Source organism: Streptomyces sp. NPDC005574 (assembly GCF_040605435.1).
Classification (GTDB): Bacteria; Actinomycetota; Actinomycetes; order Streptomycetales; family Streptomycetaceae; genus Streptomyces.
Genome location: NZ_JBEXCW010000013.1, coordinates 45,999 through 103,669, shown reverse-complemented (window position 1 = coordinate 103,669; position 57,671 = coordinate 45,999). Strand labels below are relative to the sequence as shown.

Here is a 57,671-nt window from a genome sequence, read left to right as displayed (position 1 = left end):
GCTTCCGGCGGCAGCAGGCCGGTGTCGCGGGCCTCCCGCCAGAAGGCGGCGGGCACGGGTGTCGCGAACTGCTCGGCGCAGTCCCGCACTTCGGCCGCCGACCGGGCGCCTACCAGAACACTCGCGACGGCGGGCGGGGCGGCGCAGAAGGCCAGGGCGGCGGCCCGCAGCGTGGTGCCGTGCCGGCCGGCGAGCTCCTTCAGGCGCAGGGCGCGGTCCACGAGTCCGGGCGGAGCCGACGCGTAGTCGTAGGTCGCGCCGGGTCTCGGGTCGGCCAGCAGGCCGGAGTTGAAGGCGCCGCCGATGACGACCGAGGTGCCGCGTTCCTCGGCGGCGGGCAGCAGATCGGTCAGGGCCCGCTGGTCCAGCAGGGTGTAGCGGCCGGCGCACAGCACCACGTCGACGTCGGTGTCCCGGACGAACCGGGTGAGCATCTCCGCCTGGTTCATGCCCGCGCCGATCGCGCCGACCACGCCCTCGGCGCGGAGTCGCTCCAGCGCCGGGTAGCCCTCCCGGAACGCCTGTTCGGCGTGGTCGTCGGGGTCGTGCAGGTAGACGGCGTCGACGCGGTCGAGCCCGAGCCGTTCCAGGGCGCCCTCCAGGGTGCGGCGTACGCCGTCGGCGCTGAAGTCCCACACCCGGCGGAGGCGGGCGGGCACGGCGAAGCCGTTGGCGAGGTCGTCGCCGCCGTCCGCGGAGGGCTCCAGGCGGCGGCCCACCTTGGTGGAGATCGTGTAGGCCGTACGGGGGTGCTCGCGCAGGGCGGCGCCGAGGCGGCGTTCGGACAGGCCGAGGCCGTAGTGCGGCGCGGTGTCGAAGTAGCGGATGCCCTGCTGCCAGGCCGCCGTCACGGCCTTGTGCGCCTGTTCCTCGGTGACCTCGGTGAAAAGGTTGCCGATGGCGGCGCCGCCGAAGGCGAGCGGGCTGACCTCGACGGCGCTGCGGCCGAGCGTGTTCACCGGCCCACCGGGCGCAGTCGCAGGCCCTGCATGCCGCCGTCGACCGCGAGCGAGGTACCGGTGGTGGCTCCGGACAGGGGGCTCGCCAGGTAGGCGATGGCGCCCGCCACTTCGGCGGCCGTCACGAGCCGGCCGGTGGGCTGGCGGGACTCCAGGGCGGCGCGTTCGGCCGCCGGGTCCCCGGCCGCGTCCAGCAGCCGTCCGACCCACGGGGTGTCCGCCGTACCGGGGTTGACGCAGTTGACCCGGATGCCCTCCCGGACGTGGTCGGCGGCCATCGCAAGGGTGAGGGAGTACACGGCGCCCTTGGTCGCGCTGTAGAGCGCCCGCTGCGGGAGGCCCGCCGTGGCCGCGATGGAGCAGGTGTTGACGATCGCCGCGTGCGCCGACCGGCGCAGGTGCGGCAGCGCGGCCCGTGCCGTGCGGACCATGCCGATCACGTTGACGTCCAGCACGCGGTGCCACTCGTCGTCCGCGTTGTCCTCGACGGTGCCCTGCGCACCGACGCCCGCGTTGCTGACGACCACGTCGAGGCCGCCGAGGTCGGCGACGGCCGCCGCCACGGCCTCGCGCACCGAGGCGTCGTCGGTGACGTCGGCGCGGTAGGCGAGCAGCGGCTTCTCGACCGGCGCCGGGTCCAGGTCGAGGACGGCGACCCGGGCGCCGCGTTCGGCCAGCAGCTCGGCGGTGGCGCGGCCGATGCCGGAGGCGCCGCCCGTCACCAGGGCGGTGAGGCCCTCGAAGTCGTTCATGCCGCGTGCCCCTTCTTCGCGTCGAGGTCTGCGGCCCAGAAGGTGCCGCCGGGAAAGGTGTACCGCGCGATGGACTCGGGCAACATGGCGGCCGAGAAACCGGGCGCGGTGGGCGCGGTGTAGTGGCCGTCGCGGATCACCACGGGGTCGGTGAAGTGGTCGTGCAGGTGGTCGACGTACTCGATGACCCGGTCCTCGGTGGTGCCGGTGACCGCGACGTAGTCGAACATCGACAGGTGCTGGACGAGCTCGCACAGGCCGACCCCGCCCGCGTGCGGGCACACCGGCACCCCGAACTTGGCCGCGAGCAGCAGGATGGCGAGGTTCTCGTTGACACCGGCCACGCGGGCGGCGTCGATCTGCACGACGTCGAGGGCGCCGGCCTGCAGCAGCTGCTTGAAGACGATCCTGTTCTGGACGTGCTCGCCGGTGGCGACCTTCACCGGGGCGACGGCCTTGCGGATCGCCGCGTGCCCGAGGACGTCGTCGGGGCTGGTGGGCTCCTCGATCCAGTACGGGTCGAACTCGGCGAGGGCTCTGGTCCAGCGGATCGCCTCGTCGACGTCCCAGCGCTGGTTGGCGTCGATGGCCACCCGGATGTCCGGTCCGACGACCGAGCGGGCCACCCGGCAGCGCCGGATGTCGTCCTCCAGGTCCGCGCCGACCTTCAGCTTGATCTGCCGGAAGCCGGCGGCGACGGCCTCGGCGGCGAGCCGGGTGAGCTTCTCGTCGCTGTAGCCGAGCCAGCCGGCGGAGGTGGTGTAGGCGGGGTATCCGCCGGCCAGCAGGCGGGCGGTCCGCTCGCCGGCGCCCGCGCGCCCGCGCCGCAGCAGGTCAAGGGCCTCCTGCGGGGTGAGCGCGTCGGAGAGGTAGCGGAAGTCGATCTGGCCGACCAGCCACTCCGGTTCGGCCTCGGCGAGCAGCCGCCACAGCGGTTTGCGGGCGCGCTTGGCCGCCAGGTCCCACACGGCGTTGGTCACCGCGCCGATCGCCATGTGCATCACCCCCTTCTCGGGTCCGAGCCAGCGCAGCTGGCTGTCCCCGATCAGGTCCCGGTGGAGCGATCCGGGATCGTCGCACACCTCCGCCACGCTCCGTCCGATCACGTGGTCGCGCAGCGCGTGGATGGCCGCGACCTGGACCTCGTTGCCCCGCCCGATGGTGAAGGTGAAGCCGTGCCCCTCGGCCTCCCGGCCGTCGGCGTCGAGGTCCGTGCGCAGCACGACGTAGGCGGCCGAGTAGTCGGGGTCCGGGTTCATGGCGTCGGAGCCGTCGAGTTCCCGTGAGGTGGGGAAGCGGATGTCGTAGGTGTCGACCGCGGTGATGCGGGCGGTGGTCGGGGACACGGAGGGCCTTTCCGTCGGGGGCGGGGACAGCGCGGACGGCGCGCCGTCAGTCCTGGGCACGGCCCGTCGTCACACGGGCGATCATGAGGGCGACCAGGATGATTCCGCCGTAGATGGCCTGGATCCAGAAGGACGGCACCTGGGCGAGGGTGAGCAGGTTCTGGACGACACCGAGCAGGAGCACGCCGGTGAGGGCGCCGAACATGGTGCCCCGGCCGCCGTCGAGGCTGATGCCGCCGATCACCGCGGCCGCGAACACGGTGAAGATCATGTTGTTGCCCTGGTTGGCGCTGATCGCGCCGACGTAGCCGGTCTGCATGATCCCGCCGACGGAGGCGAGGACGCCCGCGACGACGAACACGCCGAGCATCACCCGTTCGACACGGATACCGGCCGCCCGGGCCGCCTCCGCGTTGCCGCCGATGGCGTACAGCGCGCGTCCCACGCGGTGGTACTTGAGCACGAACCCGGCCACCGCGAAGGAGGCCGCGGCGAGCCACACCGACATGGGGACGTTGAGGAAGGTGGTGGTCGCCAGCGAGTAGAAGCTGTCGGGCATGCCGAACAGCGTCTTGCCCTTGGTCGCGCCGACCAGCAGTCCGCGCAGCACGATCAGCATCGCGAGCGTCACGATGAACGCGTTGAGCTTGAACTTCACGACGAGGACGCCGTTGAAGGCGCCGACGGCCGCGCCGACGACCAGCAACGCGACGAGCGCGAGCGGCGCGGGCAGTTCGGTGCCCCAGCCCGACTGGGCGGACGGTAGGACCAGCAGCGCGCCCACGGCCGGCGCGATGCCGACGACCGATTCGAGGGACAGGTCGAACTTGCCGGTGATCAGCACGAGCGACTCGGCGAGGACGACCATCGCGAGGGCGGCGGAGGCGCCGAGGATGGAGATCAGGTTGCGTTCGGTGAGGAACGAGTCGTTGACGACCGCGCCGAGCACCATCAGCAGCAACAGGGCCGGTACGAGGGCGAGTTCGCGGGCCCGCCGCAGCATGACCGTTCTGGCCGAACCGGGGGCCAGGGCGCGTACGGCCGCGAGCGGCGGGGCCGCCTTGGTGTCAGCCATGGTCCACTCCTTCGATGGAGGCGATGAGCTCGTGGTCGCGCCAGCCCGCCGGGTGTTCGGCGACGACGCGGCCGTGGAAGAGGACGAGGACGCGGTCGCAGCGTCTGAGGTCGTCGAGTTCGTCGGAGACGACGAGGACGGCGGTGCCGTCCTCCCGGGCGCCGTCCACCCGGGCGAGCAGGGATTCCTTCGACTTCACGTCGACGCCCGCGGTGGGGTTGATGAGGACGAGCAGCCGGGGGTCGGAGGCGAGGGCGCGGGCCATGACGACCTTCTGCGCGTTGCCGCCGGACAGGTCGGACACGGGCTGCCCGGGGCCCTCGGTGTGGATGTCGAGGCGGTCGATCAGGCCGGTGGCGAGCCGCCGTTTGCGGTCGCCGCCGACGAACCCGAACCGGCCGAGCCGGTCCAGGACGCTGAGGGTGGTGTTGTCGCCCACGGTCATGCCGGAGACGAGTCCCTGGTCGTGCCGGTCCCTGGGGACGCAGCCGACGCCGGCCTTCAGCGCCGCCTGTACGTCACCGAACGGCAGGCGCCGCCCGTCCAGTTGCGCGGTGCCGCCGCTGGGGGTGTGCAGTCCGGCGAGCGACTCGGCGAGTTCGATCTTCCCGCTGGCACTGGACCCGGCGAGGCCGACGACCTCGCCGCGCCGGACGGTGAGATCGACGTCGGTGTAGGCGTCCGAGGTGAGGCCGCGGGCGTGCAGCAGGACGGGGGCGGCCTCGCGGGCCTCCCGCTCGCGTACCGCCTGTTCGGCGACGGTCTCGATCACCTGGATGCTCTCCCCCGCCATGGCCTCCACCAGGGCGGCCCTGGGCAGTTCGGCGACCGGCGCGGTGATGATCCAGCGGGCGTCGCGCAGGACCGTCACGGTCTGGCAGACCTCGTAGACCTCCTGGAGGTGGTGGGAGATGAACAGGAAGGTGACGCCGGAGTCCTGGAGGGTGCGCATGCGGGTGAAGAGCCGCTCGATCTCCCGGTTGTCGAGCTGGGCGGTCGGCTCGTCGAGGACGATGAACCGGGCGCCGAAGCTCAGCGCCCGGGCGATCTCCACCATCTGGCGGTCCTCGACCTTGAGGTCCGAGGTGCGGGCCTCCGGGTCGACCCGCACGTCCCAGGTGTCGAGGAGTTCGGCGGCCCGGTCCTTGAGCCGGCGCCAGCTGATGACGCCGGCGCGGGAGACGGGCTGCCGGTTGATGAACAGGTTCTCGGCGACGGTCAGTTCGGGCACGACGGTGGGCTTCTGGTAGACGCACGCCACCTTGCGGCGCCAGGCGTCGCGGTCGGTGAGCGGGGGCGCGGGCCGGCCGTCGAAGTGGACCGTGCCCTCGTCGGGCGCCTGGAGCCCGGTGAGGAGGGTGACCAGGGTGGACTTGCCGGCGCCGTTGCGGCCGACCAGGGCGTGGGACTCGCCGGGCAGGACGGTGAGCCGGCCGTCGGCGAGGGCGGTGGTGGCGCCGTACCGCTTGACGATGTCCCGGGCTTCTACCAGTGGCGTGCTCATTTGACCGTGTTGCCCCACAACTCGGAGTCGTCGACGTTGTCCTTGGTGACCAGCGGAGCGGGCAGCTGGTCCTCGAGGATGCCGCTGGGCAGCTTGACGATCGTCGAGCCGTGGTCGGTCGGGCCGGGCTTGAAGGTCTTCCCCGCCATGGCCGCCTTGATGTAGTACATGCCGTACTTGGCGTAGGTGTCGGCGGGCTGGGAGACGGTCGCGTCGATCTCGCCCTTGCGGATGGCGTCGAACTCCTGCGGGATGCCGTCGTTCGAGATGATCGTGATGTGGCCCGACTGGCCGGCCTTCTTCAGCATCCCCTTCGACTTGAGGGTCTGCAGGGTCGGCGCCAGGTACACGCCGCCGGCCTGCATGTAGATGCCCTTGAGGTCGGGGTTGGCGTTGAGGAGGGTGTCGAGCTTGGAGGCCGCGGTGTCGGACTCCCACTTGGCGGGGATCTCCAGGACCTTCAGCTTCGGGAAGTTCTTCTTCACGCAGGCGCGGAACGCCTCGGAGCGGTCCCGGCCGTTGACGGAGGCCAGGTCGCCCATGATCTGCACGACCTTGCCGGACGGTATCTGCTGCCCGAGGTACTTGCAGGCCTTCTCGCCGTAGGCCACGTTGTCGGCGCGGACCACCATGGCGACCTTGCCCTTGTCGGGCGCCACGTCGACCGCGACGACCGGCACGCCCTTGCGTTCGGCCTGGTCGAGGCCGGCCTCGATGGCCGCGCTGTCCAGAGGGGCGACGACCAGGCCCTTGACCCCCTGGTTGAGCTCGTTGTTGATGTCGGTGATCTGCTGGGAGGGGTCGCTGTTGGAGTTGACCGTCTTCAGCGCCTCCACGCCCTCGGACTTCGCCATCTTGGGCACGTAGTCGTTGTACGACTGCCAGAACGGCGAGGTCAGCAGGGGCAGGATCACTCCGACCTTGCCGGTGCCGCCGCCGGAGGTGCCGGCCGAGCCGCTGTCCTTGGTGCTGCCGCATCCCGTGAGCGCGAGGGCGGCGACGCCGGCCGCGGCCGTCGTCCGTACCGCCCATGAGGTGAGTCGTCTGTTGTGCCGTTCGTTCCGCACCGTGCTGCCGGACATCCTGTCAGCTCCTCATCGAGCGTGATCGAGCAGATGACGGCATATTTATCAGACCACTTCCGTCGAACAACACCCTTCGACGGCAGATTTTCGCGATTTTCAGCAGTAGTGGTCCGACCACCTTGGCGGTTAGACTGCGGCGCACCGGCGACCGAAGGAGTGGCGTGGACGAGAACCTGGCCGGCGAGACACCGACCGGACCCGCTCCGCAGAAGGGCACCGTGACCCAGCGGGCCATCGACAGCATCAAGGCGCTGATCCGCGACGGCTCCCTCGAGCCGGGCCAGCGGCTGCCCACCGAACGCGACCTCGCCGCCCAGCTCGGCATCTCCCGCAGCTCGATGCGCGAGGCGATCCGCGCGCTCACCGTGCTGGGCGTGCTGGAGGCCCGGCACGGTTCGGGCATCTACGTGACCCAGCTGGAGGCCGGCGACCTGCTGGAGACCTTCGGGGTGGTGGCCGACCTGTCCCGCGGACCGCGGCTGGTGGAGCTCCTGGAGGTGCGCCGCATCCTGGAGTCGACGGCGACCGCGCTGGCCGCGGCGCGGATCACCCCGGACCAGCTGGCCGAGGTGGAGAAGCACCTGGCGGCGATGAACGCCACCGACGACCCGGAGGAGATCCTCGCGCACGACCTGGCCTTCCACCGCGAGATCGCGACGGCGGCCGGCAACGACACCATGGCCGCGATCCTGGACGGCCTCTCCTCGCGCACCTTCCGCGCCCGCGTGTGGCGCGGCTACCAGGAGGAGGGCGCGTTCGCCCGCACCCGCCGCGAGCACGCCGCGATCCACCGGGCCCTGGTGGCGCACGACCCGGAGGCGGCGCGCGCGGCGGCGGCCGCGCACGTCGGGGAGGTGGAGGAGTGGCTGCGGGCCCAGCTCGCGCCCTGAACCGGACCCGCGCCCCACGCTCAGGCCCGCTTCAGCCGCAGGGTCACCAGCTCGAACGGCCGTAGCCGTACGGCGATCCGGTCGCCCTCGACCCGCACCGCCTCCGCGTGGGGCAGCGGGCGCTCCAGCAGGTCGGTGACCTCGGCGCCGGCCACCGCGAACCCGGCGGTGAGGGTGGCGCGGGCCCGGCCGCCGTGGGCCTCGTGGAAGCGGACCACCACGTCTCCGGTGGCGTCGTCGGCGAGTTTGACCGCGGTGACGACGACGGCGTCCTGATCGACCGCGACCCCGTTCGGGGGGCGGGCCGAAGAGTTCGGGCGGGGACCGCGGCACCGGCACCCGCGCCCTCGTGCCGGCGCCGGCTGCCCGGCCCCCGCCCGCTCAGTCGCTCAGACCCGCCAGTCCACCTTGAACACCCACACGTACCGGCCCGCCTTCCGCGCCGCCTCGGGTACGTCGATGACCAGGGCCCCGTTGCGCACGGTCCACGTCAGTGGCCGGTCGTGGCCGAGCATGGTGACCTTGTCGCCGGCGCGGACGGGCACCGGCGCCTCGACGGTGAGCGTGGCGCCCGGCCGGACCAGGGAGTGGATGTAGAACGCCTCGTCCGGGCGGACGGTGAACCGCAGGTCCTCGCCGAGCTGCGCCGTCCGCGACCAGTAGGTGGTGTCGTAGATCGCCTCCCCGTTGGTCTTCAGCCAGCGGCCCGTCTCCCGCAGCCGGGTCTGCATGATCTCGGGGATGGTGCCGTCGGCGCGGGGGCCGATGTCGAGGAGGAAGTTGCCGTTCTTGGAGACGATGTCGACCAGGCTGTGCACGACCTCCTCGGCCGACATGTAGGCGTCGTCGGGCGTGGCCCGGTTCCAGCCGTAGCTGAACGGGTCGAGGCCGCGGCTGGCCTCCCACTTGGCGACGACCGTGTTGTCGTACGTCGTGTACTCGGGGGTCGTGAAGTCGTGGAAGCCGATGCCCGAGCGGTTGTTGACGGTGACGTCGACCGGACGGGCCCGGTTCTTGGCGTGGTTGAAGTACTCGGCGAGCACATGGAGGCTGTCGTTGGCGCCGCCGATGTCGCACCAGATGAGCTCGGGGTCGTACCCCTTGATCAGTTCCAGCATCTGCGGGGCCTGGTAGTCCTTCACGAAGTCCTTGCCCGCGGTGTACCCGGTGTACGGCACCGGCTCCCGGGTGTACGGGTTGCGGGGGGCGTGCCCCGACCACGGGCTGTCCGGGTTGAACCACTCGGGCATCGAGAAGTAGAGGCCGCGGTGGAGTTCGGGGGCGTAGCGGCGCGAGGCCTCGAACAGCTCCTTGACCAGGTCCCGGCGCGGGCCCATCTTGACCGAGTTGCGGTCGGAGACCTTGGTGTCCCACAGGGCGAAGCCCTCGTGGTGCTTGGAGGTGAGCACGTGGTACTGGGCGCCCGCGTCCCGGAACAGCTCGACCCAGGCGCGCGGGTCGAACCGCTTCGCGGTGAACTGCGGGATGAAGTCGTCGTAGGCGAAGTCCTCGCCGTACGTCTCGCGGTGGTAGGCGTACACCTCGTTGCCGGGGTCCTGGAGGTGGTTCCAGTACCACTCGGCGTACTGCTTGCCGACCGGCGACCAGGCGGGCACGGAGTAGACGCCCCAGTGGATGAAGATGCCGAACTTGGCGCCGTTGAACCAGTAGGGCGCCTGGTGGCCGGAGAGGGAGGACTCGGTCGGCTGGTAGTCGGCGGTGCCGAGGGTCAGCCTCCTGTTCTGCGCGGTGACCGCGCCGCCGCGTCCGGTGACCGTCACCGCGCCGTCGCGGGTGGTGCCGGGGGCGGTGCCCGCACGGTTGCGGATGCCGACGCGCACCCGGGCCTGCTCGCCCGGGTCGAGGCGGCGGACGCGGGCCGGCTCCACTGTCCGGGCACCGGGCACGTCGACCCGCACGGACACGGCGTCGTGGGCGAGCACGGCGACGGTGCCCGCGTTGACGACCGTGGCCTCGACGCTCTGGGCGCCGCTGGAGTCCAGGAGCGAGCTGGTGGAACGGGCGTCGCGCAGGGCCAGCGCCCGTCCCTGGGCGACGGGTTGCAGGGACAGCGCGAAGACGTGCAGCGCCGTCGAGTTCGCCTGCGCCGGTCCGACGGCGGGCAGGGTGATCGCGACGGCCTCTTGCCTCGGGTCGAGCCACACCTCCGAGGTCCCGATGCCGACGGTGTGCTCGTCCTTGGCGCCGGTCGGCGTGTAGCGGTACGGCGCGGACAGGGAGCCGCCCGCCGCGTACCAGTCGGCGCCGCCGAGTCCGGCGGTCGTGGTCGAGCCGTCCGCGTAGTGCACGGTGGCCTTGCCGGAGGCGTTGCCGTAGCTGCCCGCGGTGAGGAAGACGGCCGACAGGTAGCGGCCCGGGGGCAGCTCGATCCGCTGGCCCGCCGCCACGACGTTGTTCTTCGCGCCCGCCGCCGAGGACGGGAAGAGGAAGGGGACGCCGTCGACCTCGACCCGGCCCGCGGGGAGTTCCTCGCCCGGGAACGTGTAGCCCGAGCCGTCGAAGTCGCCGCCCCGCGCGGTGGCGGAGTCGATGGCGTCGTTGTCGTAGAGCGCGTCGAGCGGGACCGGCACGGGGTCGGGGACGGGAACCCACTGGCCGGCGGGGCCGCCCTCGGGTGCGGCGGCGTGCGCGCCGGTCGCGGAGACGAGCGGAAGGGCGGCGGCCGACACGGCGACACCGACCGCTGTTCCGAGGACCTGACGGCGTGGATACGAACCCATGAGCGGCTCCCATTCATCGGATGTCTGAATGATTGATTGGACATCAGGGCGTGTCAATGGGGCGGGACAGAAGTCGAGTTCGATGATTGGTCGGATGACCCGCGGGCAGGCAGGGGAAGGTCGGCCGGACCCGGCGGGAAGCGCGGGACCAGCGGCCCGTCCGTCCGGGGCGGGTGCTCTCGACGCGGGGCCCCGGCCCCGGGCACAGTGGCCCCACGTACTCGTCAGTACGCCCGCCGCTTCGCATCCCCCGAGGAGCCCGAGTGACCAACTGGGTCGGCCGGACCGCCGCCGAGATCGCCGCCGCCGTACGCGAGAAGCGGGCCACGCCCAGTGAGGTGGTCGCCGAGCACCTCGACCGGATCGAGCGGCTCGACGGCCGCGTCGGCGCCTTCCGCACGGTGCGGGCCGGGGCTGCGCTCGCCGAGGCCGAGGAGGTGGGCGTCCGGGGTGACCTGGCCGAACTCCCGCTCGCCGGCGTGCCCGTGGCCGTCAAGGACAACCTCGCGGTGCGCGGGGAGTCCACCCGGATCGGCTCCGCCGCGACCCCGGACACGCCCGCCGACGAGGACCACGTCACGGTGGCCCGGCTGCGAGCCGCCGGCGCGGTGGTGGTGGGGCTGACGAACGTGCCGGAGCTGTGCGTCTTCGGCACCACCGAGGGCGTGTACGGCACCGCCCGCAACCCCTGGGACACCTCCCGCACGGCCGGCGGCTCCTCGGGCGGCAGCGCGGCCGCGGTCGCCGCCGGCCTGGTGCCGATCGCGCTCGGCAACGACGGCATGGGCTCCCTGCGCATCCCCGCGGCCAACTGCGGTCTGGTCACCATCAAGCCGGGGCCCGGAGTGGTCCCGGCCGGGATCAGCGACGGCGACTGGTTCGGCATGTCGGAGAACGGGCCGCTGGCCACGACGGTCGAGGACGCGCGCCTGATGCTGTCGGTCCTCGCGGACACCGCCTTCCCGGCACCCCGGGAGGCCGCCGGCCACCGGATCGCCTTCTCGCTGCGCAGCCCGCTCACCGGGATCGTCGTCACCCGGCCGTATACGGCCGCCGTACGGGAGGCGGCGGGGCTGCTGATGCGGGCCGGGCACCAGGTCCGCCGCGCCGACCCGCCCTACCCGCAGTCGCTGAGCCTGACCTCGATGACGCACTGGACGGCGGGGACCTCGGTCGACGCGCGGCACCTGGACCCGCGGCTGCTGACGCGGCGCACCCGCGTCCACGCGGCCGTCGGCCGCCGCTTCGCGGACCGCGTGCGGACGGGCAGGGCGCGCGAGGAGCTGCGCCGCCGCCTGGAGCCGTTCTTCGCCGAGTACGACGTACTGCTCATGCCGGCGCTGGCCCGCCGCTCCCCCAAGGCCGGCCCGTGGCACGAGCGGGGCTGGCTGCGCAACGTCCTGGCCAACAGCAACTACTCCCCCATGACCCCGCCGTGGAACCTCACCGGCTGGCCCGCGATGTCGGTCCCGTTCGGCACCCTGCCCTCCGGCGCCCCCGGGGCGGTGCAGCTGGTGGCGCGGCCGGGGTCGGAGGCGGAACTGCTGGCGGTGGCGGAGCAGTTGGAGAGGGCCCGTCCGTGGCAGCGGACGGCACCCCTGGACTGAACGCGGGTCGGGGGCCCGGAGCGCCCGGTGCGCGAGGGCGGAGGTGACGACGGCCCCGGTGTCGCCCTCGACGGCGTACACCGCTTTCGCGGGGCCCACACACGGGGACCGGGCCGCCTCCTCGGAGGTGTCCCGGTCCCGGGTGCGGCTCCCGTCCGCGGCGACGATCCGGCGTCGGAAAGACCGGATCCGAGGCCCGTCGGCGGCCTCGGCTTCTTCGATCGGCATGGGCGTGGGTCCGGCACGCCCATGCGGTCGGCGATCGCGAAGGTTCCTGCCGGTGGGTCAGTCCACGCTGGGCAGGATGTGGGGCTCGGCGAGGTCCTCCTCGTAGCCCGCCAGGCGGATGGGGGCGGACCGGGCCCACACGTCCAGGCTGCCGAGCTCGCCTGGCCGGCGGCCTGCGCGCTCCGTGCGTTCCTTGGGGCGCTGATCGCGATTCGTCTTCTCCGGTGTCACCGCGCACTCCTTATGTGTCGGGTCACCCTCGGGGCACGCCGCCAGTCTGCGATCCGGCTCCCGGCGCCCGCTCGGGTCTCAGTGGAAACAGTTCGGACGCGGTGGCGCCGGGACCTCGTGCGAGAGCAGGCCGCTGTGAACCGGCTGTCCCATGACGGACCGTGGGTGTGGGTAGAACCCTTTGCTGCTGTCCGTCGGCTACAGATTAACCAAATGAGCGGGGGTCCGCTCGATGGGGCTGAAAACAAAGGGTAACTATCGCAAGTCGCCCCGCATACAGCGCTACTGAGTCTGCACCTGTTTGTAACTCGATGTGCGATTTAGCCTCACTCGTTCGGCCTACAAGGCCGAAAACACCTCCGAGCCGGGACCGCCGGGGCCGAGCAGTTCAGGTCCCGTTGGCCGGATCGCAAGGAGCGGATGGTCTGCTGTCGGACGGCAAGGGCTCGGCCGGCGGGAGGACTGGCGCATGGAGCTGCGCGGTGTCGAGGAGCTGATGGACCTGCTGCACGCCTGCCGGCCCGCACCGGCCGGGCCGGCCCCCGGGCACGGCCGGGCCGATCCGCACCAGCACGCGCTGCGGACCGCCGCGCTGCTGCGCCGCGCCCGCCCCGCCGACAAGGAACTCCAGCTGGCGGGTCTGGTGCGGGCCGCCGGCCCCCTTCTGCGGCCGGGTGACGCGCCCGCCCAGCGCGACCACGCGGCCGACGCGGTACGCCCCCTGCTCGGCGAACGGGTCGCCGGCCTCGTCCGCGGGTACGCCCGCTCCGCCGCGGGCCCGGCCGACGACGATCTGCTGCGGCTGCGCCTGGCCGAGGAGGAGGCCCGCACCGCCGCGTTCGACGCCGGTGTCCTGGAGGACTGGCGCACGGTGCTGGAACTGGTCGCGGCACGGAACTCGCCGCTGAGGGCTGTCGATTGACGGTCCGTCATGAGACGGTACGGCGATGACGGCGACCACCCCGCACCACGCGCTGCAGGGCAGGGCCGCGGTCGTCACCGGCGCCACCCGGGGTATCGGGCTGGCCGTGGCGCGGGAGTTGACGGCGGCGGGGGCGCTGGTGTGCGTGACCGCGCGGGACGCCGGCGACGTACGGCGGACGGCCGGGGAGCTGGGCGGCATCGGGCTCGCGGGCAGCGTCGCCGACCCGGCCCACCTGTCCGCGGTGACAGAGCTGGCGCTGCGCGAGTTCGGCCGGATCGACGTGATCGTCAACAACGCGGCGACGAACCGGCCCTACGGACCGCTCATGGACGCCGACCCGGACGCCTGGCGTGAGGCGTTCACCGTCAACGTCGAGGCCGCGCTGCGGCTCGTGCAGTGCGCGTGGCGGTCGTGGATGGGCCGGCACGGCGGCACGGTGGTCAACGTCTGCACCGAGGGCGCGGAACACGTCGGGCCGCACGTCGGCGCGTACGGCACCAGCAAGGCGGCCCTGCTGCACCTGACCCGGCAGCTCGCGGGCGAGCTCGCGCCGAGGGTGCGGGTCAACTCCGTCTCTCCCGGCCTGGTCCGCACCGAGATGGCGCGGTTCGTGTGGGAGCGGGACGAGAAGGGGGTGGCGGCCGGACTGCCGCTCGGGCGGATCGGCGAACCCGAGGACGTGGCCCGGGCCGTGACCTGGCTGGCGTCCGACGCCGCCGGGTGGATCACCGGCGCGGACCTGCTGGTGGACGGCGGCACCCGGGTGCGGGCGGCGAGCGGCACCGGCGCGTACGCGGTGCACGAGCGGCTGCGCTCTGCGAGGCCACCCGGCACCGGCACGGCAGGCTGGGGCGGACCGGACTGAACACGGGCGGGCGGGCGGCCGGTTCGGCGCCCTCGAAAGAGGCGGAGCGCAGGGTGCCCGAGATCGAGGTGGTCGCGCGACCGCCCTCCACAAGGGCGACGGGCCCACGGGTGGACCCGCTTGGAGTCGAACCAGGAAGTAAGCGTGACCGGCGCACCGGGCACCCCGGCGTTCCGGTCCCACCGTAGGCCGGGCGGGCCTGGGCGGACCACCGGATTTACGCCCGCCCAGGCCCGCGCCCGGCGGCTACCACTTGCCGGGCGCGTAGTCCTTCAGGAAGACGCCGAACAGGTCCTCGCCCTCCTCGCCGCGCACGATCGGGTCGTAGACGCGGGCCGCGCCGTCCACCAGGTCGAGCGGGGCGTGGAAGCCGGCCTCGGCGAGGCGGAGCTTGTCGGGGTGCGGGCGCTCGTCGGTGATCCAGCCGGTGTCGACCGCCGTCATCAGGATGCCGTCCTTCTCGAACATCTCCTGCGCGCTGGTGCGGGTCAGCATGTTCAGGGCGGCCTTGGCCATGTTGGTGTGCGGGTGGCCGGCCCCCTTGTAGCCGCGGTTGAAGACGCCCTCCATCGCGGACACGTTCACGATGTACGTCCGTCGGGCCTCGGCCGCCGCCATCGACGCCCGCAGCCGGCTGATGAGGATGAAGGGGGCCGTGGAGTTGCAGAGCTGGACCTCCAGCAGCTCGACCGGCGTGACCTCCTCCACCGCCTGGATCCAGCTGTTGGTGTCGTGCAGGTCGGGCACGAGCCCGCCGGCGTCGATCGCGGTACCGGCCGCGATCCGCTCCAGGGAGGCGGAGCCCGACACCAGGGCCAGGTCCGTCACGTCCTGCGCGGTGAGCGCTCCGCCGCCCGCCACCGGGAGGGCGGCGACCGCGCCGGAGCCGAAGGTGCCGATCACCTCGGCGGCGGGCAGTTCACCGGCCGGCAGCGGCGCGGACTCGGCGGTGAGGAGCTCGCCGTAGGCCTGCGGGGAGCGCCGTACCGTCTGCGCCGCGTTGTTGATCAGGATGTCCAGCGGGCCGGCGGCGGCGACCGAGTCGGCGAGCGCGACGACCTGCGCCGGGTCCCGCAGGTCGATGCCGACGATCTTCAGGCGGTGGATCCAGTCGGCGCTGTCGGGCTGCGCCTTGAAGCGGCGGATCGCGTCGTTGGGGAAACGCGTGGTGATGGTGGTGTGGGCGCCGTCGCGCAGCAGCCGCAGCGCGATGTACATGCCGATCTTGGCGCGGCCGCCGGTGAGCAGCGCGCGCTTGCCGGTGAGGTCGGTGCGGGCGTCGCGGCGGGCGCGGTTGTCGGCGGCGCAGTTCTGGCAGAGCTGGTGGTAGAAGTAGTCGACCTCGACGTAGCGGGCCTTGCAGGTGTAGCAGGAGCGGGGGCGCTGGAGTATCCCGGCGATCTGGCCCTGCTCGGTGACCGACGAGGGCAGGATGCCCTCGGTCTCGTCGTCGATGCGCTGCGCGGAGCCGGTCGCGGTGGACTCCGTGACGGCCTTGTCGTGCGCGGTCTTCGCGGCCCGGCGCTCCTGGCGGCGGCGCTGCTTGACGGTCCGGTAGATGCCCGCGGTGGCCCGGCGCACGGCGACGGCGTCGGGGTGGTCGACGTCGAGCTCGTCGAGTTCCGCGAGCACGTCGAGGCACAGGGCGAGCCGCTCGGGGTCGATGCCGGGCCCGTAGACGATCTCGTCCGTGGTCGCCGGGCCGTTGTCTGTCACCGTCATGGCCGCTGCCGTTTCCTGGGTCTCCCGCCGCGTGCTCCGAGCGAGCCCGCTTTCGAACGGGGCATTCTACGGAGCGTCGGGCCCGACCGCCAAAACCGCGGTGATCACGGGCCGCAGGCGGTGATCAGCGCCTCGACCTCCTCGGACACCGCGCGGGCGAACCGGTCGAGATCGGGAACGGCCTCGGCGTCGGCGACCAGCCCGTAGTGGACGCTGCCGCGATACGTCGAGATCGCGACCGCCAGGGACTGGCCGCGGGCCAGCGGGGCGAACGGATAGACCTCGGTGACCGGGTTGCCGCCGAGCTTCAGGCCGAGGCTGGGCAGCGGCACGCTGGTGACCAGGATGTCGAACCAGAGCCGGGCGGCCTGTCCGACCAGGGGGCCGCCGAGCCGGTGGCCGAGGGCCGGCACGTGGTCGGCGAGCAGGGCGACGGCGCCCGCGCCCCGGTTGGGGCCGGCGTCCTTCTTGCGGTCCATGGCGCTGCGGACCGTACGCAGCCGGCTGAGCGGGTCGGGGTCGTGGACGGGCAGCCTCATCAGGTAGCCGGAGAGCCGGTTGCCCTGCGGGTGCGCGCTGCGCGGGCGGCGCTTGGAGACGGGGATCAGGGCGCGGGGCGCCACGCCCTCGCTGCCGTCACCGCGTTCGTCGAGCCAGCGGCGCAGCGCGCCCGCGACGACCGCGATCAGCACGTCGTTGACCGTGCCGCCGACGGTCTTGCGGACCAGGTGCACGTCGTCGAGGTCGACGACCACTCCGGCGGTACGGCGGGTGCCCGTGGACTCGGCGGTCAGCGCGGGTGAGGAGCGCACGGCCACCCCGGACAGGGCGACGGAGGCGCCGATGTCGAGGGCGCGGCCCACGTCGGAGAGGGCACCGCGCAGCAGCCCGGGCAGTCTGCGGACGTCGGGCACCAGAGCGCGCGGCGGCTCCTGCGGCCGGGGACGCGGCGGGGGCATGTCGATCGGGTCCATCACGGCGGCGGCGAGGGCCAGCGCGCGCAGTCCGTCGGCCAGCGCGTGGTGGAACTTGAAGAGGACGGCGAAGGACTCGCCGTCCTCCCCGGGCAGCACATGGGCCTCCCACGGCGGCCGGTCGCGTTCCAGCGGGCGTTCCATGAGCCGGCCGGCGACCTCGTGGAAGTCGGCGGCGGGGGCGTGCAGCCGGACGTGGTGCAGGGGGTCGAAGCCGGCGTCGGGCTCGCGGGTGGCGCTGCCGAAGGACAGCGGCTGCCAGACGTCCCGGATGCGCATCCGCAGTCCGGGCACGGCCGCGGCACGGGCGGCGAGCAGGTCGGCCGCGTGCGCACCCGCGGTCGGCGAGTGCGCGGTGAAGACGCCGAGGGCGGCCAGGTGCATCGGGTGCAGGTCGGACTCGATGTTCCAGAACGCCAGGTCGAGGGGAGCGAGCTGGTCGGAAGTCAATGGCTTGCCTCGCGTCGACGACGGGTGGGCAAGCAGTCAATCGCCCTCAGGCGATTACGGTCAAGTACGATCAGGCTACGCTCAGTTAACAGCAGATTAAGCGGCGGCTTCCCGGCCCCTTCCACCACACCGGCGTCAGGGGCCTCGGACACCCGCCGGAAGGCCGTGATCAGGGCACTCGCTGGCCCTTGCCGAGCGCGATGACCCCGCCCTTGGACACCGTGTACAGCTCGGCGTCCCGCTCCGGATTCACCCCGATCGTCGCACCCGGAGGGACCTCGACGTTCTTGTCGAGGACGGCTCCGCGCACCACCGCGCCCCGCCCGATGTGGACGTTGTCGTGCAGCACCGAGCCCTGGACGACCGCGCCCGGGTCGACCAGGACGCCCGGGGAGAGCACCGAACGGCTGACCTGCCCGCGGATCAGGCAGCCCGCGCTGATGATCGACTCGCTGGCGATGCCACCGGCGTTGAAACGGGCCGGGGACAGCTGGCCCGAGTGGGTGTAGATGGGCCACTGGCGGTTGTACAGGTTGAACGCGGGGCGCTCGGCGATCAGGTCCATGTGGGCGTCGTAGTACGCGTCGAGGGTGCCGACGTCACGCCAGTAGCCCTGGTCCCGGGTGGTCTCGCCGGGCACGTGGTTGGCGCTGAAGTCGTAGAGCTGGGCCTCACCGCGGTCGGTCAGCTGGGGCAGGATCGAACCACCCATGTCGTGCACGGAGGCCGGGTCCTCGGCGTCCCGCTGGAGGGCCTCGATCAGGGCCTTGGTGGTGAAGATGTAGTTGCCCATCGAGGCGAAGACGCACTCGGGGTCGCCCGTCAGTCCGGGCGGGTCGGCGGGCTTCTCCAGGAAGCGCTCGACCGTCTGGCCGTCCGAGCCGGGACTGATCACCCCGAAGGACGACGACTCCGAGCGGGGCACCCGGATGCCCGCCACCGTCACGCCGGCGCCGCTCTCGATGTGCTGCGCGAGCATCTGGCGCGGGTCCATGCGGTAGACGTGGTCGGCGCCGAAGACTGCGACGTACTCGGGCCGCTCGTCGTAGATGAGGTTCAGCGACTGCAGGATGGCGTCCGCGCTGCCCAGATACCAGCGCGGGCCGAGCCGCTGCTGGGCGGGCACGGGGGTGATGTAGTTGCCGAGCAGGCTGGACATCCGCCAGGTCGTGGTGATGTGCCGGTCCAGCGAGTGCGACTTGTACTGCGTGAGCACGCACAGCCGCAGGATGTCGGCGTTCACCAGGTTGGACAGGACGAAGTCGACGAGCCGGTACGTGCCGCCGAAGGTGACCGCCGGTTTGGCACGGTCAGCCGTCAGCGGCATCAGACGTTTGCCCTCTCCGCCCGCCAGCACGATTCCGAGCACCGACGGTCCACCACGACGCATGGCCGCTCCCCTCATCCTCGTTGCTGCATGACTGCCCCTGAGCAGGGGGGTCTACGCCTGTCCGTGACACACCTCGTCGCACTCACGCCGATTTGAGGGTGTCCTCGTAGAGCCGGACCGTGCGCCGGGCGACCGCGTCCCAGCCGAACTCGCCCACCGCGCGCTCCCGGCCCGCCTCACCCATCCGGCGGGCGCCCTCGGGATCACCGATCACCGAGTCCAGCGCCCGCGCCAGCCCGGCCTCGAAATCGTCGTCCACCGGCACCAGCAGTCCGGTCCTGCCGTCGTCGACGACCTCCGGGATGCCACCGACCCGGGACGCCACGACGGGTGTCCCGCAGGCCATCGCCTCCAGGTTGACGATGCCCAGTGGCTCGTACACCGAGGGGCAGACGAACGCGGCGGCGTGTGTGAGGAGCTGGATCACCTCGGGGCGGGGCAGCATCTGCGGGATCCAGTGCACCCCCGCGCGGTGCCGGCTCAGCTCCTCGAAGAGTTCGCGGAACTCCCGGTCGATCTCGGGCGTGTCGGGCGCGCCCGCGCACAGCACCACCTGCGCCGCGGGGTCGATGTCCCGCACCGCGCGCAGCAGGTGGGGCACGCCCTTCTGGCGGGTGATGCGGCCGACGAACAGGATGTACGGGCGGTCGGTGTCGAGGCCGATCCGGCGCAGCACGTCGGTGCCGTGGTCGGGCTGGTACAGGCCGGTGTCGATGCCGTTGTGCACGACGTGGACCCGGCCCGGATCGAGCCCCGGGTAGCAGGTCAGGATGTCCTCGCGCATCGCCCCGGACACGGCCACGACCGCGTCCGCGGTCTCGATCGCGGTGCGCTCGGCCCAGCTCGACAGCGCGTACCCGCCGCCGAGCTGCTCGGCCTTCCAGGGGCGCAGCGGCTCCAGGGAGTGGGCGGTCATCACGTGGGGGATGCCGTACAGGAGTTTGCCGAGGTGGCCGGCGAGGTTGGCGTACCAGGTGTGGGAGTGCACGAGCTCGCGGCCCTCCAGGGCGGCGGTCATCGCCAGGTCCACGGAGAAGGTGCGCAACGCGTCGTTGGCGGTGTCGAGAGCCGGCCAGGACCGGTGCCGCCGCACGCCGTCCGTGCGGCCCTCGCCCCAGCAGTGCACGTCCAGGTCGACGAGCGAGCGAAGTTCCCTGGCGAGGAACTCGACATGGACACCCGCGCCGCCGTACACGTCCGGCGGATACTCCCGGGTCAGCAGGCCCACTCGCACCCAATACCCCCTGTTGAAGCGGCTTGTTCTTCCATGGTCACCCAGATGCGGCGTGCGGGGAAGGGCCCGGGGGCCGTGTGAAGCAACAGTCCCCGCACACGCCACCACCTGGTACCCGGTAATAGAGGCAGCAACTGCGCCGTCCGAAGGAGGTGCCGGTGAGGGTGCCGGCGCCGGCCAGCAGGGGGTGGGCGAGGATCCGTTCGGTCAGGTCGCGGGTGCGGGCGGCCGTCTCGCCGTCTCCCTCCGCCCGCGCCCAGCGCTCCAGCTGCCCGGCGGCGCCCGCCAGCGCGGAGGCCGCGTTGCCCCGCAGCAGACCCGGCGCGATCCGGTGGCGGTCCCGCAGCGCGGCCGACAGCGGCTCAAGGTGCCCGTGCAGGACGGCGTCGGCCACGTCCGCCGCGTCCCCGGGCCGCCACCTCACCTCCGGCAGCCACAGGTCGTCGGGCGCGCCGGCGTCGGGGTTCCAGCGCAGCGTCTCGGGGTCGAGGTCGGGGAGCCGCCCGTACAGGACGGAGCAGCCGAGCGCGACCGACCACAGGCGCGACGCCAGCCCCAGCTGGGCCACCGAGGCCGCGATCCGCGTCTCGGGTGCCCGCAGGGCCGCCTCGACCTTCCTGACCCGGAAAATCAGGGAATTTTTGTAAACATCCGACGAACGATTCGCGTAGGCGTCCGCGAGGGACGGCAGCGGTGAACGCGGGGCTCCTGCCGTCCGTAGGAGGAAGAAGTCACCGAGCGGCCGCAGCGCCGCGAGTCGGGGGTCGAGGTCCACGAGGGGCAGTAGTACCAGGGCGAGTAGGGGTCTCCCCCAGGGGGTGCCCACCCTGTGTCACCCACCCTGGGGAGGACGGCGGCCCCGGCCTACTCCATCGGCAGTAGGACCCATTGCCTGCTCAGGTACGACGACGGGAAGACTTTTAAGCGGCATCGTGTTGCCTATGAAAGCCGACCGTTCGCCGCGCCGGGCCCCGTGCCCGCGCCTGACGCAGAGGAGCACCTCGTGAATGCCCTCGCGTTGTCCGTGCTGCTGTCGCTCGTGTCCGCCGTCGCCTACGCCGGCGGAGCGATCGTGCAGGAGCAGGTCGCGGTGTCCTCCCCCGGCGAGCAGTTCGCGCCGCTGCGCCGCCCCGTGTGGTGGGCCGCGGTCGCGCTGAACGGCCTCGGCGGTCTGCTGCACGTCGTGGCGCTCGCCTACGGCCCGCTGAGCCTGGTGCAGCCGCTCGGCGCGCTGACCATCGTCTTCGCGCTGCCCATGGCGGCCCTGTTCGTGGGCCGCAGGGCGGGCGCGACCGCCTGGCGCGGCGCGATCATGGCGACGGTCGGCCTGGCCGGTCTGCTCTCCCTCGTCGGCACGTCCGACGCGCAGTCGCTCAGCACCACCCAGCGGCTGTTCGCGGGCCTGGTCACCGGCGGCGCGGTCGTCGCCCTGATGATCGCGGGCCGGGCCGCGCACCGGCACCCGGCGGTGCGCAGCGTGCTGCTCGCCACCGCGTCCGGCATAGCGTTCGGCATGTCCTCGGTGTTCACCAAGACGGTCGCCGTCGACTGGACCGGCGGCGTGACGGCGGCCGACGTGCCGTCCCTGGCCGTCATCGGCGTGCTGGCCACGGCTGGCATGCTGCTGTCGCAGGCGTCCTACCGGGGCGCCGGACTCGCCGCGCCGCTCGCCACGCTCACGGTCGTGAACCCGGTGGTGGCGGCCGCGGTCGGCATCACGATGTTCGGCGAAACCTTCCGCTACGGCACCACGGGCACCGCGCTGGCCCTGAGCTGCGGCGTGGTGGCGGCGGGCGGTCTGATCCTGCTCACCACGGAACGGCTGGCCCGGACACCCCACGAGGCGTCCCCGGAGCCGGCCACGGCGACGGCCGAACCGGTCGCGGCCACGCGGGCCGTGCCCGCGCCGCTCGCTCCCGCGCCGGTCGTACCGCTCGCGCCTGCGCCGGTCACGGTTGTACCGGTCGTGCCGGTCACCGTCGCACCGCTCGCGTCCCCACCGCTCGTATCGGCGGCGGCCGTATCCGCACCGGCCCCGCCCTCGCCGGCCGTCGTCGCCTCGGTCGGGGGGCCGGTGGCCGCGCCCGCAGGGGGCCGGCCGCTGCCCGCGCAGTCGCCGGCGCCGCTCCCTGGGGCGTCGCGGGAGGTGGCGTCGGTCAGGGACGTCCTGGTGCCCACCCCGATCCCGGCCCCCGCCGCGGAGTCGGCGTACGAGGATCCGGAGCCCGCCGGCTCGGGCGGGTTCCCGATCCTGTCGTACGGCCCGTTCTACGGCGCGTTCGTGCCCATGCCGGTGCTCGACCGGCACCGCATGCGTGTCAAATCCTGACGCCGCCGGCCCGGAGGTAGGCGACCGGGTCGATGTCCGAGCCGAAGCCGGGCCCCGTCCGCACCTCGAAGTGCAGATGCGGGCCCGAGCTGTTTCCCGTGGTCCCCGAACGCCCCAGGCGCTGGCCGCCGCCCACGGGCTGGCCGGACTTCACCGAGATCGCCGACAGGTGGGCGTACTGGGTGTAGCGGCCGTCGGCGTGCCGGATCACGACCTCGTAGCCGAAGGAACCGGCCCAGCCCGCGCTGACCACCCGGCCGTCGGCCACCGCCTTCACGGACGTGCCGGTGGGGACGGGGAAGTCGACGCCGGTGTGGTAGCCCTTCGACCAGGAGGAACCGGTCGCGTGGTACGGCGTCCCCATGGCGGCGCCGACGGGGGCGACCATGGTGTGGCCGGTCGAGGCCGGCCGGGCGCTGTCCGAGGACTCCTTCTTCCGGGCCTTCCGGACCGGTTCGTGCTTCGGCGTCTCGTGCTTGGCCGCGTGGTGCTTCGCGCTCTCGTGCTTCGCCGTCCCGGGCTTCGCCGTCTCGTGCTTCGCGGGCGCGCCGCCCGCGGCGGCCCTCGCCCGCAGGTCCAGCCGCTGGCCCGGCAGGATCAGGTCGGGGTCCGTCCCGATGGTCCTGCGGTTGGCGGCGTACAGCCCCTGCCAGCCGCCCCGGACCTGTTCCTCGCCGGCGATGCCGGAGAGGGTGTCGCCGCGGACCACCGTGTACATCTCGGCTGTGCCCGCGCGGGACTGGGGCGTGCTGTGCGCCCGTACGTCCTCCACGGACGTGGCGGCCTTCTTGGCGGTCGCCTGCTTCGCGGCCGTCCGCTCGACGGCCTGCCGGTGCGCTCCCGCCGGCCGGCCGGTGCCGCCGTCGGGATGGACACCGGGGGTGGTGCCGCCCCGGGTCAGCCCGGCCCGCACCGAGCAGACCGGCCAGGCGCCGGGGCCCTGGCCGTCCAGCACCTTCTCGGCCACGGCGATCTGCTGGTCCCTGGTGGCCAGGTCCGCGCGGGCGGCGTACCGCGTGCCGCCGTAGGCCTCCCAGGTCGATCGGGTGAACTGCAGGCCGCCGTAGTAGCCGTTGCCGGTGTTGATGCTCCAGTTGCCGCTCGACTCGCACGCGGCGACCTTGTTCCAGGTGTCCACGTCGGCCGCCTGGGCGGCTCCGGCACCGATGAGCGGGATCGCCATCCCGGCGCCGCCCGCCGTGACGGTGAGTGAGGCGCGGTTGATCCTGTTCGGCTGATACCGGCGGTGCCGGCCGCGTACGGCCATGGGAAGCCCCCTCGACATGCGTCAGGAGGGCCAAAAGTAAACGCCCCGAACAGGCCATGACAAGGCGGCAATCAGCCGCCCCGCACATCAACTGACCGGGAATCAACCCCGGTTGTGCGACGGCTGAGGAAGGTGGGGCCTTCCGTGCGTATCTGCGTAGGCAACGTACGCACTCTCGAACACCCCGGACGTGCGGCCGGCCTACCGGCAAGTCAGGATGGTCGCAACGGCGATACCGACCATACTGACGAGACCGACAGCCCGACCGGCACCACGATCCAGGATCCTTAGGAGCCAAACCGTATGAGCACTTCAGCCCAGATCGGCGTCACGGGACTCGCGGTCATGGGCCGCAACCTCGCCCGCAACTTCGCGCGCAACGGCTACGCGGTCGCTCTGCACAACCGGACAGCGGCGCGCACGCACGCCCTGGTGGAGGAGTTCGGGCACGAGGGCGACTTCGTCGCGGCCGAGACCGCCAAGGAGTTCGTGGCGGCCCTCGAACGCCCCCGCCGCCTGGTGATCATGGTGAAGGCCGGCGAGCCGACCGACGCGGTGATCCAGGAGTTCGCCCCGCTCCTCGAACCGGGCGACATGATCATCGACGGTGGCAACGCGCACTTCGCGGACACCCGGCGCCGGGAGCGCGAACTGCGCGAGCAGGGCATCCACTTCGTCGGCATGGGCGTCTCCGGCGGCGAGGAGGGCGCGCTGCACGGGCCGAGCATCATGCCGGGCGGCCCCCGCGAGTCGTACGACTCCCTGGGCCCCATGCTGGAGAAGATCTCCGCGAAGGCGGCGGACGGCGCCCCCTGTGTCACGCACGTGGGTCCGGACGGCGCCGGGCACTTCGTGAAGATGGTCCACAACGGCATCGAGTACGCCGACATGCAGCTGATCGGTGAGGCGTACCAGTTGCTGCGTGACGTGGCCGGCTACTCGCCCGCGCAGATCGCGGACATCTTCCGCACCTGGAACACGGGACGGCTCGACTCGTACCTGATCGAGATCACGGCCGAGGTGCTGTCCCACGTGGACGAGGCCACCGGCAAGCCCTTCGTGGACGTGGTGGTGGACCAGGCGGAGCAGAAGGGCACCGGCCGCTGGACCGTGCAGATCGCCCTCGACCTCGGCGTGCCGGTGTCGGGCATCGCGGAGGCGGTGTTCGCCCGCTCGCTGTCCGGACACGCCTCGCTGCGCGAGGCCTCGCGGGAGCTGGCCGGCCCCAGGGCCACGCCACTGAGCGAGTCGGAGGCCGGCGCGTTCGCCGACCGCGTCGAGCAGGCGCTGTACGCCTCGAAGATCGTGTCCTACACGCAGGGCTTCCACGAGATCGCGGCGGGCAGCGAGGAGTACGACTGGGACATCGACCTGGGCGCCGTCTCCGCGCTGTGGCGCGGCGGCTGCATCATCCGGGCGGCGTTCCTTGACCGCATCCGCGCCGCCTACGGCACCCGCCCCGACCTGCCGAGCCTGCTGTCGGACGACACGTTCGCCCAGGAGATCGGCGCGGCCCAGGACGACTGGCGCGAGGTCCTCGTCGCCGCCACCCGCCAGGGCGTCGCCACCCCGGGCTTCGCCGCCGCACTCGCCTACTACGACGCCCTGCGCGCCGACCGCCTGCCCGCCGCGCTCACCCAGGGCCAGCGGGACTTCTTCGGCGCGCACACCTACCGGCGCACCGACCGCGACGGCTCGTTCCACACGCTGTGGGGCGGAGACCGCTCGGAGGTGTCGGCGTAGGGACCACCGTTGGGACCCGGGGCTCGGTGCTCTGAGGTCCGAGGTCCGAGGTCCGAGGAGACGACGAAGCGGTGGGCGGCCGGGAGGCCGCCCACCGCTTCGTCGTGTGTCGGGTCGGGGGAGTCCGCGGTGTACCGGGGAGCTGTGCCGGTTCAGGACAGCGGGGGCTCCGGATGGGGGTCCGGTACCGGTCCCGGGCCCGGCGGGATCGGCGACGGGGAGGGCTCGGGCCCCGGGACCGGGCCGGGCGCGGGCGGCGCCGGGTCCGGGGTGGGGACCGGCCCGGGGGCCGGAGGCGCCGGGTCCGGAGTAGGCGTGGGTCCGGGGGCCGGGGGTGAGGGGGTCGGGGGTGAGGGGGTCGGAGCGGGGTCGGGGTACGGCTGCGGGAGGTCGGGGTCGGGGCCCGGCGTGGGTACCGGCCCGGGTCCCGGGGTCGGGCCGGGATGCACGGGGTCGGAATACGGGTTCGTCATGGCGTCCTCCAGCCAGTCGGTCCACAAACGGCTCTGGACTACTCCCCCGCGTACCCGACGACAGGCCCCGCACTCACCCTCGGGCGTGAGGGCAGAGGCCCAAGTGGGCCTATGGGCACGGGGTCGGCCGTAGGGAACAGCCCCTGCGTCAGGACTGGCCGGCCATGCGCGGCCCCGGTGTCGGACCGGCCGGGACAGCGCGAGGCCCGGCGGCGGACCCGGTCGGCCTCGCGGGCCCCGGCGCCTGACCGGCCGGCCTCGCGCGGCCCCGGCGACCGACCGACGGCCTCGCGCGGCCGGCGTCAGACCAACTGGCCTCAGGCAACCAGCGTCAGACTGGTCTCGCGCGGCCCGGGGCGCCGGAACGGCCGGCCTCGCGGGCGGTCGTGCCTCAGAACCGGTCCGGGTGGTCGGCCAGCCATGCCTTCGCCGCGCGCCGCAGCTCCGGGTCGGATGCGGGCGCCTCCTCCGGGTGGCGCTCGGCCCACTTCACGACGTAGGGGCACAGGGGGGCGACGACGATCCCCTCGCGCTGCGCGATGCCGTACAGCTCGCGTGCCAGCGAACCGGCGATGCCCTTGCCCTCGTGGGCCGGCTCGACGATCGTGTGGACGGGTACGAGCGCGCGCTCGGGGGCTTCGAGGACGAAGTACTCGATACGGCCGACCACTTCGCCGCCGGCGACCGCCTCCAGGCGGCCCGCCGCCCGGTCGTCACGGATCTCGATGTCGCTCATGGGCACGCTCCTGGTCCGAAAGTCGTCCGTGGACCCACGGGTCCGTGGGTCCACGGGTCGTGGGCGCGCGGCTCAGGCCGGTACGGCCTGCGGGCTGCGCTCCTGGTCCGAGCCCGGCACCGGCTCGGACGGGTCGGCCCCGAGAGCCACGACACGGTTGTCGCCGTCCACGTGCACGACCCGGGGTTCGAACGCCCGCGCCTCGGCGTCGGTCACCTGAGCGTAACTGATGATGATCACCAGATCGCCGGAGTGTACGAGATGGGCGGCCGCACCGTTGATGCCGACGACACCGGAGCCCCGCTCGCCCTCGATGACGTAGGTCTCCAGACGGGCCCCGTTGGTGATGTCGACGATGTGCACGAGCTCACCCGGCAGCAGATCGGCGGCGTCGAGCAGATCGGCGTCGATGGTGACGGACCCGACGTAATGCAGGTCGGCCTGGGTGACCGTGGCACGGTGGATCTTGGACTTGAACAGAGTACGCAGCACTTTGGACTCCTCGAAGACGGCTCCCCGCCGGCTCTGCAGGTCAGGGGCGCCGTTCACTGTACATCGGCACGCCTTCGAGCCGAAGACCTTCAACCACGTCGTGGGCCGTGACGGGAGGCTTCTCACGAGGTGGGTGAGGTGAGGGTCAGGGGGTGCCCAGGTAGGTGGTGGCCTCGATGTCGTGGAGGTGGATGAGGATGTCGTGGGCCCTGCCGAGTGCGGCCGTGTATCGCGTGGGGTCGGGCCACCCCGCGCCGATGTTCCAGGTGGCACGTTCCGTGTCCAGCCAAGCGCGTGCCGCCTTGGGGGCCGTGCGCATGTCGAGAGGACGTCTTGGTGCTGCTCGCGATGCGGAACCGGTCACCGGGGCGTGCCCACTCCCCGGTGACCTCGTCGGCCACCCCACCGGTCGCGGACCGGGTGCCGCGCGGCCCCGTTGTGTACCGACAGGCCGCGACCTGCCACGACCAGCCACGACCGGGCAGGGGATCGGAGGGCACTCGCCGCGAGACAGGCGCCGACGGAGCATGTACGAGCAGTGGACACACAGTTGGTGACGGGACGTCAGGAGTGGCGGCGTGCGTCGTCGAGGTAGCGCAGGACCGCCGCGACCCGCCGGTCCACCTGGTCGGCGGGAGACAGGTCGAGCTTGGCGAAGATGCTGCGGATGTGCTTGTGGACGGCGCCCTCGGTGACCACCAGCCGCTCCCCGATGGCACTGTTGCCCAGTCCCTCCGCCATGAGAGCGAGCACGTCGCGCTCGCGCGGGCTGAGCCGCTCCAGACGGGTGTCCTGCCGACTGCGGGTGAAGAGCTGCGCCACGACCTCCGGGTCGATGGCCGTGCCGCCGCCCGCCACCCGGCCCAGCGCGTCCAGGAACTCCTCGACCCGCCCGATCCGCTCCTTGAGCAGATAGCCCAGCCCCGTGACCCCGCCGACCAGCAACTCCGTGGCGAACGACTGCTCGACGTACGCCGACAGGACGAGAACTGCCAGATCCGGCCGCCGCCGCCGGGCCTCGACCGCCGCGACGATCCCCTCGTCGGTGTGGGTCGGCGGCATCCGTACGTCGAGGATGGCGACGTCCGGCTTGTGGATGTCGATGGCGTCGAGGACACCGTCGGCGGTGCCGGCCGTGGCCACCACGTCCAAGTCCTCGGCACGCAGCAGGAGCGCGAGCCCCTCCCGCAGCAGCGGGTCGTCCTCGGCGATCACAATCCGCATGGCAGTTCCACCTTGAGAGTCGTCGGGCCGCCGGGCGGGCTGGCCAGTTCGAGGGTCCCGTCGTGGGCGGCGATCCGGTTGCGGATGCCGGCGAGCCCGGACCCGCCGGCCTCGTCGGCCCCGCCCCGGCCGTCGTCGGTGATGTCCAGGTACAGCAGGCCGCCCCGGCTGCGGACCGTGACCGACGCCTGCCGGGCCCCGCTGTGCTTGGCGACGTTCGTCAGCGTCTCCGCGACCACGAAGTAGGCGGTCGCCTCCACCGACGCCGCGCACCGCTCGGGTGCCTCGACGTCGATCCGGCAGGGCACCGGGCAACTCGCGGCGAGCCCGCTCAGCGCGCCGGCGAGGCCCCGGTCGGCCAGTACGGGCGGCAGGATGCCCCGGGCGACCGAACGCAGCTCCGAGAGGGCCTGCTCGGCGGCGCTCTGGGCTCGTTCGAGGAGTTCCTCGGCGCCCGCCGGGTCGCGGGCCACCATACGGCGGGCGGCGCCGAGCAGCACGGTGACGGTGACGAGCCGGTTCTGCGTACCGTCGTGCAACGAGCGTTCTATGCGCCGCAGTTCGGTCGCGTGGGCGTCCAGGGCGGCGGCCCTGGTGGCGGTGAGTTCCGCGACGCGCAGGGAAAGGTCGGTGTCGGGTCCGGCCGCGAGGAGCGTGCGTCCCGGGCGGGCCTGGAGCCGCGCCATCCCTGGGGAGAGGCCCAGGATGATGGCGGTCCAGCCGAGCCCGAGGAGGCCGGCGGCGAGCGCGTCGGCCCAGGTCGCCGCGACCCCGATGCCCAGGGACGTGCTGGTCGCGCCCTCCGGCAGCAGGCGCCAGTACAGCGGGAAGGCGACATCGCGCACCGCCAGTACCGGGAGCAGTGCGCCGCACAGCCCCAGGAACAGGCCCAGCGATGAATGGCGGACCAGCCAGCGCAGCTCGCGCCGGGTGGTCGCATCGACGAGGGCGAGCCGCAGCGGGGTCGGCGCCGGGGCCGGGCCGATGACTTCGGGGCCGCGGCGCCCGAGCCGTCGGCGTTCGCGGCCGGCGAGGGCGTGCAGGGCGCGCAGGACGGCCGGGGTCATGAGCAGTCCGACGCCCGCCAGGGACAGTACGGCGGTCACTGCTGAGCAGATCAGGACGAGGAGCGCGAGCAGGGCCGTACCGAGTCCGCCGACGAGTTCCCCGAGCGCGGCCCCGGCCGCGTTGGCCGCCCGCACCGCCCCGACCCCGGCCCCGATCCCGACCCCGGGCCGCTTCGCCCCCCGGTCCTCGCCGGACAGGGCGGACTCGTCCTCGGTGCGTCCGTCGTGCCGGCTGGAGATCGGCATGCGTCCACTCCCTCTCCGCGCCCGACAACCCCGTCACAGCCACCGGTTGGCAGAACGGTTCACCGTCGATGAGGAGCGTAGAGGTACAGCCTGCTGTACCCCCACTCGGGCTGCCGGCGGGGTCGGCCGCCCGAGGCCCCGGTCCATGGTCTCGGTGGCACGCGGTGACATTTCCTTGCCCAGTTGCCGCCCCACCGCGTTCAGCACCGCCGTCGCCTCCGGCTGCCTTCTACCCGGACAGTGTCGGCGGCCAGATCCCCCACGCCTTAGTAGGAGCAGTGGTAGCGCACAGGCCGCGGATCGGGGCCCGCGGAAAAGCCTCCGCAGCGAATCGAACTCCGTCGAGAGGTCATCCTCCACACCCGCGACCGCCGCGCGCACCGCCGCCGCGCGCACCCTCACGGCGCGTACTCCCAGCGCACGGCCCACGTTCATGCCAGCGGTTGCCCGCCCGATCAGATTCCGGGCCGCGGGGAAACGGGGGTGCGGTAAGTCTGCGAGCCGGGCGGCGTGACAGTCGAACGGGACCGGTGCCCGGGTATGGGGCAGGGCCCGGACCGCGGGTCGCGGTCCGGGCCCTGCCCCATGCGGTGCCGCCTGCGGCGGCGGTGCGTCAGTTCTGTGCGGTGTCGTCGCCCGTCTGGCCGGCGCCCTCCGCTGCGCCTGCCTTCTCGCGCATCTTGCGCACCAGCTCCGCCTTCTGGTCGGCGGCGCCCTGGCGGTCGAGGTTGCGGTGCGGACCGTTGTCCTGCCGTTCGGCGCGGGACAGCTTCTTGCGCTTGCCGCCGCCCATGCCCACGGGGTTGTTGATGTTCTTGCTCACGGTCACGGGTTCTCCCGGTAATGATGTGAAGTGATCTACGGATTCATCGGTGGGGGACGGGCGGCGACGTCGAAGGACGTCAGCGGGGGCCCGTCACGCTCTCACTCGTAAATCGGCGTCTGGAAGAACATGACCACGACGGTACCCCGTTCCGTCGGCCCAGCATGCCAAGTTTCCGTCGCCCCAGGTCAGCGGTCCTGCGGCGAGCGCCGGGGTCAGCCCTCTCGGCCGTGCCCGGGAACGATGATGGATGACAGCGAGTGGCCTTCCCCCGATGCGGGACAGGGCTTACGCGGCGAAAGCATGAGTCTTGCCGTCCCGCAGGACGCCCTTCACCTCCGACGGCGGCGCCCATGAACGCCCGTCCGGTCGGCCCGGGCCGACCCAGAGCGACCGGATACAGTGCGCGAGAGGGCAGCCCGGTCAGGGAGGGTAAGCGTGACCGACACCAGCAACACACGACCCGCCGAGGGTGAGGCGCAGGCGCCGCCGCCGAGCCGGCTGCACCGCCTGATGCGCTACCTCCCCCTGATCGCCCCCGTCCTGCTGTGGGCCGTGCCCTGCTGGGTGCTCCTGTACACCGGTCAGCACTGGCCGCTGCCCGTCACGCCGGCCGGCACCGCCGTGTTCGCCCTCGGCCTCGTCGGCATGCCGCTCGCGATGGCGCGCGGCCACGGCCGGCGCCAGCAGGACCGGGCGGCGATCATCGGTGACACCCTGCTGGGCACCAGCTGGGTCCTGTTCACCTGGTCCGTGCTGCTCGGCGTCCTGCTGCGGCTCGCCCTGACCGTGGCCGGCGTCGGCGAGGGTCAGGACCGGGCCCGCCTCGCCACCTGGGCCGTCCTGGGCGTGACGGCCGTACTCCTCGTCTGGGGGTACGCCGAGGCCCGCCGCGTGCCACGCGTGCGCCGACTCGACGTGCAACTCCCGCGGCTGGGTGCCGGATTGGACGGCCTCCGTGTCGCCCTCATCACCGACACCCACTACGGGCCGCTCGATCGCGCCCGCTGGTCTGCACGCGTGTGCGAGACGGTGAACACCCTGGAAGCCGACCTGGTCTGCCACACCGGCGACATCGCCGACGGCACGGCCGAACGCCGCCGCGCCCAGGCCGCCCCGCTCGCCACCGTGCGGGCCACCCGGGCCCGTGTGTACGTCACCGGGAACCACGAGTACTACAGCGAGGCCCAGGGCTGGGTCGACCTGATGGACGAGCTGGGCTGGCAGCCGCTGCGCAACCGCCACCTGCTGCTCGAACGCGGAGGCGACACCCTCGTGGTCGCCGGTGTGGACGACGTCACCGCCGAGTCCTCCGGCCTGACGGGCCACCGCGCCCACCTCGCCGGAGCCTTGACCGGCGCCGACCCCGACCTGCCCGTCCTGCTCCTGGCGCACCAGCCCGCGTTCGTTGACCGGGCGGCAGCCGCCGGCATCGACCTCCAGCTCTCCGGCCACACCCACGGCGGCCAGATCTGGCCCTTCCACCACCTGGTCCGCCTCGACCAGCCCGCCCTCGCCGGCCTCAGCCACCACGGCACCCGCACCCTCCTCTACACCAGCCGCGGCACCGGCTTCTGGGGCCCGCCGTTCCGCGTCTTCGCCCCCAGCGAGATCACCCTGCTCGTGCTCCGCTCCCCGCGTCAGCCCACCTCGCCGTAGCACCGTGGGGCCAGGTCGGACACGGGCCACGGCGCCGGCTCTGTGACACCGTGGCCCTCGGCACCCGGCCGCGCACAAGGACGGCCCACCCGCTGCCAGGCTGTACCGGGGCAGCCCGGTCAACCGCCGGGTCTCGCGCGGCAGTTCCGGCGGGGCGTCACCCGGGTCCGCCCAGCACGATCTTCCACACCCGGGTCGCCACCTGGAGGTTGAGCCGGTCCTCGACGTTCGCGAGGTCGTTGCCGCTGATGTCGCGGATGCGCTGGAGCCGATAGCGCAGCGTGCTGCGGTGGATCGCGAGGGATTCGGCGGTCTCGTCGTAGTTGCCGCCGCAGTCGAAGTACCGGGACAGGGTCTCCACCATGGCCGCGTGATGCCGGGAGTCGTAGTCGATGAGCTGCCCGAGCCACTCGCGGACGAACGTCTCCAGTTCCCGGTGATCGTTGCCGGGCCCCAGGATGCGGTACAGACCGAGTTCGTCGAAGAACGTCGTGCCGTAGCGTTCGCGGGAGTGGCGGCGCACTTCCATGGCGCGCTGCGCCTCCTGGTAGCGACGGGGGATGTCGCCCAGGGAGTCGCACGGCGCGCTCACCCCGATCGTCCCGGACCGTGTCCCGGTCTCCCGGGCCAGCGCCTCGTACAGCGCGCGGGCGTGCGGCCTGTCGTCGGCGACCAGGACCACGTGGTCGGAACGTCGGGTCAGCAGCGAGCGCATGCCCACGGCGGAGGCCGCCCGGCCCACGGTCTGCGCGAAGAGGTCGTCAGCGGTCAGGTTCGACCACTGCACCACCACGATGTAGTGGCTGCGGTGCAGGTCGTGTCCGACCGCCTCGGACCGGGCGTAGGCGCTCGCCTCGTCCGTTCCTGTCAGGAGGTCGTCGGCCAGTTCGCGGTGCAGCCTCAGCTCCACTTCGGCCAGGTTGCGCAGGTGAGCCAGCTCTCGGGCGAGCGAAGTGGCGGCGTGTTCCATCACTAGAACCGTGTGTTCGTCGGCCTCGCCGCCGACATCGACCAGGGCCAGCACGCCGAGGATCTCGCCGTGCGGGCGCACCAGGCTGATCAACCGGTCCTTGATCCGCACCGGTCCGACCTCCCGAGCCACGGCGTGCAGCATCTCGTCCTGGCGCACGGGGTCCGGTTCAGGGTAGGGGTCGGGGCGGCTGGGGCCGGTCCAGGACGTCAGCCGACCGAAGCGGTCCTCGACCAGCGCGGGGAACCCGGTGAGCCCGTGCAGCAGGCGGGTGACGGCTTCCGCGCCGCCGCCCGAGGCCGCGGTGTCGGCCATGAGCGCGTGCACGGCCCGCTGGTACCCCAGCTCGGCCACGACGGAGATCAGCTGCCGCTGGAGGGCTGTGCGTTCTTCCCTGAGCCGGTGCAGCTCCAGCGCGTCCTCGCGGTGTCGGCGGTGTGCGAAGGCGACCGACAGAGCGGCAGCGGTGTGCCGGACGAGTGTGGCGAGCTGGGAACGCTCGGCCTCGGTGGGCCGGGAGCGGGACGTCACCACGAGGTAGCCGTGGAGGTTCTGCAGTCCGCGCAGCCCCAGGGCCCGGCCCCAGGGCCTGCCGGGTACGGTCACCGGGCCGTCCTGCCCGGCCAGTTCCCGCACCCTCCGGTCCACGGCCGGGGCGTTGATCCGCCCGTTCGGCGGGCTGGCGACCAGGTCGCCGCCCACCCTGAGGTATCCGGCCTCGGCGCTGTACGGCCCTGCTGCGGCTATGCGGTCCATGCTCAGGCGCAGGATCTCGCCTTCGTCCGGGGTGTCGAACAGAGCGCGGGAGAGCGCCGTCAGTTCGCGCAGGGCGTGGTGGGCGGGCGTCGGAGCGGGTGGGCGGAGCTCCGTCCGCGCGGCCGTGGGGTGCCGCCCGCCACTGCCCTGCGGGAGTCCCCCCTCCCGGTCTGAGAAGCCGTGGTACGGGCTGTGGGCCCGACTGTCGGCCATGGGACTGCTCCGTTCTCCCCGGGCCTTCAGGGGGACGAGTGGCGGTTCGGGTACCCGCTCACGGGACGGTCTATCCGAGATGGCCGGATTGTCTTCCTCGTGCTCGTGGGGCGACCGGACCCGAGCGTTTCTGACCCACCAGGCGCAGGCGCGGAGCCGGTCGACCCGCAACCCTGGCAAGTGTTCGAAAACCTCAGTGCGCACCGGAAGGAAGGGCTGGGCTATGGCGGGGGCCGCCCTCAACGGGGCGGCAAACAGTGCGCCCCCGGTGTCCTGACCGGCTGGCTGTCAGGCCGTGCGCCTGGCTCGACCCGCTGGTCTCCGCCCTGCTCCTCGCCTGTACGGGCTGACCTTCGAAGCGGTCGTCAGCGCGCTGTTGGGCAGGCTGCTGCACGCCCTGCCGGCCGGTCGCCGGGATCTCGCCCCGTTCCACTCGGCGCAGCCGGGCAGGTGCGAGGTCTCCGTGGGCGAGGCCGTACGCCGACGAGGCCGTACGGCTGAGCAGCGCGTCGCGGACCACCGGCGAGAGTTCCATCCGTCCCTGAACGAACGTGATCCGGAGTGTCGGCGCAGGCCGCCGTACCGGGAGGAGTTCCCCATGGCCAAGGCAGTGGGCATCGACCTGGGCACCACCAACTCGGTGATCGCCGTGTGGGAGGGCGGCGAGCCGTCCGTCGTACCCAACAGCGAGGGCAACCGCACGACACCGTCCGTGGTGGCCTTCACCGACACCGGCGAGCGACTGGTGGGCCAGATGGCCCGGCGCCAGGCGATCCTCAACCCGAAGGGCACCATCTACTCGGCCAAGCGGTTCATCGGCCGGCACTTCGACGAGATCTCCGACGAGGCCAGGGCGGTGGCGTACGACATCGTGGAAGGTGACGGCGGGGCGGCCCGCTTCAAGGTGCGGGACAAGCTGTACGCACCTGAGGAGATCAGCGCACAGGTGCTGCGCAAACTCGCCGACGACGCCGGCAAGCAACTGGGGGAACGGGTCACGGAGGCGGTCATCACGGTGCCCGCCTACTTCAACGACGCTCAGCGCACCGCCACCAAGGACGCCGGAAGGATCGCCGGACTCGAGGTGCTGCGGATCATCAACGAGCCGACGGCGGCCGCCCTCGCGTACGGCATGGACAAGAAGCAGCACGAGACCGTCCTCGTCTTCGACCTGGGCGGTGGCACCTTCGACGTGAGCATCCTCGACGTGGGCGACGGCGTGGTGGAGGTCCGCTCCACCGCCGGCGACAGCCACCTGGGCGGCGACGACTTCGACCGGCGCCTGGTGGATCACCTCGCGGACGAGTTCCAGAAGGAGAACGGCATCGACCTGCGCAAGGACCCGCAGGCGCTGCAACGGCTGTTCGAGGCGGCGGAGAAGGCCAAGACCGAGCTCAGTTCGGTGACGCAGACCCAGGTCAGCCTGCCGTTCATCACCGCTGACGCGTCGGGCCCCAAGCACCTCACCGACTCGATCATGCGGTCCACGTTCGAGCAGATCACCAGCGACCTGGTGGAGCGTTGCCTGGGACCGGTCCAGCAGGCCATGGCCGACGCCAAGGTCGGCGAGAGCGACATCGACGAGGTCATCCTCGTGGGCGGCTCCACACGTATCCCGGCGGTCCAGGCCCTGGTGCGCCGGCTGACCGGCGGCAAGGAACCCAACATGAGCGTCAACCCCGACGAGGTCGTGGCCCTGGGCGCCGCGATCCAGGCCGGGGTGCTCAAGGGCGAGGTCAAGGACGTCCTGCTGCTCGACGTCACACCCTTGTCGCTGGGCGTGGAGACGCGCGGCGGAGTGATGACGAAGATCATCGAGCGGAACACCACCATCCCCGTGCGCCGCAGCGAGACCTTCTCCACCGCTGAGGACAACCAGCCCGCCGTCGATGTGGTGGTTCTCCAGGGAGAGCGCGAACGGGCCGCCGACAACCGGGTGCTCGGCCGGTTCCAGCTCACGGACATCCGGCCGGCGCCACGGGGCGAGGCACAGATCGAGGTCATCTTCGACATCGACGCCAACGGCATCCTCAACGTCACCGCACGGGACAAGGACACCGGCAAGGAACAGGGCATCACCATCAGCGAGAGCTCCAACCTCGACCGCGGCGAGGTCGAACGCATGGTCCAGGAGGCCGAGCGCAACCAGGGCCAGGACCAGGCCCTTCGCGAGGCCGTCGACGCCCGCAACGAACTCGACGCCGTCGCGTACCAGGTCGAGAAGCGCCTCGCCGAACTGGGCGACGCGGCGCCCGCGCACGAGAAGGCACGCGCCGAGATGCTCGTGTCCGACGCCCGGGCGGCGGTCAAGGAAGAGGCGGGCGTGGAGCGCGTGCGGCCGCTGGTCTCCGAACTCCAGCAGGTGCTCGCCGGGCTGGTGGCCCATCAGGGCGCAACCGCCACCGACGGTCCCGCCCAGGGCACCGCCACCGGTGGTCCCACGAGCGGCGACGGCGGTGGCGGTGGCGACGACGACGTCATCGACGCCGAGTTCGACAAGGACTGAGGCCATGGCCAGGCATCCCCAGGAATCCGACCGGGCCGCGTCGGATCCGGTCGAGCCGGTCCCGGAAGGTGCCGTACGCCCGCCTCGCGGGGATCTGCCGCAGCCGGAGCCGCCGCCCCGGCCGCAGGCGCCACACGGCGAACCGGGACCCGACGCCGCCGGCCCCACATCCGCCGAGGACGACTACACGACCGCGATCCGGGAGCTGGAGGACCGCTGGCGGCGCGCGCTCGCGGACCTCGACAACCTCCGCAAGCGCCACGCCAGGGAACTGGAGCGGGAGCGGACGCTTGAGCGTTCCCGAACGGCGGCCGCCTTCCTGCCCGTTGTCGACAACCTCGAACTCGCCCTGGCCCATGCCGGCGCCGACCCCGGCGCGATCGTGGAGGGTGTTCGGGCGGTCCGCGACCAGGCGGTGAACGTCCTCGAAATGCTCGGCTACCCACGGCACGCGGAAGCCGGTGTCCCCTTCGACCCGGCCCGGCACGAGGTGGTCGGCGTCGTCCGGGACCCCGGGGTCGAGCCCGGCACCGTGGTCGAGGTGCTGCGCCCCGGCTACGGGGACGGCGAACGGCAGCTCAGGCCCGCCGCCGTGACCGTCGCGAAGCGGGAGTGACCGCTCATGGCAAGGGACTTGTACGAGGTGCTGGGCGTGTCGCGGTCCGCGAGCCAGGACGAGATCCAGCAGGCGTATCGCAAGCTCGCCCGCAGGTACCACCCCGACGTCAACAAGGACCCGGACGCGGAGGAACGGTTCAAGGATCTCAACGAGGCGTACAGCGTCCTGTCGGACCCGAAGACGCGGGCCCGTTACGACCGCTTCGGTGAGGACTTCCGCAAGATCCCCGAGGACTTCGACGAACGGGTCGCGGCCGGAGCGGGCAGCGGCTTCCGTGCTCGGCGGCCGGCAGGCGCGGGCGGCCCCCGTGTCCGGTACACCAGCGGCTTCGGCGACGACTTCGGAGCGGAGGGCATCGACATCGAGGACCTGCTCGGTTCCATGTTCGGGGCCGGCGCCGCCCCGGGCGGCGTCCCCGGAGCGGACCAGGAGGCCGAACTGCCGCTCACCGTCGAGGAGGCGTACCGGGGCGGTCGTCGCGCCGTCACGCTCGCCGGTCCCGCCGGCCGGCCGCGGCGGTACGAGGTCGACGTGCCACCGGGCGTCGTCGACGGGCAGCGCATCCGGCTGGCGGGCGAGGGCGGCCGGGGCGGTGGTGACGCCCCCGCGGGCGACCTGTACCTGCGGGTGCGTGTCCAGCCCCACCCCCGGTTCCGGTTGGACGGCCGCGACGTGCACGTCCAGCTCCCGGTCACCCCGTGGGAGGCGGCCCTGGGTGCGACCGTGCCGGTGCCCACCCCCGGCGGTGGCACGGCCAAGGTCACGGTGCCCGCGGGCTCGTCCAGCGGCCGGCGGCTGCGGCTGCGCGGCGAGGGCATGCCGAACCCACGTGGCACGAACGGCGACCTGTACGCCGAACTGCGTGTCATGGTGCCGCCCACCCTCGGCGACCGGGAGCGCGAACTGTTCGAGGAACTCGCCGCCACCTCCTCGTTCGACCCCAGGAGGACGCGATGAAAGACCGACCCGCGGAAGGAGCAGGCAGGGGCCGGGCCGGCATGGGCGACCGTCCGGTACGAACGGGCGCCGACGTCACCGCCTCGACTGCCGTCCGGTACGCGCTCGTACCCGCCCCCACGCTCTCGTTGGACACCGTGGCCCGTCTCTCGGGCCTCCACCCCGATCTGGTGCGCCGGTTCGTCGCCCTCGGCCTGGTCGACGCCGGACGCGACGCCGCGGGACACCTGGTGTTCGACCCCACGGCCCCGGCGGTCGTCGCCCGCGTCCAGCGGCTGCGCTCCGGGCTCTGCCTCAACTACGCATCCATCGGCCTGGTGCTCGACCTGCTCGACCGCATCAGCCTGCTCGAAACTGCCCTGCGCGGCCGCGGCACGAGGAGTGAAATACCCCCATGGACATGAACCGTCTCACCCAGAAGTCCCAGGAAGCCGTCCAGGAAGCCCAGACCGCGGCCGTCCGCATGGGGCAGACCGAGGTCGACGGGGAACACCTGCTGCTCGCACTCCTCGATCAGGAGGACGGCCTGATCCCGCGGTTGCTGCAACAGGCCGGCGCCGACCCGGAGGAACTGCGCGCGGCCGTGCGTGAGGAACTCTCCCGCCGCCCGAAGGTCACCGGCCCCGGCGCGGCACCCGGCCAGGTCTTCGTCACTCAGCGCCTCGCCCGCCTCCTCGATGCCGCCGAACGGGAGGCCAAACGCCTCAAGGACGAGTACGTGTCCGTGGAGCACCTCCTGCTCGCCCTGGCCGAGGAGGGCGCTTCGACCGCCGCCGGGCGACTCCTCAACCAGGCCGGTATCGCCAGGGACTCGTTCCTGAGCGTGCTCACCCAGGTCCGCGGCAACCAGCGCGTCACCTCCGCCAATCCCGAAGTGGCTTACGAGGCCCTGGAGAAGTACGGCCGCGATCTCGTCGCCGAGGCCAGGGGCGGCAGGCTCGACCCGGTCATCGGCCGGGACGCCGAGATCCGCCGCGTCACCCAGATCCTCAGCCGCAAGTCCAAGAACAATCCCGTCCTCATCGGCGACCCCGGCGTCGGCAAGACCGCCATCGTCGAGGGTCTCGCCCAGCGCATCGTCCGCGGCGACGTGCCCGAAGGACTGCGCGACAAGATCGTGTTCGCCCTTGACATGGGCTCCCTGGTCGCCGGCGCCAAGTACCGCGGTGAGTTCGAGGAACGCCTCAAGGCCGTGCTGAGCGAGGTCAAGGCCGCCCAGGGGCAGATCCTGCTCTTCGTCGACGAACTGCACACCGTCGTGGGGGCGGGTGCCGCGGAAGGGGCCATGGACGCGGGCAACATGCTCAAGCCGATGCTCGCGCGCGGCGAACTGCACATGATCGGCGCGACCACCCTGGACGAGTACCGCAAGCACATCGAGAAGGACGCCGCCCTCGAACGCCGCTTCCAGCAGGTCCTGGTCGACGAGCCCAGCGTGGAGGACACCATCTCCATCCTGCGCGGACTGCGCGAACGCCTGGAGGTCTTCCACGGTGTGAAGATCCAGGACACCTCGCTGGTCGCGGCGGCGACGCTCTCCCACCGCTACATCACCGACCGGTTCCTGCCCGACAAGGCCATCGACCTCGTCGACGAGGCCTGCGCCCGGCTGCGTACCGAGATCGACTCGATGCCCGCCGAACTCGACGAGGTCACCCGCCGCGTCACCCGGCTGGAGATCGAGGAGGCGGCCCTGTCCAAGGAGACCGACGCCGCCAGCAAGGCCCGCCTGGAGGAACTGCGCAGGGAACTGGCCGACCTGCGCGGCGAGGCCGACGCCAAACGCGCCCAGTGGGAGGCCGAACGGCAGGCCATCCGCCGTGTGCAGGGACTGCGCCAGGAGCTGGAGCAGGTCCGCCACGAAGCGGAGGAGGCCGAACGCGCCTACGACCTCAACCGCGCCGCCGAGCTCCGCTACGGCCGCCTCCAGGACCTGGAGCGCCGACTCGCCGCGGAGGAGGAGCAACTGGCCGCCAAACAAGGGCAGAACCGGCTGCTGCGCGAGGTCGTCACCGAGGAGGAGATCGCCGAGATCGTCGCCGCCTGGACCGGCATCCCCGTCACCCGCCTCCAGGAGGGTGAACGCGAGAAGCTGCTGCGCCTCGACGAGATCCTGCGCGAGCGCGTCATCGGCCAGGACGAGGCCGTCAAACTCGTCGCCGACGCCATCATCCGCGCCCGCTCCGGCATCCGCGATCCCCGCCGCCCCATCGGCTCCTTCGTCTTCCTCGGTCCCACCGGCGTGGGAAAGACCGAGCTGGCCAAGACGCTCGCGGCGGCTCTGTTCGACTCCGAGGAGAACATGGTCCGCCTCGACATGAGTGAGTACCAGGAGCGGCACACCGTCAGCCGGCTCATGGGCGCGCCGCCCGGATACGTCGGCTACGAGGAAGGGGGCCAGCTCACCGAGGCCGTGCGCCGCAAGCCGTACTCGGTGGTGCTGTTCGACGAGATCGAGAAGGCGCACACCGATGTCTTCAACACCCTGCTGCAGGTCCTCGACGACGGCCGCATCACCGATGCCCAGGGCCGCACGGTCGACTTCCGCAACACCGTGATCATCATGACGTCCAACATCGGCTCCGAGCACCTCCTCGACGGCGCGACAGCCGAGGGTGAGATCAAGCCCGACGCCCGGGCCCTGGTCATGGGCGAGCTGCGCGGGCACTTCCGGCCGGAGTTCCTCAACCGCGTCGACGACATCGTGCTGTTCAAGCCGCTCGGCGAGGCCCAGATCGAGCGGATCGTGGAGCTGCAGTTCGACGAACTGCGCCGCCGCCTTGAGGAGCGCCGCATCAGCGTCGAACTGACCGAAGCCGCGCGCGAGTTGATAGCCCATCAGGGCTATGACCCGGTGTACGGGGCCCGGCCGCTTCGGCGTTACATCTCCCACGAGGTCGAAACCCTCGTCGGACGGGCCCTGCTGCGCGGCGACGTCCAGGACGGCGCGACGGTCCGCGTCGACGCCCGGGAAGGCGAGCTGGAGGTCACCTACGACCAGCCGGCGGACGTGAGGGGAGCGAGGGCGGCATGAGTGCCATGCGAGCCACCAAGGTCACCTGCCCGCACTGCGGGCGCGCCAACCGGGTACCGGCGGCCGCCGAGGGACGCCCCACATGCGGCCACTGCAAGCAGCCCCTGCCCTGGATGGTCGACGCGGGCGACGACGACTTCGCCGAGGTCGTAGAGCAGGCCACCGTACCCGTCGTCGTCGACCTCTGGGCCACCTGGTGCGGCCCCTGCCGCATGGTCAGCCCCGCGCTAGAGAAGGTCGCCACCGATCTCGCGGGAACGATCAAGCTGGTCAAGGTCGACGTCGACAAGAACCAGCGCGTGGCACGGCGGTTCGAGGTCCAGGCCGTACCGACCCTGCTGGTCCTCGACAAGGGACAGACCATCGCCCGGCAGTCGGGGGCCGCACCGGCTCCTGCCCTGCGGCGGTGGGTGGAGCAGTCGATAGCGGGTCGCGGCCCGGCCGGGAAGGGCTGACCGGCAACCCGTCCGCAGGTGCCCGCCGGGCTCGCACGACACCCGGCGGGCGACGAGTTCACGAGAGAAGGAGGCGATGGAAATGAGCACGCCCGTCCGGCGCCCACAGGGCGGCACGATGCAGGGCAGGCCCGTTGGCTGGGCACGCAATCCGCTCACGGAGTTCGACCAACTGCTCAGCGAGATGAGCGGACTGATGGAGTCCACGGTGGGAGGCGCCGCGCCAGCGGTCGCGTGGACGCCCCTGGCGGATGTCACGGAGTCCGACGACGCCTTCCACGTCGAGATCGAACTCCCCGGCGTCAAGAGCAAGGACATCAAGGTCGAAGCCGACGGCCCGGAGCTGGTGGTCACCAGCGAGATCAAGGAGAGGGAACGCAAAGGGGTCCTGCGACGGAGCACCCGCCGCACGGGAGCCTTCGAGTACCGGCTGCGGCTGCCCGGAGAGCTCGACACCGAGAAGATCAACGCGCAGATGTCGGGCGGGGTGCTCACCATCGTCGTCCCCAAGGCCGAGGTCGCAAAGCCCCGGCGGGTCGAGATCAGCGAGACGAGTGAGAGTTCCGGGAGCAGCGGCTGAGACGCGAACGCCGCGGTTCCGGACACACGTCCGGCACCGCGGCGGGGCCGGCGGCACTCAACACCCCGGGGGTGACGCACCGATGACGTCGGATGTCACCACCCCCACGGTGGCAAAGACGCCCCCGCGCGGGGCTGCCGCGGTCGCCGGCCCGTGCGTGCCGCTCGGTGTCCTGGGCCGTCGGACATCGATTGTGGGCCTCCGCTCCGCACCCACGCGCGCGGCGCCCGGTCCCGGGCCGAGGGCGTGGCGCACGGCACCTACGCGACGGCGGTCGGACCCGGCCGGCCCGACTGCGCACCCGGCGCCCCTCCCCCATGACCGGCGGTGAACGGGCCGGAAGGAAGGCAGCGATGAAATACGACGGATTCCTCGCCCGCGTAAAGGAGCGGGGCGAATACAACGACCAGGACGAAGCCGCGGAGGTCACCAACGCCGTGCTGGAAGTGCTGGCCCAGCGGATCAGCCCCGGAGAGGTCAAGGACCTCGCCTCCCAGCTTCCCGGTCCGCTGGCACAAGTGCTGGACGGCGCCGCGCCGCAGCAGGCGCGGAGCTTCGGGATCGAGGAGTTCTACCGCCGCGTCGCCGAGCGCACCCACGCCCGGCCGCGTACGGCGCAGTGGGACGCGAGCGCGGTTCTGACCACCGTCGCCGACGCTGTCACCGGCGGAGAGCTGAATCAGCTCATCAGCCAACTCCCCTCGGGTTACGCCATCCTGTTCGGCAAGGCCGACCTCGCGGACTGAGCCCGTGAGGTCGGCCTGAGCCCGTGAGGTCGGCCTGAGCCCGTGAGGTCGGCCCGAGCCCGTGAGGTGGTCGGCCCGAACGAACAGCTTGCCGCCCGGGAGGCGGAACGCGATGTGGCGCAACGGCCGTTCAGGGAAGGGCCGTTCGGCGGTGGCCCGTGCCGTCCGCTCTGGTCGCCGCCCTCACAGCAGGAGATCGAACAGGGCCCGGGCCTCGTCCCAGTGCTGGGTCTGGGGGTTCTTCAGGTCGGGGTGGAGGATCTTGAAGCTCTGGGCAAGGGCCAGGCTGAGTCCGCCGATGATCTCCGGGTAGGCCGCCTCGGTCTCCTCGTCCGGCGTGCGGTCCAGGGCGGGGTGCGTGGCGAGCTGTTCCAGCATGGGCTGGAGTTCAACCTCCTGGTTGATTTTCTTGAAGCGGTGGATGCTCTCCTGCAGCCCTTTCGTGATCGGTAGGTCACTGGTCCGGATGACGTCGCGCCCGTTGGCCTTGGCAGTGGCCTGGGCGACGGTCAGCAGATCGTAGAGCTTGGCGTCGACGAAGTCGCTGTAGCGCTTGAGATCGTTCTTGTCGACCTTCAGCTCCGCGGCCGCACGGAAGAACCTTTCGAACCTGGCGATGGACATCACGGTCATGACGGCACCCTCCGGTCGCGGGCGCCGCGGTGGCTCCTGGCGCCTTGGCTTCCACGTCAGCCTGACCGAAGGGGTGGTGGGAACGCATGCGCACGTCGGGACCAATTACCCTCCTCGAATTACCCTGCCAGGCCCAGGTGTCCATCGCCCGGGAAGTCGGACGTGCATGTGAGATATACCGTGTGCCTGTTATGGGTACCTTTGTTGGTATCTTGGTTCGAGCTGACTGGGCGGCCGCGTGGGACTCCGGCGGCACAAGGCACCTCGACGTACTGCACATGTCAACGCGCTGACCGCGGCCGCACGTTCCTTCGGCTCGGACAGGAAGCAGCACGAGACCAGCGGCTGTTCGAGGCCGCGGAAACGGCAGAGACCGAGCCGAACGCGGTGGCCCGGACAGCAGTTTGCCGGCGAGCCCAGGCTCGTCAAAAGTCGACATCGACCGGTCGCCGGCGCTCGCGCAGCGGTTCCAGGTCAGGCCGTGCCGACCTGGAACCGCTCGACACCGGAGCGGAGACGCCCCGCAGCGCTGAGGCCGCCCCCGATCCCACGCCGCGCCGCGGGCTGCGGCCGAGCAGTCCCGTCCACGAAGGAGAACCCTCATGGCCACGATTCCCGACCCGCACCTGGCGATGGTGCGCCCAGTGACTCCTCGTACCCCGCAGGGCTGCGAGGAGTGCCTCAAGGTGGGTTCCCCGTGGGTGCACCTGCGGCTCTGCCTCACCTGCGGGCACGTCGGCTGCTGCGACTCCTCGCCCCTCAAGCACGCCAGGCAGCACGCGGGCGCCGTCCGTCACCCCATCGTGCAGTCCTTCCAGCCCGGAGAGGACTGGCGCTGGTGCTACTTCGACGAGGCCCTGGTCTGATGGGCAGCACCGAGCAGAGGCAGGGTGCGGTCCGCGAGACACCGGACCAGTACGGCGCGTTCCCGCACCTCACACCGGAACAACTCCAGGAACTGGCCGCGCACGGTGAGCGCCGCAGGACCACCGAGGGCGAGGTGCTGTACCGCGAGGGTGAGCCGTTCCGGGAGTTCCTCGCGATCCTCAGCGGGACGGTCGAGATCCTCCAGGACTACGGCGGCCCCGAGGAGCGCACGGTGGCGGTGCACCGAGCCGGCAGGTTCCTGGGTGAACTCGGGCTGCTGGAGGGCGAGGCGGCGTTCGACACCGCCGTGGTGCGCGAAGCGGGCGAGATCCTGGCGGTTCCGGTGGAGCGGCAACGCGCCCTGGTCGACCGCGACTCCGTCCTCGGTGACCTGATCCTCCGCGCCTACCTGGGCCGCAGGTACCTGCTCATCGGCCTCGGCGCCGGCTTCCGGATCCTGGGGTCGTGTTATTCGCCGGACACGCTGCGGCTGCGTGAGTTCGCCGCCCGTAACCGGCTGCCGCACCGCTGGGTGGACCTGGAGAAGGACAAGGAGGCGGAGGCACTGCTGCGTCGGTTCTCCATCCGTCCCGAGGAGACTCCGGTGGTTTTCTGGAAGGGCGAGCGGGTGCTGCGCAATCCGAGCAACGCCGAACTCGCCCGGCTCATCGGGCTGCCCGCCCCCTCACCGGAGAGCGGGCGGTGCGACGTGCTGGTGGTCGGTGCGGGCCCCGCGGGACTCGCCGCCGCCGTGTACGGTGCCTCCGATGGCCTCACCACGGTCACCGTCGACGCCGTGGCCACTGGAGGCCAGGCCGGTACCTCGTCCCGCATCGAGAACTACCTCGGCTTCCCGTCGGGCATCTCCGGGGGCGACCTCATCGAACGCGCGGTGCTCCAGGCCCACAAGTTCGGTGCCCGCCTCATGGTGCCGGCCCAGGTCGACGGGCTCACCCCGCAGGACGACGAGTACGTGGTCACCTTCGCAGACGGCTCTCCGGTACGGGCGGGCGCCGTGGTGCTCGCCTCGGGCGTGTGGTACCGCAGGCTCGAGGTGCCCGGCATCGACCACTTGGAGGGCATCAGCGTCTACTACGCGGCGACGGTCCACGAGGCCAGTCTCTGCCAGGCGGATCCGGTCGCCGTGGTCGGCGGCGGGAACTCCGCGGGGCAGGCCGCGCTGTTCCTCGCGAACCACGCGTCCACAGTCCACCTCCTCGTACGGGGCGGTGACCTCAACGCGGACATGTCCCGCTACCTGGTGGACCAGGTGGAAGGGCACCCGAAGATCGAGGTGCTGCTCCACACCGAGGTCCGGGGCGTCGTCGGGAAGGAGAAGCTGGAGTCACTGACCGTGGAGGACAACGCAAGCGGTGAGCGCCGCGAACTGCGGGCAGCGGCGCTGTTCGTGTTCATCGGGGCGCGACCGCACACGGAATGGCTCAGGGGCGTACTGGCCCTGGACGAGAAGGGCTTCGTCCTCACCGGCGCCGACGCCCAGGCGGCGGCCGATGCGACCCGGTGGGACTCGCTCGGCCGTGGTCCGCTGCTGCTGGAGACCACCCTTCCCGGGGTCTTCGCCGCCGGCGACGTGAGGAGCGGCTCGGTCAAACGGGTGGCCTCGGCGGCCGGTGAGGGTGCCATGGCGATCCGCCTCGTGCACGAGCACCGGGAGAAGGCGGGCAACCTGGTCCGCACCGCGGGCCCCGAGGGGCCTCGGCCGGTGGCGGGCCAGTCGGTGTCCTGGCGCTGACCCGCCCCCGACGGGCCCCGCGGGCGGGCCCGGACCACCCCACGGTCGTCCTCCCCGCGGGCGCCCGGCGCATCGCCGAGGCCGGCCGACGCGGTGATCGGCAACAGGGTGAACACCGCTGCGCGGAGCGGCCCCAGGTGAGAAGTGCCCCACCGTTCATGGCCGCTGACGAGGCCGAACGCCGCGGTGCCGCACACGCCGGCGACCGCTCGGAGTGGGCCCGTGCACGGCGGCCCGGGCCGGTTGGCGCGGCCTTCCGCCCAGGCCCGGCCGTTTCGCGCGTTCATCGGCGTCGTCGGTCGGGCGATGCCGTCGACGAACGCGCCGTGGTTGCGGGTCGAGACGTCGCCCCCGGGCCGGGCACCGAAGCGGGACGGCCGGCGGTACGGGGTGCGGTGCGGGCCGGAGCGGATGTTCCGCGATGGCGCACGCGTTCGTGACCGGGTGGTGGGGGCAGGCGCTGTCCTGAGAACACGAGGAGATCCGGCCCCACCACCCGCGCCTGCCGCTGGGGGCAGCGTGTCTCGCGGTGTCGGTTTCACCGCGGCGGCATCCTGTGGGTGCCTGCGGTCACGGGGCAGTCGACGAGAAGGGTCCAATCATGCGGGTGTCGTCGCAGGGCGTTACGGTCGTGGCTCTCCTGGCGGATCCGGACGCGCCGACGGAGATCGCGCAGCGCATGGCCCGGACACTTCCTGCTCGGCTCGCCGACAAGTCGGGCCCGGGGCGACGGTTCGACGTCGAGGTGGTCAGTGAGCCCTTCACTTCAGGGACGGAGGACCCGCCCACTCTGATGCGCCGGATCATCGACCGTGGGAGTGCGGAGAATTGGGACATCGTCGTGGCCCTCACCGACCTTCCGCTGCACTCACACGGACGCAAGCTCGTGGTGAACCTGAGTCACGAACACGGCCTGGCCCTGCTGTCCCTTCCTCCGTTGGGGGGCTTGCGACTGCAGACGAGGGCCCGGCGGGCCGTGGAGGAAGCCGTGCTCGGCCTGGCGGGTCCGCAAGCCGCCGGGGCCGAGGGAGCTCCGCGGAGCCAGCCGCCGCCAAAACCCTTCGTCGGTCGTCTCGCGCCCACCCACCCGGGCCAGGTCGGTGAGGAGGAGACCGCTGATCTCGAGTACGTCCTCAGCGGGCCGCGCGGTCACCTCCGGGTGCTCGTCGGCATGGTCCGCGCCAACCGGCCCTGGCGGCTGGTGCCGGGCTTGTCGAAAGCCCTGGCGGCCGCACTCGCCACGGGAGCGGTCGCCACCGTGAACTCCACCGTCTGGAGCCTTGCGGAGGCCCTGAGCGCGCCACGCCTCGTGATCGCCATGGTCGGATCCCTCGTGATCATGGTCGGCTGGCTGATCGTGGACGCGCAGTTGTGGCATCGATCGGCGGAGGGCTCACCGGAGGCGAGGCAGCGGGCGAGGCTCTACAACGCCTCGACGGTCCTGACCGTGGGTCTCGGGGTGCTCGTCTGCTACGCGGGTCTGATCGTCATCAACCTGGTGTGGGCCCTGTTCATCATCAACGACCAGGTGTTCGCCTCCACGACACACACCCCGCTGAACGCGACGGAGTACCTGACGTTGTCCTGGTTCGTCGCGTCGGTCGCCACCGTGGGCGGCGCACTGGGGTCGGGCCTGGAGAGCGACGAGGCGATCCGGGCAGCCGCCTACTCCAAGCGCGAACAGCAACGTCGGCGCATGCTCGAGGACGACAGCGGTGACTAGTGCCTGAGTCGGGGATTCGTCGGTGGTCGTCCGCGTCCGAGGATTTCGCCGGTCGAGGGGTGCGTGGCCGTTTCGTGTCGGAACCGTCGGGGACCCGATCCACACGCCGCCGGAGCACCCGGTTTCCCGGCGCCCACGGCGGCACCACCGTTCCACCCGAACCGGGTGAACGGCCCACAGAGACATGCCGGAGCCACGGGCCCCGTCGCAGAACTCCCGGAAGTCAGGCTCTCTGCGCCGTCTCATCACCGCCGTGCCACGGTCGTGCCGCGGCACTGAAGGTAGCAATCATGAAAGCAGCGGTATACGAAGGTCCGCGAACGGTCACGGTGAAGGACGTACCGGACGCGAAGATCGAACACCCCTGCGACATCGTCGTCAGGATCACCGCCACCAACATCTGCGGTTCGGACCTGCACATGTACGAGGGCCGCACCTCGTTCGAGTCCGGGCGCACCCTGGGCCACGAGAACATGGGCCAGGTCGTGGAGGTCGGTTCGGCCGTCCGCAAGGTCCAGGTGGGCGAGTACGTGGTCCTGCCCTTCAACATCGCCTGCGGCTTCTGCAAGCAGTGCGAGCGGGGGCTGACCAACTACTGTCTGACGATGCAGCCGGAACCGGCCCTCGCCGGAGCCGCCTACGGATTCGCCGACATGGGCCCCTACCAGGGCGGCCAGGCGGAACTGCTGCGCGTTCCCTACGGCGACTTCAACGCGCTGCGTCTGGGCGAGGACGCCGCCGAGCGGCAGACCGACTATGTGATGCTCGCCGACATCTTCCCCACCGGCTATCACGCCACCGAGATGGCCCACGTCAAGCCGGGCGACCAGACCATCGTTTTCGGGGCCGGTCCCGTGGGGCTGATGGCGGCCTACTCCGCTCTCCTCAAGGGTGCCGGCCGCGTCTGGGTGGCCGACCACCAGCCCGACCGGCTGCGCAAGGCGGAGGAGATCGGGGCCATCGCGATCAACACCGCCGACCAGAATCCGGCGGAGGTCGTCAAGGAGGCCACCCTCGGTCTCGGCGCCGACAACGGCTGTGAGTGTGTCGGCTACCAGGCACATGACCCGGAGGGGCACGAGGATGCCAGCCTCACGCTCAACGGACTGATCGACACGGTCAGGTTCACGGGCGACATCGGCGTGGTGGGCGTGTTCCTGCCCCAGGACCCCGGTGGTGCCGAGGCCCAGGGGGAGCTGGAGGCGCAGGGCAAGGTCCCGATCGACTTCGGCATGATGTGGTTCAAGGGCCAGCACATGGGCACCGGGCAGGCGCCGGTGAAGAGGTACAACCGGGCGCTGCGGGATCTGATCGCCGGCGGGAAGGCGAAGCCGGGCTTCATCGTCTCCCACGAACTCGGTCTGGACGAGGCCCCCACCGCCTACGAGCACTTCGACGCCCGTGACGAGGGCTGGACCAAGGTGGTTTTGCATCCCGACGGACACGGCAACGGCCACAAGCGGTAGAGGGCCCGAAGGCCGCCGTCCCGCCTGTCTCCCCGGACCGATCCGGGGGGACGGGCGGCGACCGCCGGACCGAACCAGCGGCAATCGCCCGCGCTCCGGGCCGGCAGGACGGACGGCGGACGCCTCCAAAACGGCTCGACTCGAGGGCCGCGTGCTCGACAGGCGGCCCGGAACGCTCCCGAACACCGAACAGCGTGGCTGCCGTTGATGCCACCCGTCGAAGCCCCTGCTCGCCGGGTTGGTGGCAGGATCCCGCCGGACATGCGGGGCGAAGCGGCCGTGGGATGGGTGAGGTCGCATGGTGATGTGTCGCGCTTTCACCGACGCGCGTTTCCTGGACCGCGCGGGAGGCTTCCCCGCCCGGCGGCCGCACCTCGCCCGGGCCGACGCGGCCCGGGCGTTCCCGCTGGATCCACCCCCATGACGTGGCGGCGTGCCCTCGGGGAGGTCGTACGATCCGGGCTCACGATCGAGGAGACGCGGCTGGAGCCCCTCCTCGCGCTGCGCACGGCCGCCGGGGTGGCGATCGTCATCGGGCCGACGCTGTGGCTGATCTCCCCCGCGTACGCCGCGTCCGCCGCCCTCGGTGCCTACTCCGCGGGTGGGGCCACCTTCCAGCGCACCTGGCGTCCCCGCAAGGTGATCGCGCTCGGCGCGGGCGCGGGGCTGGCGGTCAGCACCTTCGTGGGCTACCTGGCGGCGGGGCGACTCGTGACGTTCCTGCCACTGCTGGCCGCATGGGCCTTCGCCGCGGGGATGACGTGGGCCGCCGGATCGACCGCCGGGATCGTCGCAGCGACGACGGTCGGCAGCATGCTGGTGACCATCACCCTGCCCACGAGCGTCGGGCGAGCCCTGGAGCATGCCGGGGTCATCGCGCTCGGAGGCGTGGTGCAGGCCGTGCTGATCCTGCTGTTCCCGATCCGCCGTTGGGGGGCGCACCGTGACGCGCTCGCCGACGCCCTGGCCGCCGTGGCGGACTACGCCCGCCGGCTGCGGCACGACCCGACCGCCCCGTTCGACCCCGAGCCCTTGATGACGGCCCGGGACGCGGCCGCCGTGACGCCGTCACAGGCCCGCACCCGTCCCCCCGTCCTCCACGGCCCCCGGGGCCTCGCCGAGCGCATTCGGCCGGTCGTCGCCGCGCTCGCCGACCCCGACATCGGCGCACCGTCGGAGGGACCCGGGCGGGACCGCGCGCGGCAGTTGCTCGACGCTGCCGCCGACGTTCTGGACGCCGCCGCCCGTTCGATTCGCCGCGGCACCCCCGCCGGCGTGCCGCCCGGGAGCGCGGACGTGCTGCGCGTCGACGAGGAGCACGAGGTGCTGGAGGGGCCGGCGCGGCAGGCCGCCGAGCGGCTCGTGGAACTGCTCGGCGAGGCGCTGGAGATCGCCGGGAGCGGCGCCGGGCGCGAGAGGACACCCCCGCCGCCCGGCCCCGCCGGCGCGCGGTTCCTGGTGCGCCCGACCATGTTCCGGCTGCTCTCGGTCGTCGTCCGGGCGGTGCGCCGTGAACTCCGCCGGGACTCGCCCGTGTTCCGGCACGCCGTCCGTCTGGCGGCGGTGGCCACGCTCGGCTACCTGATCGCCGCCCGGCTGCCCCTGGGCCACGGCTACTGGGCGCCCATCGCCTCGGTGATGGTGATGCGGCCGGACTTCCACCGGACGTACGCGCGTGCGGTGGCCCGTCTGGCCGGGACCCTGGCGGGGGTCGCGTTGGCCACCGGGATGGTGCGGGCCCTGGGCCCGGACGCCCATGTGTTCGGCGCGCTGGCGGTGGTCTCGGCGGGCCTGTCGTACACGCTGAGCCGTACCGGCTACGCATACTCCCAGTGCTTCACTGCCGCGTACGTCGTCTTCCTGCTCGGCATGGGCGGCCAGGCCTGGGAGCAGACGGTCCCGGAGCGGGTGGTGCTCACCCTGCTCGGCGGCGCCCTGGCCATGCTGGCGTACGTGGTGTTCCCCGCATGGGAGACGCCCCGGCTGCCGGGCCGGCTCGCGGACTGGCTCGCCGCCAACGGCCGCTACGCGGCCGCGGTGCTCCGCGGCTACGCCGAACCGACCCGGGAGCATCGCGCCGACATGCGCAGGGCCCTGCTGGCGAGCAGGGAGGCACGTGCCGCCTGGCAGGAGGCCTTCGAACGCGCACGGCAGGAACCGGTCCGCCCCAGGGGTCTGACCTCACGCGAGGCGGAGGAGGCACAGGAGGCGCTCAAGCGGTTCGGCCGGGCGGCGATGCTCATGGAGAGCCATGTCCCGCGGACCGACAGCCGTTTCGTCCCCGGGGCGGAGCGGTTCGCCGAGGCCCTGGAGGCCGACACCGCGCAGGCGGCCGTCGACGTGCGCGAGCACAGGAATCCGGACTGGGGGCACGTGGAGGAGGCGCTCCACGCGTGGGAGGGTGCTACCGCCGAGGACCGGGACCCGGTGGTGCGGCGCGGCGCGGAACTGCAGAAGCGGGCCCTGGAGGACCTCGCGACGGCCGTGAGCCGCACACCCCTGGAACGGGACGTCGGGTCTGCTCGCGAGGAACAGCGGGTACGGGCGGCCGTGACCGCGGAGGGCGACGGATCAGAGCCCGCGCACCAGGATGGGTGACGGCGGCGGGCCTCATGCTGACCCTCGGCACGGGAAAGGGTCGGCCCCCTGCCGGTGGCCGCGACGGCGACCAGCGCAGACACCGGATCCCTCGCGGCTCAGTGGGCTTCGCCGACCGCGGGGGCCGGGGTGGCGGCCGTACCGCTACAGCAGGTGCGACGGGTCCGACACCCCGCCGGCGCCGTCCGTGGCCGTCATGCGGCGGGCCGACGGCAGGGGGACGCGGAGGACGACCGGCCGGGCGAGGACGAGGTCGCGGGTCGCGGTGTTGGCGCCGCGGGCGCGCAGGGCCTGGGTGAGCCGGTTGTGGATGTGGGCGACGATGCGGAACTCGGCCGTGAACTGGATCAGGGCGGACTCCGTCTTCGGCTTGTGCAGCGGCACCGTGCCCGAGGCGTTGCCCGCTACGGTCGAACTGTCGCCAGCCCAGGCGCCGTTGGCGACCGCCTCGCTCATGCGGCCGGGGTCGGTCAGCAGGGGGCCCGCACCGAAGTGGCCGCGGGCGCCGCGTCCGTGGTCGGCGCCGGTGTGGAGGTCGGTGGCGCCGGCGCGGCCCTGTTCGGGGTCGCTCTGGGCCACCGTCTCGAAGATCGCGGTGTCGCCGCGTCCCAGGACCCGCCCGTCGCGCAGCCGGGCGTGCAGCGAGCAGTCGAGGTCCTGGCCCTCCAGGCCCGAGTGGTGGTTGGCGGGCAGTTCGCTGCCGCCCGACACCAGCAGGGGCAGCGCGGCGATCAGCCATTCCGTGGAGACGGCCTCCGACTGCGCGTAGGCGGCGTGGCTGAGTGCCTTGGGGTCGAACCGTGCGCTGCCGCCCGCGTCCCGGACGGTGGCGGCGATGGCCGTGCGCAACTGCTCGGCTCCCCGGAACCCGTTCACCTGCACCTGAGCCGGCAGTGCCGTGCCCCGGGCGCGCCAGGTGCGCAGGTCGGCGGGTGAGGCGGTACGGCGCCGGAGGCCGCGGCCCGCGCCGGGAGCGGTGACCGGCCGCACCTGGGCCAGGGCGCGCACGTCCTTCTCCAGTGCCCGGTAGACCAGGTTTCTGCCGGTGATCTCGGCCTTCGCGACCGGGCCGTCCGAGGACAGCAGTTCCAGTGAGGCCGTGACCGGCACCCGCATCCGCACGGCCGGGGCGCTGCCGTCGACGATGGTGCGGATGCCGACCTGGGTTCGCGAGGTCTCGCCGGACTTCGTCGCCGCGGTCGACGTGGCCGCGGTGCCGAGGGTGGCGGCGCTGCTGTCGACCGCTCCGCTCTCGGGCTCGCCCGTGCCGGCGAGGCTCAGGCCCACTCCGGTGGCCGTGCCCCGTTCCGCGCTGCCGACGCGGTCCGTGACGGCCATCGTGGCGAACTCCATGTCCCGGTCCCCGTCGGTGTGTTCGTACGGCTGGGCGTCGCCGGTGCGTTCGACGCGCAGGACGGCCCGGTAGCGGGTCAGGCGGTTGCGGAACAGTTCCACCGGCACGCCGCCGTCCATGGCGCCCGCCAGCAGGCCGACGGCACCGTCGCGGTCGAGGACCCGCAGCAGCCGCTGCACGTTGCGGTAGGGGTCGTCCAACTGGCGTTCCGGCAGGAGTGCCTTGGCGAGGTCGGCGTCGCGGACGCGGCCGCGGAGGTCCCGCAGCAGCGGTACGAGGTCGGGCATGTCCTCGATCAGTCCGAAGCCCAGCGGCAGGTCCCGGGCGAGGGCGGGCGGCAGCGCGGGCCCCGGGGGGAGCGCCGGTCCTGTCTCGCCGGCGGCGTCCGCGGCGGGCTGACGGTCTCCGTCGGCGCGCTCGGGTGCCGCCGTCGTACCGTCCGCGGCGGCGGCGCGCTCCGTGTCCGGCAGCCGGGACGACGTGTCCTCGGCTGTCTCGGTCCCGGCAGAGGTCTCGGCTGCCTCGGTCCCGGCGGGGGTCCCGGCTGTCTCGATCCCGGCGGGAGCCTCGGCGGTCTCGGTCCCGGCGGGGGTTTCGGCGCCCGGGGCCCGCAGTCCCGCCGCGGCGAGCTGGTCCTCGCTGAGCCACAGGCCGACGGCGCCGGGGACGGTCTGCTCGGCGGCGGACACTCCGGTGCCGCCGAGTCCGGACGACACCTCCGCCGCCATCCGCACCAGCAGGTCGCACTGCACGAGGTAGAGGGCGCGGCCGCGCGGCACCACGGAGTTGCGCTCCACCGTGCCCGTCGTGGACATGCCCTTGGCGGTACGGCGATGGGTGCCGCGGCTTCCCGACACGCCCTCGCCGAGCTGCCAGTGGTCGCCCTTCTCGCGGCCCGCCACGCCGTAGCCGAGGGTGTGGGAGGTGGTGCGCGACCTCTGGCCGGCCGCCTGGTGTCCGCCGAGGGCCATGTTCTCCGTGCCGGGGCCCTTGGCGACGGTGACGACGCGGGGCCGGGTGAGGGCGAAGCGGGTGCCGACGGCGCCGGTCAACGCCGTGAGCCTGCGCGGGTGGTGGAGGTTGTCGACGACCCAGCCGGTTCCCACGGCCTGCCGGAGCGCGGCCGTGACGGACTGCGGGCTGAGCCGGTCCTCGATGGCCTGGCGGGGGGCGAGGCCCTCCGTGGCGAAGGCGTTGTCCGCCTGGCCGGGCGCGTTCCGCACGGCGGCCCGGGACAGCAGCCTGTACGCCAGTGAGCGCACGGCCAGCGCGTCCCCCACGGTCTCCACGAACGACCAGTCCCGCACCTGCGGGCCGCTCACGGGCAGGGCCTGGCCGGTCAGCGCGCCGATGCCGGCGACGTCGACGGACTTCGGCAGGCGCCGGGTGGCGGCGGCCCTGGCGCGCAGCCGTCCGCCCTCCGCGGTGCCCACGGTGAAGCCGGTGGGTGTGGTCAGGCGGACGTCCTGGGCGGCGAGGTGCAGCGGGTCGCCCTCGGCCGCGCCGGCCGACGAGGCGATCTCCTCGACCTCGGGGTCGTGCCGGCCGGGCCGGCCGGGCGTGAGGGAGCGCATCGCCTTGCGCTCCCGGGTGACCATGGTCACCGCGATCCCGAGGCTCAACTGCGCACCGAACGAACTGCGCTCCGGCTGACCGCTGTTGAGGGAGTCACCGCGGACGGCGGGTCCGGCCTGGCCCGAACGTCCCGAGTGCAGCGCGCTCTCGGCGCTCAGTCCGCCGGACAGTTTGCCGGGCACGAGTTGCAGCTGGAGGTTGAAGCGGGTGCCGATGTCACGCGAACTGGTCTGCCCGGTCTGCGAACCGCTGCCCACGCCGGAGCTGCTGCGCACCAGCCAGTCCTCGGTCTCGCCCAGATGACCGACGGGGCCGAGCCGTCCCGTCACCAGGACCTGGACGTCGTGGGCGTGGCCCGCCGTCTTGCGGCGCAGCCGGACCGGAATGCCGGTCGACAGCAACTGGTCCTTGTGGGCACGGATGTTGGTCTGGGAGAGCAGGGCGACCAGGTTCCGGTAGTTGGTCCGCCGCTGTTCGTTGTCCTCCGCGGACGGCTTGTCGGGCGCCCGCCCGTCGGTGGGCGCGGGGCGCCGGCCCGCCGGTGCGGGGGCGGTGAACTCGGCGGGCAGGTAGCCGGCCAGCCGCGGGGTGGAGGCGAACAGCCGCTCCACGGCGGCGATCAGCGGCGCGGAGTCGAACCTGCCGAGGGCCACGCTGGAGCCCATGGCGCCGAACGGCAGTTCTCGCGCGGGCAGTCGTCTGCCGTCCTTGTCCACGGTCCTGACCAGGTCGCCGGCCGTGACGCCTTCGGGCAGCGGCAGTCCGAGGGCGCGCGCCTCCTCCGCCCGCAGGCTCACCATGACGTCGATGTCGTGGACGGCGGTCCGGGCCCGCCGGCCGCCGGCCGCCCCCACGGCGTCGCCCGTGCCCTCGGCCGTCAGCCGGACGCTGCTGCGGTAAAGGACCTTCTCACCGCGCACCTCGGCGCCCTGCCGGGTGGAGGCCGCCTGGTCGGCCTTCACCGTGCGGGAGCGGCCGGCCCCGGGCAGGGTCACCTGCGACATGCGCAGGACGGGGCCGAGTCCGGGGACTCCCAGGGCCAGCGCCGGGCCCGCGCCCAGCCGGAGGCTGCCGCCCTCGCGGGAGCTGTCGGACACGGTGTGCGCGGCCTGCTGGTGGGTGCGCAACTGGGTTCTGCCGATGCTCCAGGCGGGTGCCATCGACAGGATGTCGGCCCGCATCCGGTAGGCGCCCTTGACGGTGCCGTCGAGGGAGGTGAGGTCCTCGCCCATGACCCACCCGGCGAGCAGGCGGGGCAGGTCCTCCGTGACGGTCGCCGCGGAGGTGGCCTCGTACAGGTGCGGCCGGCCGGGCGCGCCGAGGTCCGTGAGCCGCGGGTGGAGCACCGAGGCCACGGTGTCGAACAGGCCGCCACCGCCGCCGTGCGGGGCGCCCGCGTCGGTGACGGCGAGCGGGGCCAGGGAGTCGGCGAGGGCGGTCTCGCGGGCCGTGTCAGGTGCCAGGGGTGCCACGTGGTCCGGCGCGGTTGTGCCGGCGGGGACGAGGTGTTCGCGCGGCACCCGCTGGGTGAGCGTGCCCGGCGCGCTCGCCGTGTGCGCGACGCTGCGGGCGCTTTCGCCGCGGGTGATCCGTACCTGGTAGCGCACGTGCCGGAGGACCTCGACCGAGCCGCCGTCGCTGCGCAGCGTCCGGGGTTCCGAGACGGTCCTCGACGTGTGGGTGTCCGTGGCGGAGGTCAGGCCGGCGTCGCCGGCGAAGGCGGCGCCGGCCCAGACACCCGGGTGGACCGGTGCGACGGCCGCGCCGGAACCGCGCAGGCCCAGACGGCTCGTACGGCTGGCGCCGGCGGCGCCGCTGCCCGCGGAGTTGCGCAGGCTGTCGACCTTGATGTCGGCGCCCTCGGTCTCCGCCTCCCGCGCGGCGGTGTCCAGGCCCGCGGTACGCGCGTCGCTCACGGCCTTCGGGGCGGCGGCCGACAGGAAGGTGCCGGGAGCGTCGTCGCGGTCGCGGGCGATGGAGACCGTGACGTCGAAGTGGCCGCGCTTCGTCTTCACGGCGAAGGAGCGGCCGCTTCCGAGGAACGACTCGGGCCGCCCGGTGAGTTCGCCGCGGATCCGGTCGGCCTCCTCGGCGGGTCCGGCGATCCGGGTCACCTCCGCGTGCACGAACTCGTGCCCGGTCAGGGCGTGCGTGAAGGACAGCCCGCCGGCCTGGAGGTTCATCAGGTACGGCGGCAGGACGACGCCGAACTCCGCGGACTCGTCGACCGTGGCGAGGGAGGGGGCCTGCCGCCCGCCGCGCGGCGCGGGAAGCCGGCCGGGCAGCGAGCCCCGGGGGGCGGGAGACCGGCCGGGCAGTGCGCCGCGGCTCATCATCCGGGTGGCGGCGGCGTTCCCCGCGGCGTGCTGGAGCGCCAACAGGGTCTGCCGGTCCGGTCGTTCACCGGCGGGTGGCGGTGCTGGGATCGCCGGAAGCCTGGCAGGGGGGCTGCCGGGGTTCCTGGCTGCCTCGCCCGCCTCCTGCTGCTGTGCGCGCACGCGTCTACCCCTGTGGTCGGCATCAGGCCAGGTGGTGGCGTGCGGGCGCCCGGGCGGACCGGCCGCCCGGAGGAAGCATAGGGCGGACACCGTGTGGCTGTTCATTGAATATCAGATGAACTCCTGCTGCGGGAAGGGAAGTTGCGTGCGCCTACGACGCCGGAGCCGGACCGGGTCGGCCGCCGTGAGGTCCGCGCGCCGGAACCGGACCGGTCGCCCGGCGTGAGATCCGCGGGCCGGAACCGGACCGGTCGCCCGGCGTGAGATCCGCGGGCCGGAACCGGACCGGTCGCCCGGCGTGAGATCCGCGGGCCGGAACCGGACCGGTCGC

General features: G+C 72.6%; 43 protein-coding genes and 1 pseudogene (1 of these 44 only partly in view). 20 read left to right on the top strand and 24 right to left on the bottom strand.

What is annotated here, in order from left to right:
* The 6 genes in view from ABZT03_RS12100 to ABZT03_RS12075 are tightly spaced (at most 46 nt apart) and all read right to left on the bottom strand, a layout consistent with a single transcriptional unit that may run on beyond the window.
* A protein-coding gene (locus ABZT03_RS12100; RefSeq protein WP_356037208.1) for an aldo/keto reductase crosses the window boundary here: on the bottom strand, positions 1–959 show its 5' portion. 28 nt of this gene lie to the left of the window's left edge; only the first 959 of its 987 coding nucleotides appear in the window; the start codon lies at positions 957–959; its stop codon lies off the left edge, out of view.
* The gene (locus ABZT03_RS12095; RefSeq protein ID WP_356037206.1) at positions 956–1,711 is read right to left on the bottom strand and encodes an SDR family oxidoreductase; all 756 of its coding nucleotides are present in this window, start codon (positions 1,709–1,711) and stop codon (positions 956–958) included. Before ABZT03_RS12095 ends, ABZT03_RS12100 begins: the two co-directional genes overlap by 4 nt.
* A complete protein-coding gene (locus tag ABZT03_RS12090; RefSeq protein WP_356037203.1) occupies positions 1,708–3,057 on the bottom strand; it encodes an L-fuconate dehydratase in 1,350 nt (449 codons plus the stop codon). The genes ABZT03_RS12095 and ABZT03_RS12090 overlap by 4 nt, the downstream gene beginning before the upstream one ends.
* Before the next feature lie 46 nt (positions 3,058–3,103).
* On the bottom strand, positions 3,104–4,132 hold the full coding sequence (locus ABZT03_RS12085) for an ABC transporter permease (RefSeq protein ID WP_356037200.1): 1,029 nt from the start codon (positions 4,130–4,132) through the stop codon (positions 3,104–3,106).
* Positions 4,125–5,636 carry a sugar ABC transporter ATP-binding protein gene (locus ABZT03_RS12080; protein ID WP_356037197.1) on the bottom strand — a complete coding sequence of 504 codons (1,512 nt, stop codon included), beginning with the start codon at positions 5,634–5,636 and terminating at the stop codon, positions 4,125–4,127. The genes ABZT03_RS12085 and ABZT03_RS12080 overlap by 8 nt, the downstream gene beginning before the upstream one ends.
* Positions 5,633–6,718, bottom strand: a complete 1,086-nt coding sequence (locus tag ABZT03_RS12075; RefSeq protein ID WP_356037194.1) for a sugar ABC transporter substrate-binding protein — start codon at positions 6,716–6,718, stop codon at positions 5,633–5,635. The genes ABZT03_RS12080 and ABZT03_RS12075 overlap by 4 nt, the downstream gene beginning before the upstream one ends.
* 164 nt (positions 6,719–6,882) lie before the next feature.
* Between ABZT03_RS12075 and ABZT03_RS12070 the strand changes: the two genes are divergently transcribed.
* Positions 6,883–7,611: a FadR/GntR family transcriptional regulator gene (locus ABZT03_RS12070; RefSeq protein ID WP_356037191.1), complete on the top strand. Its 729-nt coding sequence runs from the start codon at positions 6,883–6,885 to the stop codon at positions 7,609–7,611.
* Positions 7,612–7,631: 20 nt separating this feature from the next.
* Here ABZT03_RS12070 and ABZT03_RS12065 read toward each other — a convergent pair.
* A pseudogene (locus ABZT03_RS12065) lies at positions 7,632–7,892 on the bottom strand (glycosyl hydrolase-related protein); the annotation flags it as partial.
* A gap of 108 nt (positions 7,893–8,000) precedes the next feature.
* Positions 8,001–10,352, bottom strand: a complete 2,352-nt coding sequence (locus tag ABZT03_RS12060; protein ID WP_356037189.1) for an alpha-L-fucosidase — start codon at positions 10,350–10,352, stop codon at positions 8,001–8,003.
* 263 nt (positions 10,353–10,615) lie between these two features.
* Here ABZT03_RS12060 and ABZT03_RS12055 point away from each other — a divergent pair, with 263 nt between their 5' ends.
* The gene (locus ABZT03_RS12055) at positions 10,616–11,959 is read left to right on the top strand and encodes an amidase family protein (RefSeq protein ID WP_356037187.1); all 1,344 of its coding nucleotides are present in this window, start codon (positions 10,616–10,618) and stop codon (positions 11,957–11,959) included.
* Positions 11,960–12,244: 285 nt separating this feature from the next.
* On the opposite strand, the gene ABZT03_RS12050 is transcribed toward ABZT03_RS12055, so the two are convergent.
* Positions 12,245–12,418, bottom strand: coding sequence for a hypothetical protein (locus tag ABZT03_RS12050; RefSeq protein ID WP_356037185.1), 174 nt, complete (start codon positions 12,416–12,418; stop codon positions 12,245–12,247).
* A gap of 469 nt (positions 12,419–12,887) precedes the next feature.
* On the opposite strand from ABZT03_RS12050, the gene ABZT03_RS12045 reads away from it, so the two are divergent.
* Both ABZT03_RS12045 and ABZT03_RS12040 read left to right on the top strand, forming a co-directional pair.
* A complete protein-coding gene (locus ABZT03_RS12045) occupies positions 12,888–13,340 on the top strand; it encodes a hypothetical protein (protein WP_356037182.1) in 453 nt (150 codons plus the stop codon).
* A gap of 25 nt (positions 13,341–13,365) precedes the next feature.
* Positions 13,366–14,208 (top strand): SDR family oxidoreductase, encoded by an 843-nt coding sequence (locus tag ABZT03_RS12040; RefSeq protein WP_356037179.1) that lies wholly within the window; start codon positions 13,366–13,368, stop codon positions 14,206–14,208.
* Positions 14,209–14,454: 246 nt separating this feature from the next.
* Here the strand turns inward: ABZT03_RS12040 and ABZT03_RS12035 are convergent, their stop codons facing one another.
* From ABZT03_RS12035 to ABZT03_RS12015, 5 genes are all read right to left on the bottom strand, one after another.
* The gene (locus ABZT03_RS12035) at positions 14,455–15,930 is read right to left on the bottom strand and encodes an SDR family NAD(P)-dependent oxidoreductase (protein ID WP_356037176.1); all 1,476 of its coding nucleotides are present in this window, start codon (positions 15,928–15,930) and stop codon (positions 14,455–14,457) included.
* A gap of 104 nt (positions 15,931–16,034) precedes the next feature.
* The gene (locus ABZT03_RS12030; protein WP_356037174.1) at positions 16,035–17,354 is read right to left on the bottom strand and encodes a wax ester/triacylglycerol synthase family O-acyltransferase; all 1,320 of its coding nucleotides are present in this window, start codon (positions 17,352–17,354) and stop codon (positions 16,035–16,037) included.
* 169 nt (positions 17,355–17,523) lie between these two features.
* A complete protein-coding gene (glgC, locus tag ABZT03_RS12025) occupies positions 17,524–18,744 on the bottom strand; it encodes a glucose-1-phosphate adenylyltransferase (RefSeq protein WP_356037171.1) in 1,221 nt (406 codons plus the stop codon).
* Between the two features lie 82 nt (positions 18,745–18,826).
* On the bottom strand, positions 18,827–19,978 hold the full coding sequence (gene glgA / locus ABZT03_RS12020; RefSeq protein WP_356037168.1) for a glycogen synthase: 1,152 nt from the start codon (positions 19,976–19,978) through the stop codon (positions 18,827–18,829).
* A gap of 37 nt (positions 19,979–20,015) precedes the next feature.
* Positions 20,016–20,771 carry a (2Fe-2S)-binding protein gene (locus tag ABZT03_RS12015; protein ID WP_356037322.1) on the bottom strand — a complete coding sequence of 252 codons (756 nt, stop codon included), beginning with the start codon at positions 20,769–20,771 and terminating at the stop codon, positions 20,016–20,018.
* 210 nt (positions 20,772–20,981) lie between these two features.
* Here ABZT03_RS12015 and ABZT03_RS12010 point away from each other — a divergent pair, with 210 nt between their 5' ends.
* On the top strand, positions 20,982–22,307 hold the full coding sequence (locus tag ABZT03_RS12010) for a DMT family transporter (RefSeq protein WP_356037166.1): 1,326 nt from the start codon (positions 20,982–20,984) through the stop codon (positions 22,305–22,307).
* Here ABZT03_RS12010 and ABZT03_RS12005 read toward each other — a convergent pair.
* Positions 22,297–23,574 (bottom strand): transglycosylase family protein, encoded by a 1,278-nt coding sequence (locus ABZT03_RS12005; protein ID WP_356037163.1) that lies wholly within the window; start codon positions 23,572–23,574, stop codon positions 22,297–22,299. The genes ABZT03_RS12010 and ABZT03_RS12005 overlap by 11 nt on opposite strands.
* A 303-nt stretch (positions 23,575–23,877) precedes the next feature.
* Between ABZT03_RS12005 and gndA the strand changes: the two genes are divergently transcribed.
* Complete coding sequence (gene gndA, locus ABZT03_RS12000; RefSeq protein WP_356037161.1) at positions 23,878–25,317, top strand: NADP-dependent phosphogluconate dehydrogenase; 1,440 nt, start codon at positions 23,878–23,880, stop codon at positions 25,315–25,317.
* Positions 25,318–26,181: 864 nt separating this feature from the next.
* Here gndA and ABZT03_RS11995 read toward each other — a convergent pair.
* The 6 genes from ABZT03_RS11995 to ABZT03_RS11970 form a co-directional block, all read right to left on the bottom strand.
* Positions 26,182–26,526, bottom strand: a complete 345-nt coding sequence (locus tag ABZT03_RS11995) for a GNAT family N-acetyltransferase (protein ID WP_356037158.1) — start codon at positions 26,524–26,526, stop codon at positions 26,182–26,184.
* A gap of 72 nt (positions 26,527–26,598) precedes the next feature.
* Entirely contained in the window at positions 26,599–27,018 is a 420-nt protein-coding gene (gene panD / locus ABZT03_RS11990; protein WP_356037155.1) for an aspartate 1-decarboxylase, read from the bottom strand.
* A gap of 145 nt (positions 27,019–27,163) precedes the next feature.
* The gene (locus ABZT03_RS11985; protein ID WP_356037153.1) at positions 27,164–27,337 is read right to left on the bottom strand and encodes a hypothetical protein; all 174 of its coding nucleotides are present in this window, start codon (positions 27,335–27,337) and stop codon (positions 27,164–27,166) included.
* 245 nt (positions 27,338–27,582) lie between these two features.
* Positions 27,583–28,242 (bottom strand): response regulator transcription factor, encoded by a 660-nt coding sequence (locus ABZT03_RS11980; protein WP_356037150.1) that lies wholly within the window; start codon positions 28,240–28,242, stop codon positions 27,583–27,585.
* Positions 28,230–29,555, bottom strand: a complete 1,326-nt coding sequence (locus tag ABZT03_RS11975) for a sensor domain-containing protein (RefSeq protein ID WP_356037148.1) — start codon at positions 29,553–29,555, stop codon at positions 28,230–28,232. Before ABZT03_RS11975 ends, ABZT03_RS11980 begins: the two co-directional genes overlap by 13 nt.
* A 613-nt stretch (positions 29,556–30,168) precedes the next feature.
* Positions 30,169–30,384, bottom strand: a complete 216-nt coding sequence (locus tag ABZT03_RS11970; protein WP_356037146.1) for a DUF6243 family protein — start codon at positions 30,382–30,384, stop codon at positions 30,169–30,171.
* A gap of 432 nt (positions 30,385–30,816) precedes the next feature.
* On the opposite strand from ABZT03_RS11970, the gene ABZT03_RS11965 reads away from it, so the two are divergent.
* The gene (locus ABZT03_RS11965; protein ID WP_356037143.1) at positions 30,817–32,037 is read left to right on the top strand and encodes a metallophosphoesterase; all 1,221 of its coding nucleotides are present in this window, start codon (positions 30,817–30,819) and stop codon (positions 32,035–32,037) included.
* A gap of 157 nt (positions 32,038–32,194) precedes the next feature.
* Here ABZT03_RS11965 and ABZT03_RS11960 read toward each other — a convergent pair whose 3' ends face one another.
* The gene (locus tag ABZT03_RS11960; protein ID WP_356037140.1) at positions 32,195–33,976 is read right to left on the bottom strand and encodes a helix-turn-helix domain-containing protein; all 1,782 of its coding nucleotides are present in this window, start codon (positions 33,974–33,976) and stop codon (positions 32,195–32,197) included.
* A gap of 598 nt (positions 33,977–34,574) precedes the next feature.
* Between ABZT03_RS11960 and dnaK the strand changes: the two genes are divergently transcribed.
* The 8 genes from dnaK to ABZT03_RS11920 all read left to right on the top strand — a co-directional run bounded on the left by dnaK (position 34,575) and on the right by ABZT03_RS11920 (position 42,873).
* Entirely contained in the window at positions 34,575–36,482 is a 1,908-nt protein-coding gene (gene dnaK, locus ABZT03_RS11955; protein WP_356037138.1) for a molecular chaperone DnaK, read from the top strand.
* A 4-nt stretch (positions 36,483–36,486) separates the two neighbouring features.
* Entirely contained in the window at positions 36,487–37,098 is a 612-nt protein-coding gene (locus ABZT03_RS11950) for a nucleotide exchange factor GrpE (RefSeq protein WP_356037135.1), read from the top strand.
* Positions 37,099–37,104: 6 nt separating this feature from the next.
* Complete coding sequence (locus tag ABZT03_RS11945) at positions 37,105–38,058, top strand: J domain-containing protein (RefSeq protein ID WP_356037133.1); 954 nt, start codon at positions 37,105–37,107, stop codon at positions 38,056–38,058.
* Positions 38,055–38,462, top strand: coding sequence for a chaperone modulator CbpM (locus ABZT03_RS11940; RefSeq protein ID WP_356037130.1), 408 nt, complete (start codon positions 38,055–38,057; stop codon positions 38,460–38,462). The genes ABZT03_RS11945 and ABZT03_RS11940 overlap by 4 nt, the downstream gene beginning before the upstream one ends.
* Complete coding sequence (gene clpB, locus ABZT03_RS11935; protein WP_356037127.1) at positions 38,453–41,092, top strand: ATP-dependent chaperone ClpB; 2,640 nt, start codon at positions 38,453–38,455, stop codon at positions 41,090–41,092. Before ABZT03_RS11940 ends, clpB begins: the two co-directional genes overlap by 10 nt.
* Positions 41,089–41,547 carry a thioredoxin gene (trxA, locus tag ABZT03_RS11930; protein ID WP_356037125.1) on the top strand — a complete coding sequence of 153 codons (459 nt, stop codon included), beginning with the start codon at positions 41,089–41,091 and terminating at the stop codon, positions 41,545–41,547. The genes clpB and trxA overlap by 4 nt, the downstream gene beginning before the upstream one ends.
* 82 nt (positions 41,548–41,629) lie before the next feature.
* On the top strand, positions 41,630–42,127 hold the full coding sequence (locus ABZT03_RS11925) for an Hsp20/alpha crystallin family protein (RefSeq protein WP_356037123.1): 498 nt from the start codon (positions 41,630–41,632) through the stop codon (positions 42,125–42,127).
* A 353-nt stretch (positions 42,128–42,480) separates the two neighbouring features.
* On the top strand, positions 42,481–42,873 hold the full coding sequence (locus tag ABZT03_RS11920) for a DUF2267 domain-containing protein (protein ID WP_356037120.1): 393 nt from the start codon (positions 42,481–42,483) through the stop codon (positions 42,871–42,873).
* 183 nt (positions 42,874–43,056) lie between these two features.
* On the opposite strand, the gene ABZT03_RS11915 is transcribed toward ABZT03_RS11920, so the two are convergent.
* Positions 43,057–43,506, bottom strand: a complete 450-nt coding sequence (locus tag ABZT03_RS11915) for a DUF1931 family protein (protein WP_356037118.1) — start codon at positions 43,504–43,506, stop codon at positions 43,057–43,059.
* Positions 43,507–44,108: 602 nt separating this feature from the next.
* Between ABZT03_RS11915 and ABZT03_RS11910 the strand changes: the two genes are divergently transcribed.
* From ABZT03_RS11910 to ABZT03_RS11890, 5 genes are all read left to right on the top strand, one after another.
* Complete coding sequence (locus ABZT03_RS11910) at positions 44,109–44,372, top strand: UBP-type zinc finger domain-containing protein (protein WP_356037115.1); 264 nt, start codon at positions 44,109–44,111, stop codon at positions 44,370–44,372.
* Entirely contained in the window at positions 44,372–46,126 is a 1,755-nt protein-coding gene (locus ABZT03_RS11905; protein WP_356037113.1) for an FAD-dependent oxidoreductase, read from the top strand. Before ABZT03_RS11910 ends, ABZT03_RS11905 begins: the two co-directional genes overlap by 1 nt.
* Positions 46,127–46,727: 601 nt before the next feature.
* Positions 46,728–47,849 (top strand): hypothetical protein, encoded by a 1,122-nt coding sequence (locus ABZT03_RS11900; RefSeq protein WP_356037110.1) that lies wholly within the window; start codon positions 46,728–46,730, stop codon positions 47,847–47,849.
* A 290-nt stretch (positions 47,850–48,139) separates the two neighbouring features.
* The gene (locus ABZT03_RS11895) at positions 48,140–49,315 is read left to right on the top strand and encodes a glutathione-independent formaldehyde dehydrogenase (RefSeq protein ID WP_356037108.1); all 1,176 of its coding nucleotides are present in this window, start codon (positions 48,140–48,142) and stop codon (positions 49,313–49,315) included.
* A gap of 420 nt (positions 49,316–49,735) precedes the next feature.
* Entirely contained in the window at positions 49,736–51,913 is a 2,178-nt protein-coding gene (locus tag ABZT03_RS11890) for an FUSC family protein (protein ID WP_356037105.1), read from the top strand.
* 144 nt (positions 51,914–52,057) lie between these two features.
* Here ABZT03_RS11890 and ABZT03_RS11885 read toward each other — a convergent pair whose 3' ends face one another.
* Positions 52,058–57,340, bottom strand: a complete 5,283-nt coding sequence (locus ABZT03_RS11885; RefSeq protein ID WP_356037103.1) for a hypothetical protein — start codon at positions 57,338–57,340, stop codon at positions 52,058–52,060.
* Positions 57,341–57,671: the final 331 nt, after the last annotated feature.

Coding starts and splice junctions, on each gene's coding strand:
- ABZT03_RS11910 (WP_356037115.1), top strand. CDS start 44,109: ATGGCCACGATTCCCGACCCGCACCTGGCGATGGTGCGCCCAGTGACT.
- ABZT03_RS11995 (WP_356037158.1), bottom strand. CDS start 26,526: ATGAGCGACATCGAGATCCGTGACGACCGGGCGGCGGGCCGCCTGGAG.
- ABZT03_RS12005 (WP_356037163.1), bottom strand. CDS start 23,574: ATGGCCGTACGCGGCCGGCACCGCCGGTATCAGCCGAACAGGATCAAC.
- ABZT03_RS11960 (WP_356037140.1), bottom strand. CDS start 33,976: ATGGCCGACAGTCGGGCCCACAGCCCGTACCACGGCTTCTCAGACCGG.
- ABZT03_RS11925 (WP_356037123.1), top strand. CDS start 41,630: ATGAGCACGCCCGTCCGGCGCCCACAGGGCGGCACGATGCAGGGCAGG.
- ABZT03_RS11945 (WP_356037133.1), top strand. CDS start 37,105: ATGGCAAGGGACTTGTACGAGGTGCTGGGCGTGTCGCGGTCCGCGAGC.
- ABZT03_RS12080 (WP_356037197.1), bottom strand. CDS start 5,636: ATGAGCACGCCACTGGTAGAAGCCCGGGACATCGTCAAGCGGTACGGC.
- ABZT03_RS12075 (WP_356037194.1), bottom strand. CDS start 6,718: ATGTCCGGCAGCACGGTGCGGAACGAACGGCACAACAGACGACTCACC.
- ABZT03_RS11975 (WP_356037148.1), bottom strand. CDS start 29,555: ATGCCGATCTCCAGCCGGCACGACGGACGCACCGAGGACGAGTCCGCC.
- ABZT03_RS11950 (WP_356037135.1), top strand. CDS start 36,487: ATGGCCAGGCATCCCCAGGAATCCGACCGGGCCGCGTCGGATCCGGTC.
- ABZT03_RS11985 (WP_356037153.1), bottom strand. CDS start 27,337: ATGCGCACGGCCCCCAAGGCGGCACGCGCTTGGCTGGACACGGAACGT.
- ABZT03_RS11980 (WP_356037150.1), bottom strand. CDS start 28,242: ATGCGGATTGTGATCGCCGAGGACGACCCGCTGCTGCGGGAGGGGCTC.
- ABZT03_RS11895 (WP_356037108.1), top strand. CDS start 48,140: ATGAAAGCAGCGGTATACGAAGGTCCGCGAACGGTCACGGTGAAGGAC.
- ABZT03_RS12045 (WP_356037182.1), top strand. CDS start 12,888: ATGGAGCTGCGCGGTGTCGAGGAGCTGATGGACCTGCTGCACGCCTGC.
- ABZT03_RS11915 (WP_356037118.1), bottom strand. CDS start 43,506: ATGACCGTGATGTCCATCGCCAGGTTCGAAAGGTTCTTCCGTGCGGCC.
- glgC (WP_356037171.1), bottom strand. CDS start 18,744: ATGCGTCGTGGTGGACCGTCGGTGCTCGGAATCGTGCTGGCGGGCGGA.
- dnaK (WP_356037138.1), top strand. CDS start 34,575: ATGGCCAAGGCAGTGGGCATCGACCTGGGCACCACCAACTCGGTGATC.
- ABZT03_RS12085 (WP_356037200.1), bottom strand. CDS start 4,132: ATGGCTGACACCAAGGCGGCCCCGCCGCTCGCGGCCGTACGCGCCCTG.
- ABZT03_RS12095 (WP_356037206.1), bottom strand. CDS start 1,711: ATGAACGACTTCGAGGGCCTCACCGCCCTGGTGACGGGCGGCGCCTCC.
- ABZT03_RS11920 (WP_356037120.1), top strand. CDS start 42,481: ATGAAATACGACGGATTCCTCGCCCGCGTAAAGGAGCGGGGCGAATAC.
- ABZT03_RS11900 (WP_356037110.1), top strand. CDS start 46,728: ATGCGGGTGTCGTCGCAGGGCGTTACGGTCGTGGCTCTCCTGGCGGAT.
- gndA (WP_356037161.1), top strand. CDS start 23,878: ATGAGCACTTCAGCCCAGATCGGCGTCACGGGACTCGCGGTCATGGGC.
- ABZT03_RS12035 (WP_356037176.1), bottom strand. CDS start 15,930: ATGACGGTGACAGACAACGGCCCGGCGACCACGGACGAGATCGTCTAC.
- clpB (WP_356037127.1), top strand. CDS start 38,453: ATGGACATGAACCGTCTCACCCAGAAGTCCCAGGAAGCCGTCCAGGAA.
- ABZT03_RS11940 (WP_356037130.1), top strand. CDS start 38,055: ATGAAAGACCGACCCGCGGAAGGAGCAGGCAGGGGCCGGGCCGGCATG.
- ABZT03_RS12060 (WP_356037189.1), bottom strand. CDS start 10,352: ATGGGTTCGTATCCACGCCGTCAGGTCCTCGGAACAGCGGTCGGTGTC.
- ABZT03_RS12040 (WP_356037179.1), top strand. CDS start 13,366: ATGACGGCGACCACCCCGCACCACGCGCTGCAGGGCAGGGCCGCGGTC.
- ABZT03_RS11890 (WP_356037105.1), top strand. CDS start 49,736: ATGACGTGGCGGCGTGCCCTCGGGGAGGTCGTACGATCCGGGCTCACG.
- ABZT03_RS11905 (WP_356037113.1), top strand. CDS start 44,372: ATGGGCAGCACCGAGCAGAGGCAGGGTGCGGTCCGCGAGACACCGGAC.
- trxA (WP_356037125.1), top strand. CDS start 41,089: ATGAGTGCCATGCGAGCCACCAAGGTCACCTGCCCGCACTGCGGGCGC.